This window comes from Dawidia soli, from assembly GCF_018598185.1.
GTDB classification, from domain to species: domain Bacteria; phylum Bacteroidota; class Bacteroidia; order Cytophagales; family Cyclobacteriaceae; genus Ohtaekwangia; species Ohtaekwangia soli.
The window spans coordinates 1-57,671 of record NZ_JAHESC010000029.1; the positions used below are offsets into that span (position 1 = coordinate 1).

Consider the following 57,671-nt stretch of genomic DNA (forward strand, 5'->3'; position numbering starts at 1 on the left):
CTCGCGCGTTACTCGGAACTCCCCACCACACGGGGGTTCGGGGTGGTTACTACGACTTCTCGAGAATGCGTGCCTTCGCTTGAACCCACTGCCGGTTGAACGGCTTTTGACTCGGCTGGGCCAGGCCGGGGCGTCGGGCGTGGGCTCGGGGAAGGAGCGGGTGCTCCCTGCGCCGTGGCGCGTGGACGTGGCGTTGGTGCTTTCGTGTCGGGTACCTTTTCAGATTTCCTGGCCCGGGTCGAACGCCGGTAGTACAGCAGAGCACCTAAACCTGTCAGCAGCACCACCAGCAATACCGCCGCCGTCAGGTAATTACGTTGTGCCGTGAGACCCTGTAACTCACGTTCCAGCGCCTGAACCTGGTTCGTGGCGGTCAGCGTGACGGAATCATCAGCCACTTTTTTCTGCGCATACCGCGCTTCGAGCTCGCGGTATTGTGCCAGCGCTTCCTTCCGGTGTACGGTGTCGTTCAGTTGTAGATAGGCATGGAGCTGTGTAAAAGCTTTTTCGTATTGCTTATGTTCAGCATACCATTGTGCCAGCGTATAATAGGCGTCGGGCAGCGAGCGCACGTTGGTGTCGGTCGTCGCCGCGACGACATTGTCCACCAACGTTTTTTCAGCATCCGTACCGTGGCGACGCGACGTCGAGACGACAGCCAGGGACGTTTTGATGCGGGTCATCATGACGCTGTCGCCGGAGACATAGGCCATCGATAACCCTTGCAGGAGATAACGCTTGGCTTGCTCCGGGTTTTTCCGGGCCGTGTGCAGCATGCCGAGGGCATACAAGATCTTAACCGCTTCCGGTGTGAGCTTCATGGCCTCTGCCTGCGAAAGCGCGCGTTCGTAAAAGTCGGCCGACGTTTCGTAGCGCCCCATGCCGGCATAGGCCTTGGCCATGCCGCTCCGGATCGCCAGGGTTTCGCGGGCATCATTCACCACGTCCTGTAACCTCAGGGCTGACTGTAAATACGTCTCTGCCTCGTGGTACTCTCCCTGCTCCAGCAGGCCCATTCCCAGGCCCCGCAAGCTCCGCGACTGTCCGCGAGCGTTGCCCGATTTCTCGAATACACGCAAGGCACGGCTGTGATAGTCGGCAGCGCTGACCGGATTTCCTAACGACAAATGTGTATTGCCAATGGTGAGCAACTGCTCTCCATAAGAAGGATCGGGCTCCACTGCATCGAGGTACTCCAATGCGGAGATCATATAAGGAAGTGCCTCTCTCAGGTCTCCCTTCCGCTGGAAATAAAGACCGGCGGTCATGAAGTAACGCGAAGCTATGGTATGATCCTTACGATTGTCGGCAAATAGATTTCCCAGCAGTCCTAAGTAATGACGGGCACTGTCGGGCCGGCCACCGGCCTGGTAAACAAGTGCAAGTTGTGCATACGTGTTGGATAGTGAATAGGGTGTCCCGGCAAGGGACGTCACCTGGTGAAGGCTGTCGATGCGCCGCTGTGTAGGCTGCTGCCCATACACCGAACAAAAAGCAAACAACACGGGAAAGCAGAGTCGCCACCGCATAAATAGAAGGGTTTTAAGTAGGGTTTTATCGTAACGAAGGTACGAATTCCCGCAAAATCACCTCTTAGAATATTTTTGGATCGGTACTTTTTCCATGAACCGAAAGCTTCGTCGGCAGATGTAGACGCTTCATCGCCAAACGCCGTGCAGGCAGCACCACCAACGATCAGTTTAGGCGCGCAGCTTTCAGTGTCTTTAGTAATCTTGTTCGGTTAAATGTATGGAGGGCAACAGAGATACCTATTGGCAGTGTCGCAAAATGCCCCTGAAATTGTCGCGATTTAACACTATGATAAAATCATTACTTCCGACATTTGTATGCACCAAAGATAATCGACATGGCTAAAATAGTTGCAACCTTAAATATAATGCTCAACGGTTCGTGTGACCATACTTCCGGACTCGCCGACGAAGAAGTACACGATCACTACACAGAAGTGATCCGGGGCTCGGATATTATTCTTTACGGAAGGACCACGTACCAGCTTATGGAAGGCTACTGGCCCGGGCTGGTTAAAAATCCCAGTGGCGAAAAGTCGATGGACGAATTTGCAATTGCGTTGCACAATATTCAGAAAGTTGTTTTCTCACGCACATTGAAGACTCTTCACTGGGAAACTTCTGTTCTTGCCAAAAGAAGTCTGGAGGATGAAGTCCGGTCATTGAAGAAGCAACCGGGGAAGGACGTGCTGATTGGAAGTCCAAGCCTGATTAACGAGTTAACGAAACTTGGTTTGATCGATGAATATCACCTTTGTATCCATCCGGTGATTGCGCCCGACGGGTTACTGCTGTTTAAGAATATCCAGGAACGACTGATCCTCAAGTTAATGAAGACTAAAACGTTTCAGGCCGGGCAGGTGATCCACTATTATGAGAGGAAAAAAGATTGAAATGACAATAGCCACGAAGTCACAACGGGGCAAAGTTTTATACGGTTATCTTCGTGTGACTTAGTGCAATGTTCCAATCGTTGCCAGGAGACTGGGGGATATACTTCGCCTTTTGTACCACCACCCAGTCGGTTCCGGTCAGATCATTACAATTTTTTACATTCACCAATATAGTGATTATTCCAGCCGGTCATCAAGCGGTTTGCGTGCAATATTTGGAAGATCACTATTCTACACGATAGACAATCATAGATGGTCGGGTGGAACCGCGGGTGCAAGTCACATTGTTTGTTGCCCGAACTGTGTATTTTATTTCCCGGTAAGGGGATGGGCAGCCGGCTTACATCTCGCTGTGGCGGCATGGATTTTTACCAAGAGAAAGGAAAAACGGCACGGTAACGATGAACATAAAAAGAATATTTGGCTCAATACTAACAATTCTGGGGATGGTCGGTCTTATTTACGGCGCTATACTTTTCGTAAATACAACCGGCGGGATGCGGGATATAAGAGCGTTGATCATTTATGGTGTTCTGGGTTTTATTTTTCTCTTATCGGGGCTTGGCCTGGTCCGGACAATTAAAGATGAATCCTGACGCTTCATAGCGCATCAGCATTCGACGACATCATTTAGGTCTGTTGGCGGGTGCAATCATCGTTTGAACGGCCAGCCACGTATTGTTATCCCGAACAAATACCGAGGAAGCGATCTCATAGTTGTCAAATGATCGTCCCTGCCATGTTCCTGCGCTTGTACCACGCTGCACGACGAGTCCGGTATTCCCATGGATTTTTACTCGTAGTATTTCGAAATCCATTTTTGAATGCTGCAGATCACCACTTGTAACAAGCCGGAGGAAAGCTTCCTTCGTGGTTATGTTACCATCGCCCGAAAAGATGATCCACTCATCATCCATATACTTGCCCATTTCTTGTACAAGATTTTCCTGAATGGCGTTGTTCCATTTTAGTTCAGTCTGTTTTAGCAATTCTGCTTCGTGGTTGGTATCGTGTTTCATACGTGGTAGCGAAATAAATTTTCTTTGATAGGGGGATAGAATGTCGATTGCTCCAAAATAGAATCTTTTACGGTCTTACCCAAAAAGGTGATTGCGCCCCATGCCACTTTCTCCGAAAATTGTACAACCTTCTCCGCGCAGTAAAAAAGACACCTTATGAAAAAATTAATCATACTTTGGGCCAGCTTGGTCATTATCCTGGCTGCCTGCAACGGCGACGACGATGATGCACCCCAGGCGGCGAAAGACTTTCCGCGGGATACCGAATGGGTAGGCGTATTGAGCGGCTCCGGTTACCAGTATCCACCGCCGGCAAACCTGCGCTTTAAGGAGAATGACAAGCTGGTCGTATATGCCCCGCATTTCTTTGTGGAAGACGGCGCTTTTATCCGGGCCGACAGCGTCAATGGAAGCGTTACCAGCATAACGGAAATCGACGGCGCAACGATCGAAGTTAAAGCAGACATCGAACATTATGGCCAGACGACGATGACCATCCAGGACCGGCACAAGCTCACGGCGATCTCGTCCAACGCAAACAAACCCGTACCGTTTACGTTGGAGCTATACGATACACCGGCTTCTTTGGAAGGCACCGTGTGGAGCGGCCCCGTCATGACAGGTCCCGGGCCCATGGCCGGCCTGGTTGCGTATCCTGATTTAAGTACCATCATCTTTGACGAGAACACGACTTCGTACACCCGGAATGGCGCCTTGGTCCCGGAACAACCGACGCCGCAAATACCCGCGCCGGGCGTCTTACAGGTATTGTATAAAAAGAACGGTGCCTCGGTTTTTATGTCGGGCTACGATGAAACCGGTATGTACCTGTACGGCTACTTTGGTGTACTGTTACCCGGCAACGATAAAATGATGGTTTACTCCGGGGCTGCAGGCGCCCGCCTGCCGTATTACACGCAGACCATCGCCTGGTACGGGCCGATCGGCCAGACACCGATCATCGAGAAGCAATAAGGGCTCATAGTACCGTCTGCAATTTCTTCCGCTGTTTGGGGTGGCTCGTGACCAAATGTTGCGACTGGCTCCGCTGCTTTATCGTCAGCGCTCCAACACCGGCTATCAGATTTACACAATGATCGCCAAAGAAAAAGGACAAGCTCGAAGATTCAAGCTTGTCCTGTAAGATCGGGGAGGAGCCAGACCGCTGACATGGTCCTTATCGGCTCACCTCACAATCCGATCTTCGAATAAGGTATGCGCAGGGCGCGTATCCGGTAATAGTTCGGATCGATGTAGCCGTTGACACAGTCGTTTACGCCGCAGGCCGACTGATTGACGGAATAGGTGATGAGCAGTTCGTTACGCCCGTTCGTGAATGTGGGATGAACGTTGGGGGTATAGTAGCGCGTATATTGTCCCTGGAAATAGTCGTTGATCTTGTAGACCTCTACGGCCGTGGTGAAGGGGCCCGTGGGGCTTGTCGACGTTGCGGTGTAGATGTTTCTCGGAGCGTCGCAGTTGAACCCCTGGTCCATGGTGATCATCACATATTTACCGTTGACATAGTTGATCGCCACAGTACCTTTTCCTTCCGCGATGCGGGCCCCGTTTCCGGTGGTCGGGGTGCTGGTCCAGCTGGAGCCGTTCCAGAACGTCCACGAACCCGGATTGCTGGTCGGGAATCGAGCCACGTGTACATTGTTTAAGTAGCCGAAGCTGGTAGCCTGCGTGCCGTACACGTATACGTACCCGTCGCTGGCCTTGACCATGCCCGCGGCATAACCGATATTGGTCTGGCCCGACATGCCGGCAGGAGTAGTGCGCTGCACCGTCCACAAGGTTCCGGTACTTTGGGTCAGCACATAGATCGACTGATTGGTCATGCTCAGGCCATTGCCTTCGCCACAGTGCATGTATACCTTGTCGCCGATCTCCACGCCGTTGCCCGGCCAGCTCCAGTTGGTACCGGGCTGATTGCTGCAGATCTGCTTGGGGCGTCCCATAGGGCTGTTGATGGTCATGTTGGGGTCGTCGGGCAGCCAGTTGTTCTTGTCCTGCTGAATGATGATGGAATTATTATAGTCAAAAAAATCGGTGCAATTGAACATGCCGTTCGGTTGGAGCTTGGCGCCATCCCAGGCATCCTGTGTTACCCAAAGCACTTTTCCGTTGTTGCCGCCCCAGGTCAACGGAATGCTGCTTCCCTGGTCCCACGCTACCGATCCCAGCGAAGCGCTGTTTCGCTGAAAGTACCGGGTCACTTCGTCGTCGAGGTAGGAGTCTGCAGCCAGCGCGGTGAGGATCCAGCGTTGGTTCGCCGCTCCGGCGGAATAGGTTTGCTGCACGATGGCCGTGCCATTCGACGTCGAGCTGTTCAGATTGGTTACCGCCAGTCCGTTGCCTTTGTTGATAATGGCATATCCGCTGGTCACCTGGCGGATCTCCCAAAGTTGCGCGTTCGTGCCGTTGTACCGGTACTGCTGCAGTTGCAGCCCGTTGGTCGTAGAACTATTGGGAACATCCAGCACCTTACCGCTATGAAGGTTCATGAGGGCATAGTAGGGAATGTTATTGACGGTCTGTTTATAAATGATCTGCCATTTCTGCCAAAGGTCGCCGGCACTCGTGGCACTCCACTGCACGATCTTTACACCGTCTTTGAACTTCTCGTTGACCCCGGGATTTCCGGTTACTTCCATAAATAGATTTCCGGCGGCGTTTTTGATCGTGTAAGTACCATACTGACTCGGCGCCGCCGCTGCGGTGCCGGACAACATCTCGTCGGGTGCGTTGGGTTGAATGGACTCCTGTTGACAGCTGATCAGGGCGAACCCTACGCATAGTGCATAGGGAAGGATGTGGGGGATTTTCATATAGATTTGGTTGTTTAGTAAGTCAAATCAGCTGCGTAATGCACGATCACATCCAGCATGAGCACAGTCCTCACCCCCGCCAGCATCGGGAGGACGTGGCGATCTCCATCACTTTTAGCATCACAAGGAGTTCGTACCGGACAAAACAATAACCATAAATCGCACCGCTGCGATTTTCAAATCTCACATACCAGAAGTCCGGAAATAAAAACGGATACTGTATATCCGCGTCACTAAGTTAATCGTTTTAGCAAAAATGCCAACGTTTTAGTGGATTTTTATTTAAACGTTTTAGCAAATTTTAGGAAAATACCGACTGCAAAGGAAGATCAGTTATTTTATTCGGAGGGCCACCATATACCTCCGCTGGCCTATGCTTCAGTTATATTGTTTTTCATCAACACAAGTTGACCGTCTGCGTTCCAGGTTTCGGAGCTCTTCAATTTCTTCATCGTTAATGCATTTAAGAAGCAATCCTATTTTGGGTGGATCGACCACCGGTGGTTTGCGCATCCAGTCAACTCCTGCGACGCGTTTTCTACGAACGATGCTGTTCGCCATAGATCAGCTCATCACCTGATTGGTTTCAAATAATCACACTTTCATGTTTGGCATATTTGTCACTTTATGCGTAGCTATGCGCGCGTTATGTATGATGTTGTGATCGTAGGCGGCGGGATAGCCGGCATGTCGTGTGCCTTGCGTTTGCAGGCAAAGGGGTTTTCGACGGTGGTGTTGGAAGCGCACGGCCAGCTAGGGGGTTGCGCCGGCTTTTTTACCAAACATGGCTTCTCTTTTGACGTAGGCGCGACGACCCTTGTCGATTTTCAGGAGAACGGTGTCGGGGGGCTGTTCTGTGCAGAAGTGGGCCTCGAATTGCCGCCGGGCGAGTACATCGACTACATCGCATGGCTGCCCGACCGGCAGGTGACGCTTTACCACGATCCATGCCAGTGGGTGCAGGAACGGGCAGCGAAGCTCGGCAACAGCGCCGCGCACCAGGCGTTCTGGAAATTGTCGGACAAGGTCTCGTCCGTATTCTGGGAGGCTAGCCGCAGGGGGATCATTCTGCCGTTTGCCGGTCTCGCGGACGTTGTCCGTGCGGTGAAATGCATTGGTGTCTCAAATCTTTACCTGGCACGGTACCTAAACAGATCCATGCTGGACGTGCTGAAAGAATTTGGGCTGGAGCATGACTCGCCGCTGCGTGGGCTGTTGGCCATGCTGATCGAAGATACGCTGCATACGACCCTCGAAGAAGCACCCTTCATCAACGCGGCCCTGGGCATCACGATCCGGGGATCTGGCCTGATGCGCCCCGTCGGGGGCATGCGCGGTTATTTCAACTATATAGAAGCATATTATAAGAAGATCGGCGGCACGGTAAAAAAGGGCCATACTGTAACAGCCTTGCAACAGCGGGACCAATGGGAAGTCGCGACGACCAAAGCAACCTTTGCCGCCAGGGGAGCCGTGGTAACGCTGCCGTTGGAGAATCTGTATGCCCTTGTTCCTCCGTCCATCCGGGTGAAGCTGGATCGCTATCGGGCGCCCGGCGTAGACTCCTACGGCGGGGCTATCGTGGTCTTTCTTGGCGTGCCCGAAGAGAACGTCGCCACACACGCCATCCGCCATCATCAGCTGTTGATCGACTATGACCGGCCGCTCGGAAACGGCAACAACATGTTTATCTCCATTTCAGCCCCCGGCGACCATGCCAGCGCGCCGCCGGGCTTCCGCGCCGTGATGCTGTCCACGCATTGCAGCATCGCATCCTGGACAGACTTGCCGGAAGGGGAGTATCAGGCAAAAAAGACGGCCATTGCCTCGGTGCTCATCGGCCACGCAACGCGTGTCTACCCGTCTTTGATGCTGCATCACCGTGTTCTGGAGGTAGGCACTCCCGTTACATATCAAAAGTATACCCGACGGCATCTCGGGGCCGTCGGGGGCCATAAGCTCAGCAGGAAAAATGCAAACCTGCATGCGATCCCGCACGACATCGGTGTAAAACACCTGGCGCTGGCCGGCGACGCCACCTGGCCGGGATTGGGAACCGTGGCCGGCGTAATGGTCAGCAAGATCGTCAGCGACAGGCTATGCCAAACCCTCCGGCGGTGAATCGTCGACCTTTCGTGTTCTGGCAGAAGCACTATTCTTCGAGCTCGCGTGCGATAGGTACAGAGCAGTCTATTAAATGAACCCACATTAACGTTAGCGTGCCGGATTCCCAGCCTGAAGGTTTGAGCAGGGGCCTGTTGATGATTACGTTTGTCTGAATAATTACAAACCCCTGATAAACGTTAAGCTTATGAAAAAAACAAACCGATCAGGATTTGCATTCAAATCCACTGCAGCTGCGCTCTGCCTTGCGCTCCTGGCTTTCTCCTGCGACCAGGAAAGTAACGACCCGCAAATCACGCCGGGGCCAACCACAGAAGCAACGCTTGATAAGTACTACACATTCCTCGAAGAAGCTTCGGGTGTCGAACGTGGCGATATCGTCTATGATAAAGCGACCGACCGGTTTACGGTGAACCAGGACATGATCGTCGACCGGACCACCATCGATCCATACCTGGAAACGGAAGCGCCGGCCAATGGCAGGACCGAACAACGCATGCACAACATCTTGTTGACAAATGCCCAGGCAACAAACTTCAAGTATTACATTCAGCCCACGCTCACACAAGGATGGCGTGACGCCGTCGTGAGCGCCATTGCGCAGTGGAACGGAGTCGGCGGCTCCAAGCTTCATCTTGTACAGGTAGGCACACAAGCAGAGGCCAATATCAATGTATTCATGGGCGCGTATGACGCGGCAAACTGGGTAGCCCGGGCAACCCTGCCGGCGGGCAGCGGAAAAGGCACCCTGGAGATCAACCCGCGCTTCAACAACATGGCCGCGAATCAAAAGCTGTTCGCCATGGCCCACGAAATGGGACACAACATCGGGTTCTGGCACACAGACCAGACCACCGGAACGATCGTGCCCGGTACACCGGCCACCGATCCCAACTCGGTCATGAACTCATTCGTATTACCCTGGAACGGTTTTACCAACTATGATCTTGTCGCGGTGCGCTACATGTATCCCGCGGCCACGGGCTCCTTCACCGTTACCAAACAAGCCGAAAGTTATTCTGCCATGGCGGGCATACAGGTAGAACCGTGTACAGATTCGGGTGGCGGCTCCAACGTAGGCTACATCGAAACAGCCGATTGGATGGCCTATAACAGCATCAATATCCCTACCACCGGCACTTATCGGGTTGAATACCGGGTGGCCAGCGCCAGCGGTGGCGGTCGCCTCTCGCTCGACCTCAACGCCGGCGCTACGGTGCTCGGAGCCATCACCATACCCTCGACAGGCGGGTGGCAAACCTGGACAACCATATCACACAACGTAACCATCAACGCCGGTACATACAACTTCGGCATTTACGCCCAGGCGGGCGGTTGGAACATCAACTGGTTCCGTATTACAAAGATCTAAAAGTAAGACCCCGGAAATAGCGTGAGAGCAAGTGTAAGCGCGAAAGCGATACACCTAATCTCGCGCTTTTTTTTGAGTTCTCGTTGCCCAAACTTGATGATGTAATTTGGCCAAGCGTACCAGACATGCTCTACTCGCTATAAGGATGATCCAGGCAGACGCCGTAAGAAAATCCATCAATAACGTTATATTCTCCATTCAAACGTTTGCGTCGATCCCTCACTTTTGTAAAGACGCTTTTTTCAACCTATAGCGCAAGTCACCAACTCAATCCATTATAGTATGAACAATCGAACCCAGCGACTCCGCGAAGGCGTAAGCCTGCGCTTCCATGTCGGGCGTTTTTTAAACGCTTTGCTCATGATCAGTGCTCTCACATGGCTTTCGACCTCGTGCGATGATGAAAAAGATGAAACTCCCCAACTGACCATCACCTCCATCTCGCCCGACAGTGGGGGAGAGGGAACCGAGGTGAGTATTAACGGAACAGGTTTTAGCAAATCGACTGCTGAAAATAACGTTACGCTCAACGGCAAAGCCTGCCCGGTAGTGACGGCCACGGAAACCTTGCTGAAGATCAGGATCCCCGCGGATGCGGGAAGCGGTAAAATAGTCGTTACCGTGCGGGGTGTCAGCGCCCAGACCACAACATTTACTTTCCTGCCGGCCACGCCGGTGCTGGCCATCACATCGATCGCTCCGGCTACCGGTCCTAAGAATACCAGCGTGGTGATCACCGGAACGGGGTTCGGTGCCACTCCTGGTGAAAACACCGTTACACTCAACGGAAAAAACGTGACCGTGACAAATGCATCGGCTACTCAACTTTCGGTCACTATACCGGCGGGAGCCGGGAGTGGCGCGATCAGGGTAGCCGTGGGAGACAACACCGCGGAAAGTCAAAACTTTGAATTTGTTTTCACGGCAACGGTCGGTACCCTGGCGGGAAGCACCTACGGCTATGCCGAAGGGACCGGGGCCGCCGCGCAGTTTGCACAACCCTATAACGTGGCGGTGGATGACGACGGAAATGTATACGTGGCGGATACCGACAATCATCGGATCCGCAAGATTACGCCGACGGGAGAGACCACCACGCTGGCCGGAGGTACGAAGGGAGATGCCAACGGCACGGGTAGCGATGCGCAATTCAACTATCCATACGGAGTCGCCGTCGGATCAGACGGCAACATTTATGTCGCCGATACACACAACCACCGGGTACGGAAGGTTACACCCGAAGGCGTTGTGAGCACATTTGCCGGAAGCACCGGCGGATACCATGACGCGACCGGCACCGATGCGCAGTTTTATTATCTCACGGGCATCACAGCCGATCAGCACGGCAACTTCTACGTGGCCGATAAAGACAATCACAAGATCAGGAAGATCACATCCGCTGGGGTGGTGACGACCCTGGCGGGGGGCAGCTCCGGCTACGCCGAAGGCAACGGCCCGGCGGCGCAATTCAACAGCCCCTATAACGTGGCCGTTGACGACGCGGGCAATGTGTATGTCGCGGACGCTAATAATCACAGGATCCGGAAGATCACACCGGAAGGTGAGGTAACAACGCTTGCCGGCGGTGAACAAGGTGACGCCGTCGGCACTGGTGCCGAGGCACGGTTTTACTATCCGTACGCGATCGCGATCGACGGCAACGGAGATCTGTTCGTGGCGGATACGTTCAATCAGAAAGTCAAGAAGATCGATACCGATGGACAGGTGACAAATCTTGCGGGGAGCACCAATGGCTACCTGGATGGCGACGCTTCCGCGGCGCAGTTCAACTATCCCACGGGCATCGCCGCCGGGGCTCCCGGAACGATAATCGTTTCCGATAAGGACGGTCATAAAATAAGGATCATCACGGTTGACTGATCGCGTCGCCGGATCCGGAAGGAACAGCGCGAGTATGCGTGCTAACACACTCGTGCTGTTTTTTACTGCAGGCGTTCGCTCACGCCGACTAATTCTTGCAGAAGGATAACCAATCTTCGATATTACTATGCTGGCTCTCGCCGTTGGTAAGTTTCAGCTCAACGGAAAGGATGACGGTATAGGCGCATTTAGCCAACGAGCTGACCGGCACCAGGGCGGGGTTATGTAATTCGGTGGCCGTTCCAAAGGTTTCGGGTACCGAGCCTATCGGTGAAACATTTTGGATCGAGTAAGGCCCGCCCGGCCCATAGAGCGTAAGGCTTACCCCTCCCATGTTGGGATTGGCCGCTGTATAGTTTACGTGGAGTGCGTTCGTGATCGGTGTACATCCCGTGCCACCGCCGCCGCCGATCATCTCCTGGATATCGATACAGGCCACACCGCGTTCATTTGACGTTTGGGGCATCCATGAACCGAACTGCGGAACGTTTTGATACACGGTATTGAACATCGCTACCGGGTTGGAAACCCCCGCGGTCACTTCCGATGCCGCATTACCGGCTTCGCGTTTTCTCATGCGTATTTTGAAAAAGCGGTTTTGCTGAAGCGCGGCAATCGTGGTGGTGGACTGACCCTGCACAAGCCCGGCCATGTTCACCGTGCCGCCGTTCAGTGTCTCCGTATTCAGGCTCAGCAATTCGCCATTGATGTTGGGTGCAAAATTGGGAGCCTGCGGTACAGCGATCCAGCCGCTGCCGTCGATACCGCCACTCACATTGCCCACCTTGTAGGGTATAATACTGATGGGATTCATCGGGTCGCCGGTGAACGTGAAGAATGTGCCGATCTCGGCTTCACACAGTTGAGATGCCGTTACTTTTTTCCAGACGCCGATCTCCGGTCCGCCGGGACCGTTGGTCTCGATGGTATCGAAACTATACTCCATGGCGACGCCATTCAGTTTCTGGGTGAGACTACCGCGCAGCTTGATGCAACTGAAAAATGCCTGACCGGCCGGAGTTTTTCCGGTGGCGAGCGCGATCACATTCGGGTTTCCGCTGGCTACGATTTCGTTGATGTAATGATTTCCGTTATTGCCGATCTTGGTAAACGAAGCGGGGATACCGGCCGGCGGGACAATGATCTCTTTCAGACAAAGCTCCACGCACAAACAATACCCCACGTTGTTCCGGCGGTTGGCGGAAGTCTCACCCTGAATGGCCACGCCGTTGTATTCGTATTTGAAATACACATCGGGGCCGCTCTTGAACGCGAGCGGGTTCGGGTCTGTTTCTACATTTAGCCAGGGCGACAGGAAGGTCTGTTTGAAATCCCGGGACGTATAATCGATCCGGAAGTGACCATTCGCGTCCGTAACGGCGCTGCCCAGGTTGTCATCCGTCAGGAAGTCTGCATCCCAGGCCGTTACCTTAACCCCCGGGATAGGCGTTTTTGTACCACACACATACAGGTGGCCGCAGATCACCCAGGCATCGAAGTAGTGGCCACGGATTTCACACCACCATTTTACGGGGATACAATATCGCCATTGGAAATAGTAATCCTCCGTTTGTCGTTCGATCCGCCATTGCGGGAAGATTGTCGTGAGATGAAACTGCAGCGGCTCTTTTCGGGGGGTCGGGTTGCGCGGTACCTGGCCGCATACAAAGTCGATGTCGAATGCCGTGCTGCGATACTTTTCGTCAACGGTAAATTCATAATTTCCGTTTTCATCGGTCTTCGCCGTGGTGATCAGTAAACTTTTTCTGGCCGATATTTCTTTCTTATCTACGAGGTGAAATGTTTCTTTCGTGCTGGCAACTGTGGTTTCGACTATTCTTTCTTTTTGCCAGGGAAGATATAACAATACTTCCACGCCTGCGAGTGATTCTGAACAATCGTCACACAGATGGCCACAGAGGTGGCCTTTAATGATGTACTTCATAACATTATAGGGTTTATTTTTTTTGCCTACTCTTTTTTGGATTTTTGGCTTTCTCCTTTGGATCACATAAAACCGATAAAACAAAAAAAGCCCACCACGACAGTCGCGAGACGAGCTGTCGTGATGGGCTTTTACTAGAATGAAATTATAAGCATTGTACGAAACTGCGGGAATTTAGTTTCGTGACGGTTTGGAAATCAATGCGGGAGGAATAGTAACAGGTGCGCAACGTTATTTCCAGGCCTGGCAGATAACCGCGCTCATGGGAGCAACCATGGGGGCGGCGCCAAATTTTTCCGAGAGTTCTTTTTCAAGCTCGGTCTTTATTTCATCGATCCATTCGGGATGATGTTGCCGGATCTCCTTAAACGTGTGTCCGCCCTCCACCAGGCCGGTTGCCGCTTCTTTGGCAGTTGCGCAAACGGAGGGGCGCGCTATTTTTTCAATATATGTTTTCGCAAATCCCGCTTTCTTTAACAGCGCCAGGATGGCAGCTTCATCACTCATTGAAACAGCCTGATTATACGACTCCGGCAACGGGCCTTTCAAGTATTTTTCTGCCAATAGTCTGGACGTATAGGAGGCGGCGTTGTGCTCCAATGAATCCCAGGTTGTGACCAAAAACATGCCTCCCGGCTTTAGAACACGATACGCTTCGGCAAATGCTTTCGGTTTATCGGGCACGAACATATAGCCGAAGCAACAAACCACCAGGTCGATGCTGTTGTCTCCGAAAGGGAGCTGCTGTGCATCGATGGTTTGCCAGTCGATGGCAAGATGGCCTAAATTCTTCTTTGCTTCCGTCAGCATCTCCTCGCTGATATCCGAAGCGATCAGTTTGGCGGAAGCTGCGATCCGTTGCCGGAGATGGCGCGTAACCCGCCCGGTTCCGGCGGCAATTTCCAGGGCCATGGAAACCGGGGCCGGATCAACGCGTTTTGCAACTTCTATGGCATAGGGTTCAAAGAACAGGGGACCAAGAAAATGGTCATAATGGAAGGCGCCGTCTCCGGGGCAATCAAGAGGAGGGACGTTAGTCGAGTTGTCATTCATGGCGTATGCCTTTTATCATGAAGAACCGGTGCTGACGGGATCATGCAGGTAATGCGAAATAAAACGTAGCACCTTCGTTCACCCTGCTTTCGGCCCAGACGCGTCCTTTGTGCTTTTCAACGATCTTATGAACGATCGACAACCCAATGCCCGTACCCTCAAATTCGTTTGCACGGTGTAATCGTTGAAACACACCGAAGAGCTTATGAACATACTGCATATTAAAGCCGACGCCGTTGTCGCGGACAAAATAGATTATTTCAGTTTCCGTTCGCGAGGCGCCGACCTCGATCACCGGTTTCTCTCGTTTGGAAGAATATTTAAAAGCATTGGACAATAAATTACTCCAGACCTGTCTTAACAACGCTTCATCCCCGTAGGCCGGCGGCAGGGGATCGATCCTGATCTCGGCCTGTAGGGAAACGGTGGGGCTGTATTCTTCGATTAATTTTTGAACGAGTGCATGTATATCGATTTCCGAACGCTGCAACTCTTTTTTTCCCAGCTTGGCGAAGGCCAGCAGGCCGTCGATGAGACTATTCATCCTCAGGGCATTCTGCTGAATGGTCGATACCGTTCGTTTGCCGCTGTCGTCAAGCTTTTCAAAATGGTCCTCTTCCAGGATCTTGGAGTATCCGATGATCGATCTCAGCGGCGCTCGCAGGTCGTGCGACACCGAATAGGAAAAAGACTCGAGCTCTTTGTTAACCGACTCCAGTTGTTCCTCGGCACGCTTGCGTTCGGTGATGTCATGAATGATGTTGATGGCAAACCGCTCTTCGTTCAGCAAAATGGTTTCGACGGAGGTGAGCACCTCCAGTAAATTTCCTTGCTTGTTCCGAACGGTCATTTCAAAATCCTTCGCTCCGCCATGCTCCCGGATCTGCCGCAGTACTTCCTCTCTTTTTTTCATGCTGACCACCAACCCCAGTTCGACTGAGCTGTAACCTATCAGTTCTTCCCGCGCGTATCCGGTCATGTTGACAAAGGCATCGTTCACTTCCAGGTACGTAGCGTCGGATAGCCGGGTGATGGTGATTCCGGCCGCGCTTGCCTGGAAAGCCTTCTGGAATTTTTCTTCGCTTTCCTGGAGCTGCTTGATATTTTCATGGAGCTGGGCGGTGCGCTCCGTTACCTTCTGTTCAAGTTCTTCATTCAGTTTCTGGATCTTCTCGGCCGCCCTTTTTCGTTCGGTGATATCGCGGATGATCCCGCTGAATAATTTTTTGCTATCGGCGGCCCAGGAGGTAATAGAGATCTCGATGGGGAAGATCTCTCCATTTTTTCGCATCCCCTCCAGCTCGACGACCCTTCCGATCACTTTGTTCTCTCCGGTCCGCAAATAGCGTTGTATACCCTGTGTGTGGAGTGTCCGGTATTTTTCAGGCATGATCAACGTCAGCGGCCGTTGCCTGACTTCCCACTTCTCATATCCAAACATCAGCTCAGCACCCCGGTTCCAGAATATGATCCTGCCCGCGTCATCCATGAGGATGATCGCATCAAATGCCGTCTCGGTCAGATTGCGGAATTTTTCTTCGCTTGCCTGTAATTTCTCACGGGCTTCCCGTCGCTCGGAAATGTCCCGCACCATTCCCATCATCTTCCCGTCTGATAACATCTTGGCGTTTATCTCGGCCGGAAATACCGATCCGTCTTTCCTTTTCAGGTTCCTGATACTTAGTATCGTTTTTCCCGCGGCCAGCTCGTCAAACCGGGGTGGGTTGCTCTTGGCTTCTTCCGGTACCAGCACTTCCTGAACATTCATGCCCATCAGCTCTTCCTTTGTGTAGCCCAGCATCTTCACGGCGCTTGGGTTTACTTCGATATAGTGGCCTTTTTCATCCGAAATGAAAATGCCATCCATCGCTTGTTCCACTAACGAGCGGTATCGAAGCTCACTCACCCGCAACTCTTCCTCTATTCGCTTGCGCTCGGTGATATCGATAATACTTACCAACACGCGGTCGAATAAAGACGCCTGGTCTGGAAACGATATCGTAAGAAGCACATTGCGCAGTTGGCCGTTGAGCGTTTTGACGATCGCCTCCGATTCAAAATAGCTGCTCCCTTCGGCAATGGCCGCGAGCTCTTCGATGAATACCGGGAGTGTCTCCGGCACAAATACCTTGTCCAGGGAGGTCATCAGCTCGTCCTTGCTTTTAGCCTCAAACAATTTCAAGCTCTGTTGATTCACATCCAGGACCTTGATATTCAGTAAAGCCTGGCGTACAAAGTCGGGGTTCCCGGCCAGGTACTTCCGGATGTCTTTCGTTTCTTCCAGCCCGAGGTTCCTGAGTGCGGATTTGCACCACGAAAAATCTTCCTCCCAGATCGACACGGCAGCGCTTTCGAAGATCGTTCGGTAGCGGAGCTCCCTTTCCTGTATCGTTGGCTGTTTCATAGGCGTAGTGTATCACCGCAATGGACACTTAATAACCAAAAGCCCATCCATGTTGAGCGCATTTCTCGTCTCATAATGGATGGGCTTACTGTAAAATAGCTAATTTTCTCCTAACCTTTAACGATCAGGTTGAATTTCCTGAAAAAATGACGGAGGGTTTCCTAATGGTCCCGTACTTCACCCGCCTTGGGCACCGTGATCGGGGTACCCTCTACGCCGGCATAGAACACGATAAGCTCGACCGGCTCACGGCCGTCGTTTTTGCCGTAATGCCAGATATTGACCAGCTCAACGATCGGCTCACCGGCTTTGATGATCATGGTCTCGCCCGTTTCTGTGCTCACAGTCAGTTCTCCTTTCAGCACCACGCCAGCATTTATAACAGGATGCTTATGCGTTTTTAAGGCTGTCTGTGGCGGGATCGTTATCTTCAGGATGGTGACCTGCGGTGTTCCCGCGGGATAGCCCGGCAGTGGCGCGCCGTTCCAGCTCTTCGAACTTTCCACCAGCTTCACAACTTCAGTCCGGGCTGCCGGTTGTCCGGACGCCGTCGCGATCACGGTAACACAAAGCCCGAGCCCGAAAAGTACTTTTTTCATTTCGATATAGATGATTTAAAATGACGGATGCGTCTGTTGCACTATTTTACCCAGGGCACCTTGGGCGATTGGTAATAATCGATCTCCAGCGCATCGAACCGCGCGGCGTGTTTGCCGAGGCGTACTTTATATTCATCCCAGCTCTTGGTGCCGCTGGTCCAGCCGAGCTCGGCATAGCCGGGCAGGCGGGGGAAGACAAGATATTCGATGTCGTTCATGGTGGCGACGGTCTCCGTCCAGAGTGGCGCTTCCACGCCCAGCACCGTTCCATCATCAACAAATGCTGCAGGGTCCCAGCGATAGGCGGAGTCTACTTCGATGTAAGCGGCCCAATGTAAACCGATGCGGGAGGTAGAGTCGTACTGCATGTCGAGGTAGGCTTTCTTCGCCGGCGACATGATGATCTGCGCCTTTTTCTCCAGCGCCTGAAGAGCGTACTTCTCGCTGTTCCAGTATTGAACAACGACGTTGCTATCAATATCGGCTTGCGCGATCTCTTCCCATCCGATCATTTTCTTGCCGTTGGCTTTCACGATTTCCGTAAAGCGGTTTACAAATTTGATATACTCGTCCTTTTGGGTGACGTGCGCTTCGTCGCCGCCGACGTGGAAATACGGACCTGGGGTGATCGCCGCCAGCTCACGAACGACGTCGTTTACAAATTTGAACGTCTCGGGTTTGTCATACCGCAGTGTGCTGAAGCCCACTTTTACGCCGGTATACAGCTGAGTAGGTTGGGTCTTTCCGTTCAAGGTGCCGGGCGTCGACAGGTCGAGCTCTACGCGTCCTTCTTTTGGCACCTGTATGCCACCGTTAAGCTCGCCGTAGGATGCCAGCGCCGAGTTGATGTGGCCCGGCATGTCTATCTCCGGTACGACGGTGATAAAACGCTCGGCGGCATAGGCGATAAGCTCCTGATATTGCTCTTGTGTAAAGAAGCCACCTTTTCCACCGCCTACCTGCGTACTGCCGCCGTGCTCGGTCAGCCGGGGCCAGGATTTGATCTCGATGCGCCAGCCCTGGTCGTCGCTCAGGTGCAGGTGAAGAATGTTCATTTTGTAGAAGCTGATCAGGTCGATATAACGCTTCACATCGTCCATGCCGAAGAAGTGTCGGGCTACGTCAAGCATCGAGCCACGCCAGGCGAACTGCGGCAGGTCGACGATCTGGCCGGAAGCTATCTCCCAGGACGTGGTATCACTCCCTGGCGCGGGGGCCTTCTCGATCGCGGGAGGCAGGAGCTGGCGCAGGGTCTGTGCGGCATAGAACACGCCCGCCGGTTTGCCGGTGATGGTCATGAGATCACCCGCGGTCGTGATACTATATCCCTCACGTCCCTGGTCGGGATGGGAAAGCCGGGTGGTGATGAAGATGCCTGACGCGGGCGCTTCGTTGCTGGTGCTTACCGAGAGGGTATACCCTGTGCCTTTGTTAAGCACGTCGGCCAGGTATTGCGCGACCGGCCGAAGGCTGTCGTTGGCAATGGTGATGGCGGTAGCGCGGGTGATCAGGAATGCCTTGCCATCGGGTTTGGCTTCTACGGACGGCCGGGGAATAATATTTTGAAACCTGGAGAGGGCCTCGGGTGAAGCGTCTTTCGGTGCTTTCGTGCACGCGGTTACGCAAGCTGCCAGGAGCACTACTACTAAGGGGGTAAAGCGGAAGGTTTGAAACGAGCTCATAGTGTGGGTTAAAGATAAAACGCTAATGATAGCGATATCGTGGTGAAGAATCCAAACCGCTCGTACCGATTGTTGCGTGTGTCTCGACACACATCCTATAATTTTATTATCTTCGGATACACAAAACCTACCTGCTATGACAACATCCCCTAAACCTGCCGCCTGGTTCTGGATCGTGAGCATCCTTGCGTTGCTCTGGAATCTCATGGGCATTATGGCCTATATCATGCGCGTTACCATGACCCCGGAAGCCCTTCAGGCATTGCCGGAACAAGAACGTGCTTTATACACCAACGTGCCCGTGTGGGCGACGGCAGCGTTCGCCGTGGCTGTGTGGGGAAGCACACTGGCCTGTGTTTTATTGCTGATCAGAAAAAAACTGGCGATGCCGGTGTTTGTGATCTCGTTTATCGCGATACTGATCCAGATGGTCCATTCGCTTTTTATCAGTAATTCGATCGCGGTGTATGGCCCCGGGGGCATGATCATGCCCGTGATGATCCTTGTGATCGGGCTCTACATGATCTTGTTTTCACGGCAGGCAACGTCAAAGGGCTGGCTCCGTTGATCAAGCCACCCGGGGCGGCCTCTGAGCCTCCCCGGGTGGCCCTGAATATCCCGGACCGGATTGCACGGCTTACAATGCAGGCATGCAGAATGTTCCTGCCAGGTAAACAACGGTATTCGGAGAGTCCTTGTCGATCTTTAGCGTCAGGTCTTTTCTTTTGCCGGGATCGATCATCGATCCTTTCAACGGCGAGTCGGCAAGATTCCAGGCCAGCTCAAATTGCTCTTTTACCTGTTGCGCTTCGGTCGTTTTTCCTTGCGCCAATAGGCTCTCCGATAAGCCGTTCAGGGCAAATCCGTTTTTGGGCCAGTGTGCCAGGTCCTCCCGGTAAATTTTTTCCGCTTCTATAGGGCTTCCCGTCTCCAGCAAGACGTTACCCAGGATATGGCGAACGGAGAAGAACCAATCGGGAGGCTCGTTGTAGTTGAAGTTGTCTTCCAGTCGAACCGCATCGGTCAGGAGCTGGATCGCTTCCGGGTGTTTTTGTTCCTTTACAGCCAGATCCGCCGCCAGGATTTTTGAGGCTACTGTACAGACGTCCGTGACTTTGTTGATCCCCCAGATAAACTGCCCGGCAATGGCGGGGGACCGGCCCAGCTCGTTCAGATGCCAGAGTTCTTTTTGCGCACTTTCTGCTTGGCCGAGGTTGCTGAATGCCATGCCCCGTGCATAGCGCCACATAGCCGTGGGGTAGACCAAGTCGTCTGTCGGGCTGGGAAGCACCAGGATCTTTTCCCATTGACTAAACTTGATCAGCACGTGATAAGGAATTGTCAGGTAATGCTGTACCGTTTCGTATCCGGGGTCATGATGGTACTTTTTATCGACGAGGCTGGCCGTTTTGTAGGCGGCTTCAATAGAACGCGCACCCCGTCCTTCAAAGGTGGCGGTCGCCGCAAGGAAATGATAATTGTGTGGATAATACAGCTGTGGATAATATCCCTGCGATTTACACTCGGCAATATAGAGGCTGTCCGCCACGACCGCATTTTCGTTGGATATTGAACCTTTATGATAGTCCCCTGTATTGATATAGATATGCGAGGGCATGTGCACCAGATGTCCCGCCGACGGAACCAATGTTTCCAGCCGTTGTGCGCTGATCAATGCTTTGCTGAGATCGGGACCGGCTTCCGTGGCATGCAGGTAAAGATGATTGGCGAGGGGGTTTTCAGGATCGATGGCAATCACTTTTTCGAGCAGCGACACCAACTCGGGGGTCCAGGGCCTCGGCGTGCCATCCTGGCGATTATAAAAATCCCAGGGGTGCAAATTCATAACCGATTCTGCGTAAAGTGTGGCGACAAAAGAGTTGTCGGGGAACTGCGTAAAGGCCTGCTTCATGGCATCCGCGAAACCCTCCGCGTTGGTGGAGAGGGTGTCCATCGGGAACTTTATCTGGATGGCCTTGATCAGGGCCTTTTCCCAATCCGTTGCATTGTCAACTCGTGCTACGGCGTGGGCGACTGCGTTTCGTATTTCATTGATCGTTCCCATGTTGGCGGCGGAATTGAAATTCGGCCCCAACACATAGGCTATACCCCAGTAGCCCATGGCAAAAGTCGAGTCCAATCGCACGGCTTCCTTAAAAGAGCGGTGAGCTTCCTCATGATTGAAATTGTTGGCCATGATGATCCCCTGGTTGAAGAACATCTGCGAATCGGGTGATTTCGTTGTTACGCTGACACTATAGTTGCCAATGTTCTTCAATACCGGGGCATTAAAGGAAGAGCGGTTTTCACGGCACCCCACAATACACAACAATGCGACGAAAAGTGATTGGGTCATCTTCATATATGGATTAGGTTAAAGCGTGATCTCTATTTTCGAGCTCGAAACAGATCTCTTTAAACATACCCGCAATTCAAATCGAAGCTATCCTGATGATAAAGAGAGACTGCACGTTAGTAAATGTAGAGCTGTACAGAAATCACCCACAGAATATATCCGGTGCATGCTCTAAAAGACTATGTGTGTCAATATAAATAAAACGAAAATAAATTTCAAGAGTGTTGAAGTCCTGTTTCGTTCAAAAGGGGCGAAACATGCTAGCCCAGGCTGCAGGCCTGGGTCAACCATGCAGGCGAATTGATAGCCGTGTAAGGGCGAAACACATCCGCGAAATTGTTACGCCCTTACAGGGCTTGGATATGGTCGGTATAATCTACCCAGGCTGCAGGCCAGGGTCAACCATGCAGGCAAATTGATAGCCCTGTAAGGGCGAACACATCCGCGAAATTGTTACGCCCCTACAGGGCTTGGACATGGTTGGTATTGTTATTTACCCAGGTCTGCAGCCTGGGCTAGTATGTTTTTCCCTTACCGGGCTTGGATAAGGTCTGTATGTACACTAAATGTAGTAAATTAGCCCGTTTTTTATGTTCTTCGAATATGTTTCGTCAAAACGGATGGTTGATCGAGAGTATATAACGGTGGAAATATATCGATGAAACTTGCAAAGATTGGTGGCGCGTATGCGAATAGATATAATGAAGCCACGGTATGAACCTTAAAAAAATACAACAGATCAAAGAAGGAAGATTGGACCTGTCCGATTTCCTGATCCATTTTACACGTGCCGGAGAAAAGAACTCCTTTAGCACGCTAAAAAGCATTGTTACAAGTGGTCAGATAAACTGCGGCTGGTCAATCAGAGGTAATAATAACAAGCGGACTATTTTTGGACATAAGCCTGCGATCTGCTTTACCGACATGCCGCTGTTCAGCTTCTATGATTACGTCGTAAAGCGAAAGGATCATTCCAAAGTTGACTTTTATGGCGTGGCGCTTCGGAAGAAAACCATGTTCAAATGGGCGCAAGAAATGTGATTTACGGAACAACAGCCGCAAACGAACTGGAGCGAGAGGAGGATGGAGCCTGGATAAATCCCAATCTAACGGCGACCGAACAGTACCGGTATATGCTCACCGCCATCGACGACCAGAACGATTGGACCCACGAACGCGAATGGCGCTGGACAAACCAGTCGACGGTATATAAATCCCACGGTGATCATTTGCCGATCTGGCAGAATAACGTAACCGCAAATTTTAATATAGAATGGGGGATGATGTTTTCAGGCAAGCCCCACCGATCATCTTGTTTACGCGTTATGAAGATGAAGTTGATGAGCTGGAACGGATCGTTTCAGGATTTAACGATCCGTATATTTATAACCTGAGGAACCTGGTGGTGACATATGCCTTTTCACTGGAGAAGGCGTCGGAGAAAGGTTTTCTTACCTATGATAAATTCAATTTCCCGTCATTGATGAAAGGCGGCATTTGCCGCAAATTGTATCCTCGTGAAGGGTAGGGGTTGAAAGAGATAATTATTTAGAGCCACTCACTCGGTGCCTTTCCAAATTTCTTTTTAAAAGAGCTCGAAAAATGCGAAAGGCTTTCAAAGCCGAGGTCAAGATATATATCAGACGACCTTTTTTGCTTTTCTATCAGTTTGCGGGCCTCCAGCAGCCGCTTTTCCTGCAGCCATTGTCTCGGCGCCATGCCGAAGATCTTTTGGAAATCGCGCTTGAAGCCGGCCAGGCTTCTGCCGGTCAAGTCCGCAAATTCATGAACCGGGATATTATACTGAAAATGGCTGATCATAAATTTTTCCAGATCGATCTTATGGGGCTCTGAAAAGTCGAACAATAGATCACCCAGCTGCGGCATGGTGTGGAGCAAGAGTTTTACGGCTTCCTTCACTTTCAGAAGGCCTACATCATTCGGTATTTTTTCTGCCGGGTTGCGGACATAGGGAATTACGGATTGAAAGTAACCCTTCAGAAAATCGTTTGCCGGAATGAGAACGTTCGGCGGTCCGGCATATTTCTGGCGTACGGCGACCTGTTCCTCAAGCGCAATCTTCCTCAGCAGTTCTTCCTGCAAGGAAATGACGATCGTTTCATAGTCCTCATCGGGTAGGGGTGTTTTGGTGATTTGTCCGAGCTGATTCTTGCGGATCAGCAACATTTCACCCCTGCGCATGGAAATTTTCTGTACGGCGGTTTCCAACGTAAACTGTCCCGACACTTGCAGCACCAGGGTATTATGAGCCAGGAAGCCCACTCTCTCCCGGCGCCCGGTAGAGAGGTAGGCGTAGAAGATGACTCCCGGCATGATCTCATTTGGATTCGTCATGGGACGTAAAGTTATAAAAAGGGGCTTTATCAGCCCCCAACGTTACCTTTGCAAGTACGTACCGCCGAGGATCGCGCCCGGGGCAAAATGCGTGTTAAGCGTGTTCAGCTCGTCTGCCGTGAACCTGATATCCATCGCCTGCATATTTTCAGGCAAACGTGACCGGCGGCTCATACTGACCAACGGCATGATATGGTCGCCTTGCGCGTTCACCCACGCGATGGCCAGTTGTGTCGGCGTAGCCCCCTTCGCCCTTGCCAATTGTTTTAAGAGCTCGACTTTTTCCAGGTTCCGGATCAGGTTTTCGCCCTGAAAACGCGAAAAGTGGCCTTGATAACTATCCGCGGCCAGCGGTGCTTTCATTTCTCCCGTGAGTAACCCTTCGGCGGTATTGGCAAAGGCGACCACACCGATGCCCAACGCTTTGGCTGTGGGAAGGAGGTCGCTTTCGATCTGGCGGTCGGCCAGCGAATAGCCTATTTCCAGGGCTGTGACCGGGTGAATGCTGTGGGCCTTCCGCAACTGATCGGCCGTTATTTCCGAGACGCCCAGATAACGCACCTTTCCTTCTTTGATCAGATCGGCGATCGTTCCGATGACGTCTTCCACCGGCACGCTGTTATCCAACCGGCACGGCTGGTACAGGTCAATGGTGTCGATCCCTAAACGTACCAACGAGTAATTGATAAAGTTCTTGATGGCCATCGGACGCAGGTCCAGCCCCAGCCAATGCGTGTTGTAGAAAATGGCTCCGAACTTGACGCTGATGAACGCGTTGTCCCTCCGGCCCTTGATGGCTTTGCCCACCAGCAGCTCGTTGTGGCCGCTGCCGTAAAAGTCGCCGGTGTTCAAGAAGTTGATGCCGTTGTCCAATGCTTCTTGGATAGTGGCGATACTTTCGTTTTCGTCGTTCACGGGGCCGCCCCAGACGGGCGACATGCGCATACACCCCAAGCCGAGCTTGGATACGAGCGGTCCGTTCGTGCCGAGGGGTATTTTGTTAATAGTCGTCATGGCTCTCATTTTTATTGTTGAATGACAACAAAGGTCAGGGTTTGTGGAGCGTTCCAGCTTCTTCCCATGGCTCAATTTATTTGTCTGGGTGGCTCACCGCGGCAGCACGGGATCGCCGTTGATCGTAGCCGTGTCGCCAGAAGGCAAGACCGACGATTGATTTCCTGTTGTTCATGCTGATATTTTTCTTCAATTTGTCCGCCGCCGGTGATAAGGGGAGGAATTGAAAAACCAGATGCGTATGATATGATCAGATTGGCGAATGCTTTTATTATTCTTTTGCTAACCGTTTTCGCGGTACAGGGACAGGACACACCGCAGCCGAACATTATCGTGATCCTGACGGATGACATGGGCTATGGCGACCTGAGCTGCCTGGGGGGACCGTACCGTACTCCCCATATCGACAGGCTGGCATCACAAGGGCGGATCTTCACACGCTATTACAGTGCATCGCCTATATGCTCACCCTCGCGTGTGGGATTGCTGACCGGCATGTCACCTGCCAGATGGCGCATCACCAGCTTCTTGCAAAAAAAAGCCGACAATGCGCTATGCGAGCAAGCAGACTATTTAGCGACCGATGCGCCATCGCTGGCGCGATCGCTAAAAGATGCCGGGTATGCCACCGGTCATTTTGGAAAGTGGCATATGGGCGGTGGGCGCGACGTAGACCATGCGCCACCGATCACGGCCTATGGTTTTGATGAATACAAAAGCACGTGGGAAAGCCCCGATCCGGATCCGCTACTCACCGCGACAGATTGGATCTGGAGTGATCAGGACAGTATAAAAAGGTGGAGTCGAACGCGTTATTTTGTAGACCAGACACTGCGATTCCTGGAGGAAAACAAAGGCAAACCTTGTTATGTCAATCTGTGGCCCGACGATATGCATACCCCCTGGGTTGGCGGCGACGATGCTGTCGGAAGATACCCGGGCGGGCCGGAAGAGGAGAGAAGCTTCAGCGCCGTACTGCAAGAATACGACAAACAGATCGGGCGACTGATCGATGGAATCCAAAAATTAGGAATTGATAACAATACCATCGTGATATTTACCAGTGACAACGGCCCGTTGCCGACATTTGACGGAAGGCGGTCACGGGGTCTGAGGGGGAGTAAATTGTCCCTGTACGAAGCCGGTATCCGGATGCCGTTTATCATAAAATGGCCGGCCCGTATTAAAGCCGGCACGGCAGATTCAACGTCTGTTCTATGCGCGAATGACCTGTTTCCCAGCTTGTGCAAGCTATCCGGCGCACCCATGCCCGGCGGATCAGACGGTCAGGATAGGAGCCGGGTTCTTCAAGGCACACCGGCTGTGCGAACGAAGGCCCTATATTGGGAGTACGGCCGAAATGAAAGAACGTTTCGGTATCCGAAAGGAAGTGACAGAAGCCCGTCGCTCGCGATTCGGGAAGGGAAGTGGAAATTACTGATGAATAAAGATGGCAGCAACATAGCGTTGTTTGACATAGAGGCCGATCCGGCAGAGACCGTGAACCTGGCGGAGTCAAATGCCGCCGTCGCAAAAAAACTTAGCAGGAAAGTGGTGGAATGGTGGAACGGTTTGCCATCGGTGAACTAAGATACATCCGTTCGCCTGCGGACGGCTAATTGCAGATCCGGACTGGCTTTCTCCTAAAACGGCGGCAAATAACGGGTTTTGCCTGTGGCCCGGACTTTGCAACCGGAGCCATATATCCAATGACGTACTATGATCAGAATCTATGTTAAAGCGGCCGTCCGTAACCTGATACGGGAAAAAGGAAACACGGCGATCAATGTCGCGGGGCTTACGTTGGGCATCACCACAACGCTGATCCTTTTCCTGATTGTCCATAACGGCAAGAGCTTTGACACCTACCATACCCATTTTGACCGTATATACCGCGTCGTATCCAGCGGTGTGGGCAATTCGGGCACAACCTACACGCAAGGGGTGCCTCCCGCGTTGCCGGAGGCGTTCAAAGCCGACTTTGCCGGCGTGGAAGAGGTTGCGTTTACGTCGTACTTGCGGCATAGCCTGATCGTTGTACCACAGCCGGACGGGGATGTAAAGAAGTACGAAGAGTCCCAGGGACTTGTTTTTACGGAGCCCTCGTTCTTTAAGATCTTTGATCGGGCCTTGGTGTACGGCCATGCCGAAAGCAGCCTGGACGATCCCCAGGAGGCCGTCATATCCCGTAAGTGGGCACAACGATATTTCGGTACCGACGATGCCGTGGGCAAATCCGTGCTGTACGACAGCGTCGAATATACCATTGCCGCCGTGATGGAAGACTATCCCGCTACCACCGACCTTCCCTTTGACCTGATGTTGTCCTATAACACGATCCGCCAGCAACGGAATGCCGGGGGATGGAGCGGTGTATCCGACAACGACAACTGTTATGTGCTGCTCCGGGACGAGGCGTCGGCACGCGGGATCGAAGCGCTGATGCCGGGCTTTGTAAAGAAACACGTGGGCGATGAGGAGGGCAGGGGCTTTATACTCCAGCCCATGAGAGAAGTGCACATCGATATGCGCTTCGGTAACTATAATAAAAAAATGCCGCAGGTGGCCCAGATCGCATTTACCGTGGTAGCCGTCTTTATGCTGCTCACCGCCTGTATAAATTTCATCAACCTGGCCACGGCACAAGCCATACGCCGGACCCGCGAAGTGGGGATCCGAAAGGTGCTGGGCAGCTCGCGCGCGCAGCTGATCGTGCAGCTCGTGGGAGAGGCTTTTATCGCCACCACCGTGGCAACCGTGTTATCCATGGCCCTGGTGCCCGTCGTGCTGACCTTTATCAACCCCTTCCTGGGGATGTCGCTCTCGCTCGACCTGCGCGAGCCTGCCATACCGGTGGCGCTGGTGACGTTGATAGGGGGTGTGACCGTGCTGGCGGGATTGTACCCCGCCCTGGTCGTGTCGGGTTTCAGACCCGTGTTGGCGCTGAAAAATCAAACCGGTGCAACCGTAACGTCGGGCTATACGCTGCGAAGGGGGCTAGTGGTGTTTCAGTTCTTTATATCCCAGCTTTTTATATTCAGCACCATTGCCATGACCCGGCAGATGAGCTTTATGCAGCACCAGGATCTGGGCTTTGCCAGGGACGCCATCATTACGCTTCCTATCCCCGTGCAGGAGCCTGGTGGCAGCGCCGGCCCCGGAAAAATGCGAACGTTGAAGGACGAGTTACTGCGCTATTCCGGCATTTCGCAGGCAAGCCTCAACTACGCGCCGCCCACGGCCAGTGCCGTCATCTCTACCGGTGCGAGAATGGCCGACCAGGAAAACGAGATCGGTGTGCAATTGAAGCCGGTGGACGGCGGGTATATCGATCTGTTCGACATGAAGCTGGTCGCGGGCGAAAACCTCGGCGACCGTGATACCCTGTCCGGCTTCCTGGTGAACGAAAGCTTTGCAAAGCTCACCGGCTTTGAAGACGTGCGGAAGATCGTGGGGGAGGATATCCTGCTTTGGGGCAAACGCTATCCGGTCACGGGAGTGGTAAAGGATTTTCATACCCAAACACTGGAGCACGTTATTGAGCCGGTGTTGCTCTACAACGACAAAAGCTCCTATAGAAGAATCTCGATCAAGATCAGCACGACCGATATCCAAGCCACCCTGGACCACGTGAAAAGACGGTGGGAAACGATCTATCCGGAGTACAGCTTCCAGTATGATTTTATGGACCAGCAGCTCGCCAATATGTATGGCGGCGAGCGCAAAACGGCTACGATGCTGAACGTGTTTGCGGCCATCGTGATCGTGATCGGCTGTCTCGGCCTTCTGGGGCTCGTCACCTACATGGCCAATCAGCGCACCAAGGAAATGGGCATACGCAAAGTACTGGGAGCGTCGGTGACGGGCATTATGCTGCTCTTTTCCAAAGAATTTGCGCGCCTGATCGTCATCGGTTTTTTGCTGGCGGCGCCATTGGCCGGTCTGCTGATGCATGAGGTCCTGAAAGAGTTTGCCTACCGGATCGCGCTGGGGCCAGGGATGTTTGCCGCCAGCCTGGCGATCACGTTCGTCGTGGCATTCCTCACGGTCGGATATCGTTCCTTCCGGGCATCTTCCGCCAACCCCGTGGCGTCTTTGAGAACCGAGTAAATCGTCGCCACGTCTTCTGCAATATACCGGGGGCAGTCCAGCCGCCCGGCGTATCCTGCCATGGAGATACTGTACGCAACGGGAAGATAGATTTCCGGCTGTCGTATTTTTACAATTCCGTCAAAGACTGGCATCCTAATTTTACAGCCAAAACAACAACGTAAGAAATGAAATGGACTGCTATCCCCGCGATCGTGCTGTTTGCCATGGGCCTTTCGGCCTGTTCGAACGGCAAGACTGGACAGGAAAAAGAAAACACACAAAATCATAGGCCGGACAATATGAAGAACATAATCTCGATCGTCGAAATCCCGGTAACGGATCTTTCCAGATCAATACAATTCTACCAGGCAGTATTAGGCATGGCCATCGAAGAGGTGGATATGGGCGGAACGCGCCTGGGCGTGTTACCCGGTGGTGACAAAGCGGTGAATGTCGTGTTGGTGAAAAGCGCCGACTACACGCCTGCAACGGTCGGTGTGGTGGTTTATCTGAACGCGGGAGACGATTTACAACCGATGCTCGACAACGTAGCAAAGAACGGAGGGCAGGTGATCGTTCCGAAAACGGAGATCAGTCCTGCGATGGGTTATTTTGCATTCTTCCTCGATGTCGAAGGAAATAAAATAGGACTTCATTCCAGGAAGTGACGACCCAGGCCTATTCGTGCGCATAGAACAGGGCCGAGAGGGTCGTCTGTGCGTCTGTCAAAAACTCTTTCGGACTGGTCCCGGTAAATTCCTTAAAATCTTTTATGAAGTGGGCCTGGTCGTAGTACTCGCTTTCATACGCAATGTGCGTCAGCGTTTCAGACGGTTGGCTCAGCAACATCTTTAAGGCTGTTTGCAGCCTGATCACCCGGCCCAGCTGCTTGGGGCTGATGCCGATCTGTTTAAGGAACTTCCGTTCAAGCTGTCTTCTTTTCGAGGGGTCTTCCTGTAGAATGGCTTGTATCGGCGAGCTTCCGTTGGTCGAGAGCAGCGCGTCGATCGTTGTCTTTACGATGTTGTCGAGGGTTGTTTGCGCGTTAAGCTTGTTCAAGAGGAATTGTTCGACAACGCCGATCCGCTGCCGCGGTATCGGTTGCCGGGATAATTTGTTGCTCCAGCTCCCGGGAAGGGATTTCGCCAAACAGCTGTGCGAGGGGTGTTTCTTTGTTTGCCAGATCGTGGATCGGTGCGGTTACAAAGTTCGCAAAGCCGTACGGATAGAAACGGATAGCAAACGTATTTACATAGCCAGTCGGTTGGATATAAAAGGCCTCCAGCGTTTGGCCGAGGACCATGGCACGGGGCTGCAGGATAAACGCATCTCGGGACGTGAACCGTTTGATGTCATCCCCCAGGATAAATGCCATTTCGATACAGCCATCGGGAACGATCCGCTGCCGTTCGGAATAGTCGCTGGCAGGAACTTCGAGCATCCAGTAGCATTTCACCAGGGATTTTAAGTCGGAACAGGGTTGAAATGTTTTATAATTCATCGGGACTGTGTTATTTAGGGTATCGCCCATTTCTGTGATGGCGATGGCGGCGTATTCGGACTTCGTAGTCGAATATAGGGAATGATAAAGACATTCCAGAGATCCTCATGGATAACACAACATCAGAACAAATAAAACATGAAACGAGTAACAGGCATCGGTGGCATATTCTTTAAATGCAAGGACCCCAAAAAGATGGGAGAGTGGTATCAGAAACATCTCGGCTTTGGCGCAGAGCAATACGGTACAAAGTTCGATTGGCAGCAGGAAGGAACCGGTGCAACAAACAAAGGCTATACGCTCTGGAGCCCTTTTTCCGATCAGACCAATTATTTCGCACCTTCGGCAAAGGACTTTATGATCAACTTCCGGGTCGAAAACCTCGAAGCGCTGGCGGAAGAGTTGAAAAAGGAGGGAGTGACGTTCGTTGACAGCATCGAGACGTACGAATACGGAAAGTTTGTTCACATTCTCGACATAGAAGGCAACAAACTTGAATTATTTGAACCCGCGGAATAGCGGGCCAGTTGCTATAGATTATTCCGTTGCGTAAGCGTGACATTTGTCACATGTATTTTGTATCAAATGTCCTCGCCCGGCCCGGCCCGGAGATCTCAATTTTGTCCGAAACAAAATCTTACGATCTTGAAATTGAAAGACAAAGTAGCCGTCGTTACGGGAGGTAACAGCGGTATAGGTTTCGGAATAGCCGAGGCATTCAGAACAGAAGGAGCAAAGGGAGCGATCACGGGTAGGAATCAAACGACGCTCGACAGATCTGTGGCAGCACTGGGAAAGGATTTCATCGGCCTCAAAGGTGATGTGACCGACCTGCAGGATCTCGAACGAATCTTTACAGAGACGTTCAGTACGTTTGGAAAGATCGACGTGCTGGTCGTCAATGCCGGCGGGATAGTCGACAATAGCCCAATGGGACCCGTCACGGATGTGGGAGAAGAAGGGTATGATAAATACATGGACCTGAATTTAAAAAGCGTCTACTTCACGGTGCAGAAAGCATTGCCCTATTTAAACGACGGTGCTTCCATCGTCCTGATCGGTTCATCGGCCGGCCATCGTGCTGCGCCGGGAATGTCTGTTTACAGCGCGGCAAAAGCGGCCGTAATATCCTTTGCAAAAGGCTTTTCGCTGGACTTGCTGGCGCGAAAGATCCGCGTGAATGTAGTGTCACCGGGCCCCATCGATACACCGGTATTCGACAAATTCGTGCCCGAAGAGCAGGTGGATGGTGTGAAACAACTGTGGGTGAACCAGGTACCCGCGGGCAGGATCGGTCGGCCGTCGGATGTTGGACGAGCCGCCGTGTTCCTGGCGGCGGACGAATCGTCGTTCATTTTAGGCAGTGAGATCCTCGTCGACGGCGGGCTGACACACATTAACCTAATGAAATAAGCTTGCTGCAAACGGTATCGTACCGACCGACCGGTGGCACGATACCGTTCTGGGACCTCCGTTACATGAAATTGTCCGATGGTATGGTAATTTTTATAAGGCGATTTAGATAGCTTTGCGGAAGCTATTTAAAAATGTTCGAATCTTTAGCCGCGTACCTGATCGAGAAGGGTGGACTGACGCCGGACGAACTGAAACAGGTCGAGGCAGTAACAGTACCGAAGAAAATCCGTAAGCGCCAATACCTGGTGCAGGAAGGTGACGTCAGCCCGTATATGAGCTTTGTAGTCAAGGGATGTCTGCGGCTGTATCGCGTCAGTGATGACGGCACCGAGCACATCCTGCGATTCGTCATCGAAAATTGGTGGATCAGCGACTATGAAAGTTATCATTCGGGGCAGCCCGCTAAGAACAATGTGGATGCCCTCGAGGATAGTGAATTGTTAATGATCGAAAAAGGCAACTTCGACGCCTTGTGTAAGACAGTTCCGAGCTTTGGTAAGTTGGTGGAGAAATTAACGGCTAAAAATTTCGCGGCGCATCAGAGCCGGATCCTGAGCAACATCAGTGAGACCGCGGAAGAGCGATATGAAAACTTCATGCGGTCGTATCCGCAAATATACAACCGCGTCCCCCTGCATATGATCGCTTCCTTCCTGGGCGTGACGCGCGAAACGCTGAGTCGGCTGCGGCAGCGATAGTGTCCTATTCTTCCTGCGCGAGCAGTTCCTGGTACTTCTTTCGGATCTTTTTCCAGTCGGCCGTGTCTTCTCCCTGTTCTTCGAACAAACGACGAAGGGCGCCGTCTTCCATCGTCTGTCCGGAGTACTTTTGGGTCTCCATCACCACGAGCAGATACTTCGCCTTGTCGAGGCCCCGGAGTTCTTCCACCAGGTGGGCGTATTTCGGGAGCATGCTTGCGGCGAGGGTATAGTCTTCCTTGGAGTATAGCACGTCGTAAAGAACCGTGAACGTTTTAGCAACGTCTTCCGCCTCCAGCGTCCGGAAGAATCGATCTGCCACGGATGATCCGATATAGAACGTGTTCCCCGCCGGGTCGGTCAATGTAAATCGCCGGTCATCCACCAGGCTGCGCACCTTGGTGATCTTGGGAAATCCGGTGCGCGGGATCTTGCCGTAGTGTTGTTTTAACGCTGTGGTAAAAGAATGATTCACTTCGTCGACGTCCCGCACCATCAGGAAACACATGGTTGAGTTCTGGGAGGCCTCGAACCTGCGATTGCCATAGAAATGCAACGCGACATTTCCCCAGTGCAGCGCCAGGTATGGATTCGGCGAAGTATATATCCCCGACACGGTGAAGCCCAGGGCCTGGTAAAAAGACGCCTGCAAGCGTACGTCCTGACAGGGCATGATCGGGGTGACTTTTTCAATAAGACCGGTGTTGTTTTTCACGGCTGGATAGTTGATATACCGCAAAGGTAAAGTCCCCTTCAAAATCAAAATTGGAAAAAATGGACATCCGGTCTACCACGTCACCGGCGCAAATGTGCGGGGCGTGAACCCCGAGTACCGTTTGAAGTCGTTGATGAAATGGGCCTGATCGTAATACCCAAGCTCGAGGGCCTTGTCGGTAAAACGGGTACGCTCACGGTGGGGCGGCAACGCCGCTTCGAAGCGAACGATGCTGGAATACAGTTTCGGATTGAACCCGGAGAATTCTTTGAATCGCCTTTCGAACTGTTTCTCAGATAATGAAGATTCCCGGGCCAGGCCCGCGATGGTAACGTGTCCATGCATTTTTCTCATTTGCCGGATAGCGTGTACAACGGGGAGGTCGGTGTTCCGGGTGCTGTTATACCGCGTCTTTAGATAGTGGGTCATGATCCCGACGCGTTCGCGAAAATCAAAACAACGTGCGAGTCGATCGGTGATCGTGCCAGCATCGGTATACATGACTTCACGGAGGTCGAGCAACTGGTGCGCGAGCGCGGATGCGGAAAGATCAAAGAAGAAAGGTATCGCATGCGAGTACAACGATACACCGAATATTTCCGAGAGATCACCGGTCTCCAGGCTGCGAGGGGTATTGGAGTGGCCTTGTATCGATGAAAATACGGTGTTCCGTTTTTGCTTGCTCCCGGGGGCAAACGCAAAAGCGATCTCTGTACGGGTGTTGGCCGTAGCATGGTATGTAAAATAGCGTTGCACGCCCGCATGCCAGCGGCTGCACCAGAAGTGACTGACCAGGTCCTGCAATTCTATGCAGGGCATCGCTACTTCGTATGTAATGGCATCCCAAAGAACCATGATCCCACAAATCTACAGTAAAAAAACATCCGGTTATCGGGCATTCCATCGTCTATCCAATCAAAGTCCTGCTGATTTTAACTTAAGTGAAAAACCGTCAGCGGAATAACCCGGACTTTTGACATACGAAATAATAAAAAAACAGTACACCATGAATTCACCACAGGAGTCCCAGACCGGCGTTTCGCACGACATCGTTGAAACGGCAAGATCGTTACGCAAACTATACTTTTTACGGGCTGCGTTCTCGATCACGTGGGTGATCCTGGTATTGGTGCTCGCAAAAACCAATGCCGGCATCGCCAGTATCCTTTTCATTATTTACCCGGCCTGGGATGCGCTGGCGATCTACCTGGACATGAAGGCTAATCCACAGACGGCTCCCAAAACGCCGCAGCTTGTGAACGCCGCCATCAGTATCATGACCACGGTGGCAGTGGCATTGGCCCTGCAACAAGGTGTGCCCCAGGCGTTGATCGTATTTGGCGCATGGGCCATTCTTACCGGTCTGATCCAGCTGATCCTGGGTCTGCGCCGCCGGAAAAAAATGGGCGGGCAGTGGCCGATGGTCATCAGCGGCGGACAGTCCATGCTGGCGGGAGGCAGCTTTATTGCCACAGCGCATGCGCCGAATGCAGGGATCAACACCCTGGCCGGCTATGCCGCCTTTGGCGCCTTCTACTTCATCCTGACGGCCATCAGTTTGTCGAAGACGATCAAGGCCTGATGGCCTGCCTATCGGCAGGCGAGCCCACGGTGGCTGGCGCCCGGTCTCCTGACCGGCTTGCCGTACGTTCGACCATCACCGCTGGATCCGCTTGCGGATCCGGCTTAACGACGGATTGGTGATGCCGAGGTACGAGGAAATATGATAGGCCGGGATCCGGTTGATGATGTTGGGATGCTCATTCAACAGCCGGGTATAACGTTCTTCGTGCGTAAAGAACAAAAGCTCCTCGGCACGGGTCTGGGAATACGTAAAGAACAGTTCTGCCAGGAGCCGGCCGAAGTTGGCCCAGCTGGGATGGGTTTGATATAAACCGGAGAGATCGCGGTAGGAGATATAAAAAATCTCGGAGTCTTCCATCGCCTGGATAAAGTAATGGCAGGCCTTACGCGTGATAAAGCTGCGGAATGACACGACGAATTGATTCTCCGAAAAAAAGAAGATGTTCTTTTCCTGGCTTGTCTCGGGGTCGCTGTAATAAATGCGGAAGATGCCCTTTACCACCAGCCCCAGGTCATTGCAAACAACGGACTGCATATTGAAAAAGTCGCCTTTTTTAATTGTTCGCGACTTCCAATAGGTCTTGCTGTCGGCGAGGTCTTTTTCTGTCAGCCCGGCAAAGTTTGTCAGATGTGTGTGTAATACGGCTTGATTTTCACTCATAGCAGTCATTTTTTTTGCCCGGACGGAAGGCAGACACCCCGTCGGGTTGGCTTGTCAGCGCAAAAATAGCGACCCAAACGGATTCCATTTTAACTTAAGTTAATATCGGCCCTTGGCTTCGATGGCAAGTTTTCCGGAATTTACTTTTTGCGTTATATTGTTCCTGCTTTTTTGCCCTTGCAGGCTATTTTGATGCCCGGTACGGACACTCACAGATATGAAATCAGTTGAGATAATAAGAAAACTGAAGGCATCGACCTTCAAAGATGAAGATGGCGAACCCTATACGGTCGATTTTAAACCTGGACTTACCGAGGCTGAACTGGATACACTCAGGGAGCGGTTTCCGTCAAACATCATTGCAGACGAATTACAGGAGATCCTCCGAGAGACAAGAGGATGGGAGGGACCATATGGAAGCGAAATCTATTTTGATTCAATAGGTGAATTTGGCTTCACGGAACTTATTCCACAGTCCATTACATTGGCCGGTAACGGATTAGGAGATCTTTGGGTACTTGATATAAAAGAGAACGGAGATTTAGGAAAGATATACTTTGCTTGTCACGACCCGGCGGTTCTTGTTATTTATTGCGATACATTACAGGAATTCTTTGAGACCCTGGAAGAGCATTATAATAATCCGGGCGATAGCTATTTTATTAACATTCACGAGAACGTTGTATGGGACATCTGGTCGACCCATCCCAATACTGTTGAGATAGCAGATTTTAGAAAAGGCAATGAAGAGCTCGCTCCATTCTTACGTGAATTTACCGATGATGAGTGGATAGTCGCCGATTTGAGGCGAGGAACCAGGAAGAGCGGTTTTGCTTGGGGCAAGTTCGGTCCCAATCAATTCACCAGGCGACACCCCAGAGCGTTAGTTTGGGTGATTCAAAAAAAGAAGAAGGGATTTCTTTCGAAGTTGTTTGGAAAATAGGAGCGGGAATAGCCTGTAGCATCTTGTGATCATCGCTTCATTGCAGGCCGCTCTTCTTTTGTTTATTCCCACGCCTGATCAAGAAGATACCCAGCCAGATCGCAAAGGCAGCTCCGATCTCTACGCCAAAAGGCCAGGACTCTAAGTTGCCCGATGAATAGTGGGTCACAATACGGAGCAGCTCAAGGCCTGTGGCAACGATAATCACGATACCCATGATCTTGAGAAAATTCATCTTACAGGTCAGTTGTTATTTACAATACGGCGACCAAGGTAATAAAACGGCTGTTGAATAAAACTCTCAAAATCTGTTTATTTAGGTATTATTCATACATGCCATGACAGACGTCGTACGGTTTTATATACTGGCCCATATCCTGATCTCGTTCACGGGTGCGATACTGCTGCTGGCCATCTGGTATAACATCAGCGATCGGTTCAGGCAGATCCTGCAGGAGGACAATTCGCCCAAACCGTCCGACCGTGGATTGCTGTATTTAAGCCTTGCCATCTTTGTGTGGGTGGCCGCCGGGTGCTGGGCCTACGCAGGAAATGGACTTCAATTCGCGCACACATCATACTTCCAGACAGGTAACAATTTGTTCTCCATTACAAATGACCTCTTTCTATTCCTGGCCCTGTGTTACGCAGATTATGCACCCGAGTTTATTCGTAAACATAAGAGAAATAGAAACCGGATCATTACACTTATATTCGTCACGGCGCTGCTTACCGGTCTGGTACCCCCCGTGTTGGCAGGAAACAACGCCTGGCATGGGGTAATACTCAGTGCGCTTCCAGACCTGCTGTTGTCCGGCTTTCTGACCTATCTGCTGATCGTCACTTTCTACAGGACGTTTGCGAACCGGGGGCTGAAGATCGTCGCCATTATTTCGGTCATCGCGATTGTCTTTATTTTCGTATCCATTCTGCCCGATGCCTTTCCCGATCTGTACGATGATTTTACCAAGAACCTGATCAAGATCTCGGCCAGGACGTCGTTCATCGCCGTCACCCTGGTACTGGCTACCAGCTGGGTCATTCAGCTCGCAACCACTCCCAAGCCCAACGAGATGATGATCAGCTTTATGGACTGGTCGTTGATCAAGATCACAATCCCCTCCAAGAAGGTTTTCGGTGCCACCATTGAGTTCGGCTCCAAGACCACGCAGTATGTCAACCTGTTCAAGTTTGCGGTGAGAAGGAAGTATGGGAACGAGGCGGCGCAGAGCATACTGATCGGGTTGGGCGGAGAGATCAACAATCAAACCTACCTCAGCCGGATCATCGACAACATGAATGAAATCTTGCAATTGGAAGAGGGCCAGAAACTGGACCGTAAGGATCTTTTTACATTTATCGGTCAGGGCAGGTATCGGCTGCGGATCGTTCCCGAGAACATCAGGATCGATGAGGCTCTGTTACGGGAATTTGTCAATTCGCCTGTAAATCAAGAGTATAAGTCCATTGTAACATAATGTAACTGCAGTTACAGATCCTTTCCGGAGATTACTTTTTGCTATTCTTTGCAACAGCGCTGGGGCGCCGCGGGGCTTGCCGCATACTTTTGGCATCACCCTAAACCCCGCGACACATGGCAAACATCTGGCTGAAAAAGAACATTGACCAACTTGTAAAAGAAGCTTCCTCCGGCGAAAAGAGCCTGAAGCGAAGTATCGGTGCCATGGGCCTGATAGCCCTCGGCATCGGGGCCATCATCGGCGCCGGGTTGTTCACCAGTACGGCCGAGGCCATAGCGTTCCATACCGGCCCGGCCGTATCCCTCAGTTTTCTCATCGCGGGCATAGGCTGCGCCCTGGCGGGGTTATGCTATGCGGAGTTTGCTTCCATGATCCCCATTGCCGGCAGTGCATACACCTACTCGTATGCCACGATGGGCGAATTCATCGCCTGGATCATCGGCTGGGACCTGGTCCTGGAATATGGCGTGGCGTCGGCCAAAGTCGCCACATCGTGGTCGGAATATCTCAATAAGCTCCTGGGCAACGTCTTTCATGTTCAGATCCCATACCAGTTTTCGCATTCACCGTTTCAATCCTCGGCGGAAGGGATCCAGGGCATCGCAAATTTGCCGGCGCTCTTCATCATCCTGGTATTGTCCCTGGTGTTGATACGGGGTGTCAAAGGCTCGTCGCTGGTCAACACCATCATCGTCATCATTAAAGTAGGGATCGTGCTGTTGTTCATCGGCTTCGGCTGGACGTATATAAATCCTGCGAATTATACACCCTACCTGCCGGACAATACAACCGGGGCGTCGGGCGAATTTGGCTGGACCGGTATCTTTGCCGGGGCTGGCGTCGTGTTCTTTGCTTTTATCGGGTTTGATGCGGTGTCTACCGCCGCCCAGGAATCGAAGGATCCGCAGCGCGATATGCCCAAGGGCATCCTGTTGTCGCTGCTGATCTGCGTGGTGCTGTACATCCTGTTTGCTCACGTACTCGCTGGCGTCGCCAACTACACCGAGTTCAGGACCGTGGGACAGGAAGCCTCCGTTACGTATGTCATCGATACCTACATGAAAGGATATGGATGGCTCTCCACATTGGTAACGGTCGCCATACTCGCCGGATTCTCGTCCGTGATCCTCGTCATGCTCATGGGGCAATCACGCGTTTTCTTTTCCATGTCAAAAGATGGGCTGGTGCCGAACGTATTTTCGCAGCTGCATCCCGAGTTTAAGACACCCTGGAAATCGAACCAGTTATTTTTTGTTTTCGTAGGGCTCATCGCAGCCTTCGTTCCCGCTTCCGTGATCTCCGACATGACCGTGATCGGGACACTTTTTGCGTTTGTATTGGTCTGCCTGGGCATTATCGTTTTGCGTAAAACAAACCCGGCCATTCCCAGACCGTTCCGCACACCCTGGGTTCCTGTGATCCCCATCCTGGGGATCGTTATTTGCAGTGGATTGATCTATACCCTGGGCCCTGCCAACTGGCTGCGGTTGATCCTCTGGCTGATCATCGGCGTCTTTATCTACCTCGGCTACGGAATGAAAAACAGCAAGCTGCAAAAGGAATCCTGAGTATCCGGCGCGGGTGGTTAATTCGTCCAGACAAAATCCATCTTGGGCTGGTCCATGGAGTTGTCGATCACCTGGCGCTCGATCTCCAGGATAGACTGCAGTGCGGCATAATCAACCTTGTCAGCGTCGTCGCCCGGCATGTGATAGTCGGGGTGGCCGCCGGTATGAAAGAAAAGGACAGGGATGTTCTTTTTGTAAAAGGATGTCTGGTCGGAGCCGCCGTTCCCGTCTTTGCCCGTATAAAACTTGATGTCGCTTTTAACGCCTTCAAAGATTGCGGGAAACAGCGAGCTTGTACCATAGCCGATCACGGCAACGCCGTTTTCAGGATTGTAGCGACCGATCATATCCATGTTCAGCATCCACTGGATGTTCTCCAACGGCAGGGTAGGGTGGTTGGTAAAATACTTCGACCCAACGAGCCCCAGCTCCTCGGCGCCAAACGCAATGAAGAGCAGGTTGTATTTCTCCCGCACGTTGTTGGTCGCATAATGCCGGGCAAGCTCCAGCAGTCCGGCAACACCCGACGCATTGTCATCCGCGCCGTTGTGGATCTTACCGACCCCCAGCGAGTCCTTCGAGCTGCCCTGGCGTCCTTCGCCCAGGTGATCGTAATGTGCGCCGACAACAACCGTATAGGTCCCACCGTTGTCCAGGAAACCAATGATATTGTCTGCCTGACGGATGCTGTCTTTTACGACCACCCGCTTTACCTTCGCTTCAAACGTCTGGCGGTAGCCTTTTTCGCCCTTGGGCGCCAGGCCATATTTTTTGAACTCCTTTTCGATATAATCGGCCGCCTTTTTCACCTGTTTGGAGCCCGTGCCCCGGCCTTTCATCTTGTCGTCCGCCAGGTAATAAATATGCCTCCTGAGCTGATCCCGGTTGATCTGCGCGAAGGAAAAATAGCTCAGGAAGATAAACGACGACAACAGGAAAGCTGCTTTATGGTAAGCCAGGACTCTTCTCATGGGAAAGTGGAATAATAAATATGGCAAGCGTTGTACGGACCGGATTAGCAGGCCGCGTCTTGATGGTGATAATCCGGGCCAAAGATAAGACTTGCGGTGGTATCGGAACAAACGAAGGTTAAAAGTTTAAATTTTACTACTTTACCCTGCCACCCGGCACCTGCCCGAGGATGGCACCGTCACCCTGTTGTAAAATAACACACCCATGCAGAAAAAGTATAACCTGAAATCGTTCAATCTATACGAGTTCCTGAAGCACCAGAATGCGCACAGCCCCAGCCTGCCGTTCTTCCTGGCCGACAGTCATACCTACCGGAGTGCCCACGTCAATTTTCCGTTCAGAACATTTTCCTACGGGCTCGGCGTGACCTATAACGGCGTCAGCAAAGACGACGTCTTTCGGATCGGCAGCACAGACTATAATCTGAAAGCCGGCAGCCTAACGACAGTAGGCCCCGGGTTGGTTTGCCAGTGGACTGGCAACTACAACGCAGAACACGACACGGTATACTTTACCGAGGAACTGTTTGCCAGCATGCAGGGCAAATCGTTTTTGCAGGCGTTGTCGTTCTTTTTTCACGGCGGGAACCATGTCATCCAGCTGACCGCCGAGCAGGTCAGGAAAATGAAGTCGGCGTTCGCGCTGCTCAAAGCGGTAAAGGACGAGAAAGAGGCTATTCCCGGCGTCGTGCATACCATTCTGATGCTGGCCAATACCTATCACTCCATTCAGAACGACAAGCTCAAAAGCGCCGGGGGGTCCCGGCGGGAAGAGATCGCTCAGAAGTTCAGAAAGCTGGTGGCGCAGGACTTCAGCAAGCATAAGGAAGTAGCTTACTATGCCAAAAGCCTGAACATTACCCCCAAATACCTGAGCGAAGTGCTGCAAATAGAGCTGGGCAAGTCTGCCAAGACGTTCATCGACGAGTTTGTGATGATGGAGGCGAAAAGTTTACTCAGGCAAACCACCATGTCCATACAGGAAATCTGCCACTGGCTGGGTTTTGACGATGCATCGCATTTCACCAAGTCCTTTAAGAAAATGGCAAAAATCACACCCTCGGACTACCGCAAAGGGTAGATACCGAAATTTGTACCATTTATCCCGGCATGTGGCCTAACAGCATGCTGGCGCCGACCGGTAGCTTTGTTCTATAGTAACCCCCAACCTATGAACAAATGGTATGTCGTTATGTTTGTGCTGCTCACGTCGGGCAGCGCGTGTTATTCACAATCTAAAAAAACACCTGTCATGAAACATGTAACCGAGTTTAAAGTAGCGATCCCGCAACCCGTAGTAGACGATTTGAAGAGCCGTTTGAAGAACACCCGTTGGCCCGGCGAAGCCGAGGGCTCTGGCTGGAATTTCGGCACCAGCGAAAGCTACCTGCGCGGGCTGGTCAACTATTGGCTCACGCAATACGACTGGCGTGAGCAAGAAGCCCAGCTCAATAAATATCCACAATACATTGCCGACGTGCACGGTGTGAAGGTTCATTTTCAATACATAAAAGGAACGGGCAAAAATGCCAAACCGCTCATTCTCACCCATGGCTGGCCCGACAGCTACCACCGCTTTCATAAGATCATCCCGCTGCTGACCCAGGGCGAGCAAAGCTTCGATCTCGTCATACCGTCCATTCCCGGTTTCGGATTCTCCGACAAGACTCCGATGACCAGCGAGGCCGTGGCCGACCTGTGGAAAGCATTGATGACCGAGAACCTGGGCTATGACAAATTCTACGCCGCCGGCGGTGATATCGGTATGGGCGTGACCAAGGCACTGGCGTCGAAATATGCCGGCGTGGTAGCCGGTGTTCATTTTACCGACGTGGGCTACCCCATGGGGCAGGAAGATCCTGCGACCATGACCGAAGCCGAAAAGCAATTCGCCCAGTTCGTACAGCAATGGTGGTATTCCGAAGGCGCCTACGCCATGGTACACGCCACCAAGCCGCAGTCGATCGCCTATGGTCTGAACGATTCCCCTGCGGGCCTGGCCGCCTGGGTGCTGAGCTTTGCCAACGCCGGGGCTACGCCCGAGCTGATCGAACCGGCATTCGGCGGACGCGATGCGCTGCTCACCAATATCATGATCTATTGGGTGACACAAACGGTGGCGACGTCGGTGCGGATGTATAAGGCCGAAGCGATTGCCCAATGGAGTGGCGGGCAACCCCTGCAGAAAAGCACGGTGCCGGCCGGCGTCTCCGTGTTCCCGCGCGAAGCGCAGTTCCCCAAAGAATGGGCTGAGCGGTTTGTAAACGTGACCAGCTTCCGCAAAATGAAAGAAGGCGGACACTTTGCCGCCCTGGAAGTACCCGATGCCTTTGCCGGCGAGCTCCGGACGTTCTTCTATAGCATTCAATAAAATCAACGGGGTGCCGATGCGTCGGCACCCTTTCAATCCTTCGATCCCATGGCGTAAATAGCGTTTGGTGCAAAGACAGAATTCTCCGAGCTTATTACGCTTGTCATCAAATACTAATAGATATTCCCATCCGGTCTTGTCGCAGAATCCATAGATGCCGCACCAGAGGTTAGCAGACCGGGTCTCTACAAAAGTTTTATATGGTTCATAATCCCCTTGTTAATTTAGATATAATTCTGCAAGCAGGGCCGCATCCATCCGTAGGATCAGTGATATTCAGTCGAGCGTTCGACCGTTATTTAATCCTCACAAGCTCCCCGTCGTCAAAGCCCGTTGTGATAGCCTTTGCATTCTTCAAAAATGACTTTTTGAAATCGCTGGACGCCACGTACGCTTCCAGCATCGCTACTGCTTTTTCAAGCACTTTGTCCCATTTGATCTTCTTTACTTCGGCAGGGGGAATGACCAGGTACTTTTCAGAGGGGCCATAGTCGTCCGCAGTAGCCCGGTCGTCGTCATCGGGATCATATACCTTTGCGCCGACAAGGTACACGCCATATCCTTTGTCTGTTTGAAACAGCCCAAAGTTGAACGCTACAATGTTCTTTGGGATTTTTTCAGTCGCCGTTATGCTGGCGATCCAGTCGGCAAATTCTTCTTTAAACGTCATATGTTTTGTATTGACACAATGTTGGCGATTGTAGCAACGGTCAGGCCCGGCGCCTCTGAATAACGATTGTACAGCTACAACTTACTATAAAATCGCCATATTTGCCTCGTTTTTCAATCACAAGCCTTGAAAAAACACCTATAGATGCGAGGTTCGTATGGTAGTCACAGCGACAGGCAGGGACTTGTCGGTGCCCGCCTCCAATATTATCTTGCATACCGAAAAATAGCCCTGATGAACTACCCCGGCGCAGTCATAACGATCATACTATTGTTCCTTTCGGTGTGCGCACAAGCGCAAACACGTGGAAAGAAAGATTATTGGCCTCTGTGGACATACAACCAAAAGAATATCCGGGTTCATGGAATATCGGTGGGACTGGGGTTTGAGAATCCGGAAAAAAGAGCGAGTGCGACGAATGGCATACGAATGGAATTAATCGGCTGGGGCGTTGCCATTCCCCTGATGTCTCAGGCGCCATCGATCGTGCGGGATAGCGCGGACTCTGCGCCGGTTTCGGAGAGAATAAACGGCCTGAGCCTGTCAGCCTCCGGAACGGCCTGTGAGTGCACGGTAAATGGCATCAATGTTGGATTAATCGGGCACATCAACTATCAGGTAAATGGCGTTACAGCTTCCGCATTCGCGAATGCTGCACGTATACACAACGGTGTCCAGCTTGCCCTGATTGCAAACAACGCGCGTATACATAACGGCATCCAGGTTGCCTTTATCGCCAACGAAAGCCTTCAGACCAAAGGTTTGCAAATAGGCGCATTTAATACAACAAAGAAACTCCGGGGTGTTCAGTTGGGACTTTGGAATGTCAACGACAGGCGTAAGTTGCCGCTGATCAACTGGAACTTCAGGTAGTAATCACTCTTTTTTTATCAAACGAAACCATGACGCGACCACCTATCGACGATCTGTTTTTTGAGTTTTACGGCTACTATCCCGCCCCGCCCGGACAGGGGTTTGGTATGCTCGTATCCGCGGCATTTAAACTGTTGGCCGGCCAGGAGGTTCCGTTCGACAAAACATGGGATGACCGCAAAACAGGGCAGACCGCGACCGAAGCAGACGAAAAAGGCGGGATCACCCGGATCAACCTGAAAATGGTCATGCATGTGGCCGAGTATGAACAGGGCGACTTTTCACTCCTCTTTACCGACGAAGCGGTAGACAAGCTCGCACAGCGTGAGCCCGGGGACGTAACCCTGACCTCTGAAATTCAAACCTTCTACGACGCCAGCGGAAATATCACGGCTACGCTGGACACGCTGGGAGACCTGGTCTCTGCCGCCGCGATCGGCGACGATGACTTCACGGCCAGCGGCACCTGGGACCTAGCCGGTCAATACCTGAAATACAACGGACAACTATACGGTGTTCTGGGAGTCGAGTACAACGTTCCGGTCAGGGCGGTGAAGTATAGGATTGTGATCGAATCCGACGGAATGGCGAAACTGTTCGTAACATCGGCGTCCGGAGAAATGGATAAATTGATCAAGGAAGTTGATCTGCGAAGAGCGGCATTTAAAGACGGTAAAGTAGGGATAGCCGTTTGAGAAAGCCTGGAATCTTTTTTTGATTCCAGGCTTTTTACTTCTATTCACTCTTCAGATTGTCCACCGGCTTCACCAGCGCCGCCCGGCTGGTCTGCGACCCGATAGTGACCGCGCCAAACAAGATCAGCAGTCCTACACCCAGCAGGATCGTAGGCCCATCGACCGTCACGTGATAAGGTATAAGCTCCAGCCACAGCGAGTTCAGAAAGTACGCGGCGGGCACCGCGATGACAATCGCGATGAGCAGGATCACGACAAAGCCCTTCGACAGTAAGTAGATCAATGCGCCGTCGCTGCTACCGAGGATCTTCCGGATAGAGATCTCCTTGAGACGCGTCTCTGTGGTATAGGTCGCCATACCCAACAGCCCGAGACAGGAGATGATGATCGCCAGGCCGGCCACCGTCATGAGAACGTGTACGGCGTCGCCGAAGATCAGCTCGTAGAACTTCAATACTTCACCTTCCACATCTTTATAGTCTATCTTCAACGCGGGATTTACCACTGCCCACGCTTTCTCGATCGCGGCGGTAGCGGCTTCGCGCGTGCCGCTGTAGCGTACCTGCAGCAGGGCATAGCGCGCGGAGTCGGCCAACAGCACAAGCGGCGCGATCTCATCCAGCATGGGGGCGTGGTTGTAATCTTTCACCACACCGATGATGGTCTTGCTCGTCGAGTCCTCGCGATGGATCACGATTTCGCCCACGGCGTCGAGCGGTGTCTCGAATTGCAGCGCGGCGGCAGCTTTTTCGTTGAGCACGATAAAGTTCCTGTTGGATGCTCCGCCGTTGGGCGGGAAGAATTTGCCTGCCACAAGCTTCAGCTCGAGATTGGCCAGATAGTCTTCGTCGACCATAAACCGGTCGACGTCGGTCCAGTCGGAATCTTCGGGGTTTCGTTTAAAACCATCGCCTTCCTGGTGCCCCGACGCCAGGAGATGCGACACTCCCGATACCTGGGTAATATTTCCATACTTGCCCAGCTCCGCTTTCAGTGCCACCGCGGAGCTTCCGTTGAGCTGTACGGCAATGTTGTTATGCATATTGAAGCCATGGTCGCGGTTGGTAAACATACTGAGCTGATTGTACGTCACGATCACGCTCAGAATAAAGATGAGCGATACCGTGAACTGCGCCACGAGCAACACCTTACGCATCGTCACACGCGAGAGAAGCTTCACCTGGTTCAGCCCCTTCAATACCTTGACAGGATCAAAACCCGACAATACCACCGCCGGGAAGAATCCGGCCAATATGCCCACCGTCGTGGCGAATACTACAAACAGCGTATACACCAGCACGCCGCCCTGCAGGTCCCAGCGGAATAACCTGGCGAAGTTCATCTGCATCATCAGCGGCTTGGCGGCGACCAGCAAAAGTATCGCCACCACCAACGCAAACAGGGTAAGAACAATGGACTCCGTCAGAAACTGCGTAAAGATCTGCCACCGTGCTGCACCCGTAGCCTTGCGCACGCCGATCTCGCGGGCGCGGGTCAGCGACCGCGCAATGGACAGGTTGGTAAAATTAAAGCACGACGTGAGCAGGATGACCACGCCCAGTCCGGCAAACACGTAGACAAACATCCAGGGCAGGGTGGGGCCGATGGGGTTGTTCATCAGATCGCTGGGCGTGATGCTCATAAGAGGCTGCAGGTGAAAACACATGCGGGCGTCTTCACGATGGACCGGGTGCTGAATGTGGTCGCGGTAGATGCGGTCGAGTATGCCCTGTAGTTCAGCAGCCGTCTTGCCTTCCTCCAGGCGCACGTATGTCCATGTGTTCCAGAAGTTACTCCATTGACTCAGGTCTTTTCCCAATACACCCTGTGCCTGCAGGCTTTCCACGGTAGACATACTGGCCAGCGCCTCGAACGCGATGTGCGTCTTGCGCGTCGTCTTCTTCAGAACCCCCGTTACCGTATACGATCCGATGCCACCCATCTTTACGGTCTGACCGATGGGATTCTCTTCTTCGAAAAGCTTATCGGCCGCCTGTCGGGTGAGGACCACCGAATAAGGCTTCTTCAGCGCTGTGGCCGCATTGCCATATTCCAGTTCATACTCAAAGAACGTCAGCGTCTCGGGGTCGGTAAAATATCCGCCCAGGGGAATGTTTACATTCTGGTCGACCACTTCCACCCAGCCGTTTCCGAAACCACGCACAAACCGCACGACTTCCTCAATGCCGGTATACTTCTCCAGCAGCTCCTGCCGGAGCGGGGCTGCCGAGGTGGACGTTGTATACTCCTCTCCGGGCTGCCCATCCTCATGAACATACCCGCTGACAACGCGGTAAATGCGGTCGCGCCGGCTGTTGAACCGGTCGTAGCTCATCTGGTCGGCTACCAGCATGATCACCGCCATGGCGATGGTCATGCTCACGGCCAGACCGAAGATATTGATCGCCGAGAAGAACTTATGCCGCATCAGGTTTCGTACGGCTATTACAATGTAATTTTTAAGCATAAGGATGTGGTTAGCGCAGATTTGAGGTTCCGGTCCGTTTGACACAAGGCTGCCAAAGGATGTTGCACCTCGCCGGAATAATTTGTCGATATTTTTTGGGGAACCCGGACCGCGCGGCGGCTCAGCGCCAAACGCCGATTGTGCAACATCCACCTCCGGCGTGTGTGCGTACACCAACGTACATCAATGGCGATTGTTATAGACTATTGCGCGCGATCATACCGTTGTATCGAGTCGGGCGGTGGCCCGCTTTTCTTGTATGAGCGGTTTGCGTAACGTCACGGTTTTTGGCTATGTTTGTTTTTGTCGGTACATATCAACGTAACAAAACCACATGCGCTACAAACTTCTACTGCTCCTGATCCTCTCCGGTTGGACGTTACAGGCACAGGTAAACGTGGACCTGAAAAGCTTCAGCAAGAAAAACGGGACGTCGGCGACAGCCAAAGGCAATCTCCTGACGGTGTCGTGGCCCGCCGGGGAAAAGAAAACGGGCACGCTTGTTTTTGACCTCTCGGCCGGACAGCCCGTCTTTAAAAGCATCGAGTTGCAGGAGGGAGGCAAGCGCCATCCCGTTGCCGCGGGTCTTGATGCAGCCTTTCTGCTGACAGTAGGCAAACGCGATCTGGTATCGCAGAACGGTTGGAATATCTTCTTCGACAAGGTACCCAACAAACCTTTTAAGTCGTACAGCATTGCGTTCGATAAGCGCTCCGCGGCGGTGAGCAGTCTCGGAACAAGAACGGTGATCAGCATAGGCTCCCTGACAGCCCCGGGCTTTACGGGTGCACTAGAGATCACGTTGTACAACGGCAGTCCGCTGATGAACGTCGCGGCCGTCATGTCGACGCAGGCTGATTCAACGGCCATCCTGTACGACGCAGGGTTGGTGTCGAAAACGGCGTGGGAGAAGATCGGATGGAGCGATGTGGACGAGCACATGAAGTCCATGAAGGCTAATCCCAACGACAGCGCTACGCTGCTGAAGGTTAAATACAGAACCATTATCGGGGAAAACCCGGAGGGCAGCCTCGCCGTATTTCCCGCGCCGCACCAATATTTCTACCCATTGGACGAAGCCTTTAACCTGAAGTTCGCCTGGGCGGGAAATCATTATCGCCGGCTGGTTGACGGCTACGGCATCGGCATCCGCCAGGACCTGTTCGGTGACCGCCGGTTCGTGCCCTGGTTCAATGCTCCGCCGGGCACCAAACAACGTCTGAACTTCTTTGTATTGCTCAGCGGCGGCAATGCGTCGGCAGCGCTGGAGGAAGTGAAGACGTTCACGCACAACGACCGCTACGCAGCGCTGCCGGGATACAAGACGCTGTCGAGCCATTTTCACAACGAGTTCATCATGAAAGTGGTGATGTCCGGCAAGCCCATTCCCGAGAAGCCTGCCTTTGTAGACGTCTTCAAACGCATGGGTGTCGACATTGTGCACCTGGGTGAGTTTCATTATACCGCCCACCCCAAGGGGCCCGACAGCCTTCGCCTGAAAGAGCTGCGCGCACTGTTCCAGCAATGCGAACGCCTGTCGACAAAAGACTTTTTGTTGCTTCCCGGCGAAGAACCGAACGAATTCCTCGGCGGTCACTGGCTGCAGCTCTTCCCCAAGCCGGTATACTGGATCATGGACCGGAAGGCCGACAAGCCGTTTGTCACCGACGAGCCGGGTTACGGCAAAGTATACCGCATCGCGAACGAAAGCGAAATGCTGGAGTTGTTGAAAAAGGAGAACGGCCTGGCCTGGACTGCCCACCCCCGTACAAAAGGCTCCACAGGCTATCCCGACAAGTATAAGTCCGCACCCTTCTTCAAAGATCAGCACTTCCTGGGCGCCGCCTGGAAAGCCATGCCCGCGGACCTTTCGCTTCCTCTGCTCGGCAAACGGGTACTGGACCTCATGGACGACATGAACAATTGGGGAGATCGCAAAAAGGTGTTAGCAGAAGCCGACCTCTTCACGATAGAACACGAGAACGAGATGTATGCGCACATGAACGTAAACTACCTCAAGCTCGACAAGCTTCCCGAGTACAAAAACGGCTGGCAGCCTGTGGTGGACGCGCTCGATCAGGGTAAGTTCTTCTCCTCTACCGGCGAAGTCCTGATCCCCGAGTTCACCGTCGATGGCAAGAGCACCGGCGAAGAGATTTCTGTCGCGGGGCGCAAATCAACCATCACATTCAAACTAAACTGGACGTTCCCCATGCACTATGCCGAGATCATCTCCGGCGACGGCCAGAAAGTATACCGCGAGCGCATGGTGTTAGACGATACGCGCAGCTTTGGAGAGCAGACATTTCGAAAGACTGTCGACCTCAAGGGCAGAAAATGGGTACGCCTGGAGGCGTGGGATGTTGCTGCTAATGGTGCATTTACGCAGACGGTTTGGATCAAGTAATTTTTAAGCTATTTTATAGACCACTCATAACCATGCACTATATAGATCCGGGTCCGTCCCAACCGATGCCGGAGCTGAAGAGGTGAAAGAAGTATGAAGAAGCTTATCGCCGCGGTTGTCATCGTATTGCTGGCGCATACACACGTGTTTGCAACATGGTCGATTATTATTGTTGATCCCAAAACACACGAGATCGGCATCGCCGGAGCTTCCTGTACGTATAACTGTTACGGCATTGGTAAGATCGTGCCCAACGTGGGGGGCGTCATTGTGCAGGCGATGAGCAATAGCGATGCGCGCGAAAAGGGGATCCGGATGATCCTGGCAAACGCCTTGCCCGACGAGATCATCACGGCCATGCGAGACTCGATCTTCGACCCCGAACGCCAGCAATATGCCGTAGTGACGATCGGATTCCTGGATCAGCCCGGCATCTATACGGGGCGTTTGACGAAGCCCTTTCATGGTGGCCTGACCGACTACGGTGTTTCCGTGCAGGGAAATACGTTGGCCAGCGATACCACGCTGGCCGTCGTCATGGCTGCTGTACGGAAAGGAAAAGGAGATGCCCTGCACATTTCGGAAATTCTCCTGACGGCGTTGGAAGCCGGTGCACGGGCCGGTGGCGACAAACGGTGTGGCGAGCAGCGGGCGACCAGTGCCTTTCTGATGGTCGTCAACCCAAACGATAAGAGACCTTATCTGGATTTGCAGATTTTCGGACAAGGTAAGGGCAAGCAGAATGCAGTGGACTTATTGAGACTTAAGTACCAGCGATGGAAAAGAAAAGCGGACAGACGTCACAGGGCAGAGACATAACACTGGCGGATGTCATCATACGAACCGACCTTCGTCCCGGTGATATGGGCTTTGTCATTCACCGTCACGGTAAGCTGTATCAAGAGGAGTATGGCTATGGCGCGGCGTTTGAAGCGTACGTCAGCGCGGGGTTCTATGAGTTTTACGAGAACTATGACCCGCGCATTGATCGTGGTGGGTATGCGAGCACCGCGACAGGATCGTAGGCTTTCTGCTGCTCATGCACCGCGAGAACAACACCGCTCAGCTTCGTTATTTTTATCTCGATCCCGAATACCGCGGCATCGGTCTGGGCAGGAAGCTGATGAATCTCTATATGGCTTTTCTGTCGGAAGCCGGTTACAGCGCGTCGTATCTTTGGACGACGCATGAGCTTCCCGCGGCGGCGCATCTCTACATGTCGTATGGCTTCGAGCTGACGGAAGAAAAAGATTCCACTGCGTTTGGCAAGCCGCTCAAAGAGCAACGCTACGACCTCAGGAGGATTTCGAAGCGCTGAGGACACCCCCGTTATTGTATAGCAAATTCGATCGTGTCCAGCGTTTTGACGTTGCCCAGGAAGTCGACGGCTTTGATCTTCAGCGAATGCACGCCTTTGGTAATGAACTTTACCGGTTGCGTGTACAGCATGTCCGGCTGCTGGTTCAATGAAAAGTATATGGCTTTTGTGCCCACAGCCTTGTCTGTGGCCGCCATATAGAAGCTCGTGCCCGAGGCGTAGATCGGGATCTCCTGCTCCCTGGCCACCAGCTTTTGCGAGCCTATCTTCTCGAGACTGGTATGAACAAAGATCTCGGGCGCCGTATTGTCTACGACAAAGAACGCAGTCTTGACGGCCGAGTTGTTCACCAGGTCTGTGCCGCTGTAGGAGATGGAATGTTTTCCTTCGACGGGTACGACGAACGGTGCTTCGTAGGTCGTTTCGATACCGTTGTCAAGTTTATAGTCGACGATCGCGCCACCCGATTCGGCGTCAAAGCTCTTGATCGTAAAGATCGTCTTGCCGGTTACAAAAAGCGTATCGCGTGTGAATACCTTTGGCAGGCTGACGCTGTGCGAGACGACGGGCGGGGTATCGTCAATATAGATGGTGCTGACCTGTTTGTCGGTAACTGTGGCGCCTACGTTGCCGACCTGGTCGATCGCCCGGTATTTGATCGAGTACGTGCCTTGTTTAGCCGGTAATGCAAAAGGAGCGGTATAGACTTTCTCCGGCGCACCGTTGATGCTGTAGAAGAGCTGCTTCACGCCCGATTTATTGTCGGTCGCTTCCAGCGCGATCAGCGTGCTGGTGCTGGCATAGGAGCGGCCTTCTGATACGGCAAAATCCGCATCGAACGACGATTTCACTTCGGGGCCTTTTGAATCGAGGTAAAACGTGAACGTGCGGGGAGATTCCAGATTGCCGACGTTGTCGGACGAGTAGTAGGTGAGGGTATGCTCGCCGTCGGCCAGGCCGGCCGGCGAGATCCGGGTCGTGTAGAGTACTGGCTTGCCGGTATCAAAATAGTACTCGGTCCTTTTCACACCCGACGCTTCGTCGCGGGTGGCGAGGGCGATCCATGCGCGGGGCGAAAGGATCTGACTATCGAGGTGGCCGCCGCTCACTTCGTGGGTCGACGTGGGCGCCGTGAGGTCTACCGTAAAGGTGGCCCACTTGGGTTGTTCAACATTGCCTACGTTGTCGACCGCGAAATACCGGACGGTGTATTCTTTCTCGTCGGACAATGCGATGGGAGCGGAAAGCTGGGTATAGGGAGCCTGGTTGATGGAAAGGTGCGCGCCCGCCAGTCCGGACATTTCGTCTTTCGCCTTTACGGAGATAGTAAGGCCTTTTCCAAAAAAGATCTTTGCGCCCGCATGACGGGTTGCGCCTGGCAGGTCCAGTACCGATACCGGGGCCATGCCATCGGCGTTCACGGCGAAGGCAACCGTGCTTTCCTTGGTGTGATGGCTGTCGTCGTGTTTGATGAGGTGCTTGCCGTGGCCGTCCCATTTCATGGCGTGAGCGGATTCTTTTCCTTCGGTCAGCGTGAACGCGTCCGCCGAACCGGGGGAGGGCGAGAGCTGAAGATAGACGGGCAGTGACAGCGGCCAATAGAGGTTGCCTGCCGCATCTTTATAGGGTTTCTTTTCGAAGGCAGGCTGATCCTGAGAGAAGGCAGTCACTACGAGGCATAACGCCAGCGTAGAAAAGATTAAGCGCATATAGAGTTAAGGTTCTAGTGTATCAGGCAGTTTCAAAATAATAAAAATATCGGCTAATTGTCATGTGCATTCGTTGCCACAAGCGCAGGAGATAAAAGACATTTGTCTGCACAAAGGCTTACCCGGGGAAAATTTTGCGAATGTCGGGTAAAAAGGCACCTTGGATAATCAGGAAAGTCCCTACCGTCGGTAAGCGCTAATCCGCTCATTTCCACGGTAAAAAGCAACTGCGGCGGCATCCGCCCGCCGGCGAGTGGTCGTCCCGTCGACATATTCCGGATCTTACCATACAGGTGTCACTTAAAGCAGAAAAAGCTGCGCTCGCGGGGGCGATAACGCCCGGGGCTTCATACGCCACACGGGTCGTCGCCGAAAACGGTGGGTATGGTTTTTTCGATGGTCCCGTGAAAAACGTGTGTTATGAATCTGCATGTTATGAAATCGATCTGTAGCAAGATCTACCACACCTTTTCTACAGAAGGTGCCCAGGAGATTCCGGCATCCGACCTTTCGCTTTTGATCGCCTACCTCAACGTATCGCCTACTGCCATGTACTGCATGGAGGTGGATGAAGCGGGCTTTGTGTTCTCAACAAAGACGGCGTCGTTCCGGTATCATCACGATGCCCTGCCGGAAGAGCGATTGGTCGATGTGGTGTAACCGCCTGTTCTGGACATCATCCCTTAAACGCCCAGAAGACTCCTGTCGACAGTCCGAAGGAGAACAGATACTCCCGGATGTGGTCGTCTGTTACGATCGAGTTGAAGTAGTGCTCTATAAAGGGCTCGGCGCGAATGGAGAAACGCTGGCCCACCATGTATTCTAACCCGGCGCCTATGGTAGCCGACCAGGAAAACTTCGCGAAGCCGACAGTCTTAGCCGAAGCATGATGATCATCGCGCAAGTCGACCTTCGTCTTGCGTGAAAGGAAGACACTCGTCGTGACACCGCCGCCTGCATACACACGCAGGTTGTCACGGGCGGTGAGGATATAATTTATATGCAGCGGCAGCGCCAGGAATTTATAGCGATAGATGGTGCGGCTCTTCTGCGGCAGATTGTCTGCCTCGCTTATCCATTGCAGATCCTCGAAGCGTGTTTTGATACCCAGGTTTGCATACTCGACGCCACTCAGTAAAGCGATACGATCGTTTATTCGATACCGCACCTGGGCACGTGCCTTAATGCCCGTGTTGGGCATCTCGTTGTCACGCATCGATTCCAGCCACCGGCTGTCTGCATCGTAGTGCAGCGAACGGTAGCTATACTGCGGTATAAACGCCAGCACAAGGCCGGTAAACCGACGAACCCGGGTGGTGTCTTGAGCCATGGCCGCCATCGGTAACATCAGTATAAGCAGGAGGAAGTAGTATTTCATACTACAGGCTTTTGATGTAAGAACGTATAAGCTCCAGGGCTTCCCCGTGCACCATCGAAGTGCCGATCAATGGCATGCGGCCTTCGGAGAGCTGGTCGATGATGTTGTCGCGCTGGCCCGAGATGCCGGTATCCGACAGGGGAGTGTCATACCCCAGCCGCAGACGATCGCCGTCTTCAAAGCCACCCCGGCGGTGACAATGCGCACAGTTCATGTCCAGGTACGCACGGGCGCGGTCTTGCAGGCCATAGGTTGTATCCTGCCAGCGGGGCAGCGCCGTGATTTGCGCAGGGTCTACATCGCCCAGCACCCCTTGCTGTTGAAAGTATGCGAGTTGGTTTACAACAGCGCCGTCGCGCGACACATCGGTGTTCAGGTTCCGAAGCTTCGGGCCGATCGGTATGATGACGTCGTTGGAGGAATGGCAGGTGCCGCATTCGTGATTAGAGGGCACGTGGTAGGAAATGACTTTGCCGATGCCGTGCTCATCTATCCAGTTCACTGTTTTGTTGAGGCCGGAAGTCACCAGCCGGGCGTCTGTCTGCGCCGGGTTCCAAAGATAGGTGCCGACATTCCACCGATCGCCGGATTTGATCTCCAGGCGTGTTTCGATCAGCTGCCGGCCTTTAGACGTGTCGCGTTTGTCATGGTAGTAATAGAACGTTTTTACCAGGATCGTTCCGTCGGGGAAGTCGGGCAGATCGTCTTGCCGCGGCGTGAGCCTTTGCCCGGAGGGCACCTTTACCAGCCGTTGTTTTTCGGCATAGTCGGAAAAGAGCTCTGTCGATAGCTCATATAGATGAAAGCCCGCTGCCGGATTGAGCGCCGAAGGTTTTCCTTCGAAGATCTGGTATTCCGACAAGACCGGCTGCATAGTTGCGGTGTTGTCAATGTGCGCCAGGCCATCTTCGTTGCACGCCGTCAGGATGAAGGCCAGCAGCGCCGTCGCGATCAGCCCGCTCAAGGCGAAGTACTTCCAGGTGAACAGTGGTTGCCGTTGGTCCATGGCTGTTTCGGTTATCGTGTTATAGCCTTGTGACAACGGAAAAAGCATTTACCCTCAGCGGGGCTGTCAAAATATTCTGACGTACGTTCCGTGTGTTGAAATCTCTACATTTTTCTTTTCTTTGTTCCCTACGCAACACCGACATTGATTCGCCCGATCACCATAGACGACTTCATGTGTTTACAGACGCCCGTGCCGCTGGCGGATGTGCGCACGCCTGCGGAGTTTGCACAAGGCCACATGCCGGGCGCATCCAACCTGCCGCTGTTTAGTAATGAAGAGCGGGTAACGGTCGGCACCACCTACAAACAGGTGGGAAGAGAAGCGGCCATCTTACTCGGCTTTGATCTGACGGGGCCAAAATGGTCGGGGTTTATCCGGAAGGCGCTGGAAGCAGCCCCGCAAAAGAAGATCGCCGTGCATTGCTGGCGTGGCGGCATGCGAAGCGGCGCGATCGCGTGGGCGCTGGACTTGTATGGTTTCGAAGTATACCTGATACAAGGCGGCTATAAACAATACAGGCGGTGGGTGCTGGAGCAGTTCGAGGCAATGTATACACTGGTGGTGTTGGGCGGCATGACCGGCTCGGGAAAGACCCGCATCCTGCACGCGCTTCAAACATTAGGCGAACAGGTAGTCGACCTGGAAGAGCTCGCACAGCACCAGGGCTCGTCCTACGGCAGCCTGAATAAGCTCGTGCAGCCCACGCAGGAGCAGTTTGAGAATAACCTGGCCGGGCAATTACGCCGGTTCGACCGGCAGCAGACTATATGGATCGAGGACGAAAGCTCGACGATCGGAAAATGTTTGATCCCCCGGCCGCTCTGGAACCAGATGACAGATGCTTTCCTGGTAGATCTGCAGGTGGACGCCGCACAGCGCGTCCGGGCGCTGGCGCGCGAGTACGGTGAACTGGATCGGGATTTTCTGATCGCCGGTACCGAGCGCATCCGCAAACGGCTGGGCCACGACCACGCCAAACACGCGATCATCGCGATACAAGAAGGCCGTCTTGAGGACTTCATCCGGGAAGTGATAACCTACTACGACAAGACCTATCGCACCAGCCTGGCGCGTCGCGATGCCGGCCGCATCCTTACGCTCGCACTGGAGGATCAGGCGGATCATCACAATAACGCCCGGAAGGTGCTGCAAGCCCTCGAGGCCGCACATCCGGTAAACCCATGATATGACGGAAACGATGGACATACAGGAAATTAAGCTCACGCACTATTCCCACGGTGCAGGCTGCGGCTGCAAGATCAGCCCGGCCATACTCGACAAGATCCTGCACAGCAGCGTCACCGCCGCCGCGGACCCGCGCCTGCTGGTAGGCAACGACACCCGCGACGATGCCGCCGTGCTGGACCTCGGCAACGGCACTGCGCTCATCTCCACGACGGACTTCTTTATGCCGATCGTCGACGATGCCTATGACTTTGGCCGGATCGCCTCGGCCAACGCGATCAGCGACGTATATGCTATGGGTGGCAAGCCCGTGCTGGCCATCGCCATCCTGGGCTGGCCCATCGACAAATTGCCGCCCGAGGTCGCGCAACGTGTGCTGGAAGGCTCGCGCGCCGTGTGCGCCGAAGCCGGTATAACCCTGGCCGGCGGCCATAGCATCGATTGCCCCGAGCCGGTGTTCGGGCTGGCGGTAAATGGCCTGGTGAACACCCACCAGGTAAAGAAGAATTCCACCGCGACACCCGGGTGCAGACTGTATCTTACAAAGGCGTTAGGCGTGGGTATACTTTCCACCGCGCAGAAGCGCGGGGTGCTGCGCCCGGAAGATGCAGCCATAGCGTTGCAAAGCATGACGACGCTGAATAAGCTCGGCGAGGAGCTCGGCAAACTTGACTACGTAAGGGCCATGACGGATGTGACGGGCTTCGGGCTGCTGGGCCATTTAACGGAGATGTGCGAGGGGAGTGGCTTATCCGCAGAGATCGAATATAGCAAGGTGCCAGTCATCGCGTCGCTGCCGCACTATTTGGAACAGAAGTGTTTCCCCGGCGGCACGACACGGAATTGGAACAGCTATGGTCAGAAGATCGGCGCGCTGTCGGATACGCAACGGTACGTGC

At 52.9% G+C, this 57,671-nt stretch carries 52 protein-coding genes (1 of these 52 running past the window's edge); 29 read left to right on the forward strand and 23 right to left on the reverse strand.

What is annotated here, in order from left to right; all coding sequences use genetic code 11:
• Positions 1-8: 8 nt before the first annotated feature.
• Complete coding sequence (locus KK078_RS18805) at positions 9-1,529, reverse strand: tetratricopeptide repeat protein (protein ID WP_254091852.1); 1,521 nt, start codon at positions 1,527-1,529, stop codon at positions 9-11.
• A gap of 338 nt (positions 1,530-1,867) precedes the next feature.
• On the opposite strand from KK078_RS18805, the gene KK078_RS18810 reads away from it, so the two are divergent.
• Positions 1,868-2,422 carry a dihydrofolate reductase family protein gene (locus KK078_RS18810; RefSeq protein ID WP_254091853.1) on the forward strand — a complete coding sequence of 185 codons (555 nt, stop codon included), beginning with the start codon at positions 1,868-1,870 and terminating at the stop codon, positions 2,420-2,422.
• 626 nt (positions 2,423-3,048) lie between these two features.
• On the opposite strand, the gene KK078_RS18815 is transcribed toward KK078_RS18810, so the two are convergent.
• Positions 3,049-3,441: a nuclear transport factor 2 family protein gene (locus tag KK078_RS18815; RefSeq protein ID WP_254091854.1), complete on the reverse strand. Its 393-nt coding sequence runs from the start codon at positions 3,439-3,441 to the stop codon at positions 3,049-3,051.
• Between the two features lie 156 nt (positions 3,442-3,597).
• Here KK078_RS18815 and KK078_RS18820 point away from each other — a divergent pair, with 156 nt between their 5' ends.
• Entirely contained in the window at positions 3,598-4,416 is an 819-nt protein-coding gene (locus tag KK078_RS18820) for a hypothetical protein (RefSeq protein WP_254091855.1), read from the forward strand.
• Between the two features lie 215 nt (positions 4,417-4,631).
• Here KK078_RS18820 and KK078_RS18825 read toward each other — a convergent pair whose 3' ends face one another.
• On the reverse strand, positions 4,632-6,275 hold the full coding sequence (locus KK078_RS18825) for an RICIN domain-containing protein (protein ID WP_254091856.1): 1,644 nt from the start codon (positions 6,273-6,275) through the stop codon (positions 4,632-4,634).
• Between the two features lie 627 nt (positions 6,276-6,902).
• Between KK078_RS18825 and KK078_RS18830 the strand changes: the two genes are divergently transcribed.
• The 3 genes from KK078_RS18830 to KK078_RS18840 all read left to right on the forward strand — a co-directional run bounded on the left by KK078_RS18830 (position 6,903) and on the right by KK078_RS18840 (position 11,652).
• The gene (locus tag KK078_RS18830; protein WP_254091857.1) at positions 6,903-8,396 is read left to right on the forward strand and encodes a phytoene desaturase family protein; all 1,494 of its coding nucleotides are present in this window, start codon (positions 6,903-6,905) and stop codon (positions 8,394-8,396) included.
• 190 nt (positions 8,397-8,586) lie between these two features.
• Positions 8,587-9,771, forward strand: coding sequence for a M57 family metalloprotease (locus KK078_RS18835; protein ID WP_254091858.1), 1,185 nt, complete (start codon positions 8,587-8,589; stop codon positions 9,769-9,771).
• A gap of 282 nt (positions 9,772-10,053) precedes the next feature.
• Positions 10,054-11,652 carry an IPT/TIG domain-containing protein gene (locus KK078_RS18840; protein WP_254091859.1) on the forward strand — a complete coding sequence of 533 codons (1,599 nt, stop codon included), beginning with the start codon at positions 10,054-10,056 and terminating at the stop codon, positions 11,650-11,652.
• An 88-nt stretch (positions 11,653-11,740) separates the two neighbouring features.
• Here KK078_RS18840 and KK078_RS18845 read toward each other — a convergent pair whose 3' ends face one another.
• The 5 genes from KK078_RS18845 to KK078_RS18865 all read right to left on the reverse strand — a co-directional run bounded on the left by KK078_RS18845 (position 11,741) and on the right by KK078_RS18865 (position 19,335).
• On the reverse strand, positions 11,741-13,597 hold the full coding sequence (locus tag KK078_RS18845; RefSeq protein ID WP_254091860.1) for a transthyretin-like family protein: 1,857 nt from the start codon (positions 13,595-13,597) through the stop codon (positions 11,741-11,743).
• Between the two features lie 231 nt (positions 13,598-13,828).
• Positions 13,829-14,650 carry a class I SAM-dependent methyltransferase gene (locus KK078_RS18850; RefSeq protein WP_254091861.1) on the reverse strand — a complete coding sequence of 274 codons (822 nt, stop codon included), beginning with the start codon at positions 14,648-14,650 and terminating at the stop codon, positions 13,829-13,831.
• Between the two features lie 40 nt (positions 14,651-14,690).
• Positions 14,691-17,054 carry a PAS domain-containing sensor histidine kinase gene (locus KK078_RS18855; RefSeq protein ID WP_254091862.1) on the reverse strand — a complete coding sequence of 788 codons (2,364 nt, stop codon included), beginning with the start codon at positions 17,052-17,054 and terminating at the stop codon, positions 14,691-14,693.
• Positions 17,055-17,215: 161 nt separating this feature from the next.
• Positions 17,216-17,653, reverse strand: coding sequence for a cupin domain-containing protein (locus KK078_RS18860; RefSeq protein WP_254091863.1), 438 nt, complete (start codon positions 17,651-17,653; stop codon positions 17,216-17,218).
• Positions 17,654-17,694: 41 nt separating this feature from the next.
• Positions 17,695-19,335, reverse strand: a complete 1,641-nt coding sequence (locus tag KK078_RS18865) for a beta-N-acetylhexosaminidase (RefSeq protein WP_254091864.1) — start codon at positions 19,333-19,335, stop codon at positions 17,695-17,697.
• Between the two features lie 136 nt (positions 19,336-19,471).
• On the opposite strand from KK078_RS18865, the gene KK078_RS18870 reads away from it, so the two are divergent.
• Complete coding sequence (locus KK078_RS18870) at positions 19,472-19,903, forward strand: hypothetical protein (RefSeq protein WP_254091865.1); 432 nt, start codon at positions 19,472-19,474, stop codon at positions 19,901-19,903.
• A 69-nt stretch (positions 19,904-19,972) separates the two neighbouring features.
• On the opposite strand, the gene KK078_RS18875 is transcribed toward KK078_RS18870, so the two are convergent.
• Positions 19,973-21,697 (reverse strand): tetratricopeptide repeat protein, encoded by a 1,725-nt coding sequence (locus KK078_RS18875; protein ID WP_254091866.1) that lies wholly within the window; start codon positions 21,695-21,697, stop codon positions 19,973-19,975.
• 708 nt (positions 21,698-22,405) lie between these two features.
• Between KK078_RS18875 and KK078_RS18880 the strand changes: the two genes are divergently transcribed.
• Both KK078_RS18880 and KK078_RS18885 read left to right on the forward strand, forming a co-directional pair.
• Positions 22,406-22,732, forward strand: coding sequence for a hypothetical protein (locus KK078_RS18880; protein WP_254091867.1), 327 nt, complete (start codon positions 22,406-22,408; stop codon positions 22,730-22,732).
• Positions 22,714-23,085: a hypothetical protein gene (locus KK078_RS18885; RefSeq protein WP_254091868.1), complete on the forward strand. Its 372-nt coding sequence runs from the start codon at positions 22,714-22,716 to the stop codon at positions 23,083-23,085. The genes KK078_RS18880 and KK078_RS18885 overlap by 19 nt, the downstream gene beginning before the upstream one ends.
• 154 nt (positions 23,086-23,239) lie before the next feature.
• Here the strand turns inward: KK078_RS18885 and KK078_RS18890 are convergent, their stop codons facing one another.
• Together KK078_RS18890 and KK078_RS18895 are read right to left on the reverse strand one after the other, a co-directional pair.
• Complete coding sequence (locus KK078_RS18890; protein ID WP_254091869.1) at positions 23,240-24,046, reverse strand: helix-turn-helix domain-containing protein; 807 nt, start codon at positions 24,044-24,046, stop codon at positions 23,240-23,242.
• 42 nt (positions 24,047-24,088) lie between these two features.
• Positions 24,089-25,060, reverse strand: coding sequence for an aldo/keto reductase (locus KK078_RS18895; RefSeq protein WP_254091870.1), 972 nt, complete (start codon positions 25,058-25,060; stop codon positions 24,089-24,091).
• Positions 25,061-25,306: 246 nt separating this feature from the next.
• Between KK078_RS18895 and KK078_RS18900 the strand changes: the two genes are divergently transcribed.
• From KK078_RS18900 to KK078_RS18910, 3 genes are all read left to right on the forward strand, one after another.
• Positions 25,307-26,650 (forward strand): sulfatase family protein, encoded by a 1,344-nt coding sequence (locus tag KK078_RS18900; RefSeq protein WP_254091871.1) that lies wholly within the window; start codon positions 25,307-25,309, stop codon positions 26,648-26,650.
• A 129-nt stretch (positions 26,651-26,779) separates the two neighbouring features.
• Positions 26,780-29,170 (forward strand): ABC transporter permease, encoded by a 2,391-nt coding sequence (locus tag KK078_RS18905; protein WP_254091872.1) that lies wholly within the window; start codon positions 26,780-26,782, stop codon positions 29,168-29,170.
• 167 nt (positions 29,171-29,337) lie between these two features.
• Complete coding sequence (locus KK078_RS18910) at positions 29,338-29,820, forward strand: VOC family protein (protein WP_254091873.1); 483 nt, start codon at positions 29,338-29,340, stop codon at positions 29,818-29,820.
• A 10-nt stretch (positions 29,821-29,830) separates the two neighbouring features.
• Here KK078_RS18910 and KK078_RS18915 read toward each other — a convergent pair whose 3' ends face one another.
• Together KK078_RS18915 and KK078_RS18920 are read right to left on the reverse strand one after the other, a co-directional pair.
• On the reverse strand, positions 29,831-30,211 hold the full coding sequence (locus KK078_RS18915; RefSeq protein ID WP_254091874.1) for a helix-turn-helix domain-containing protein: 381 nt from the start codon (positions 30,209-30,211) through the stop codon (positions 29,831-29,833).
• A complete protein-coding gene (locus KK078_RS18920; protein ID WP_254091875.1) occupies positions 30,198-30,653 on the reverse strand; it encodes a DUF6597 domain-containing transcriptional factor in 456 nt (151 codons plus the stop codon). The genes KK078_RS18915 and KK078_RS18920 overlap by 14 nt, the downstream gene beginning before the upstream one ends.
• A 138-nt stretch (positions 30,654-30,791) precedes the next feature.
• On the opposite strand from KK078_RS18920, the gene KK078_RS18925 reads away from it, so the two are divergent.
• The 3 genes from KK078_RS18925 (at position 30,792) to KK078_RS18935 (ending at position 32,767) form a co-directional block, all read left to right on the forward strand.
• On the forward strand, positions 30,792-31,172 hold the full coding sequence (locus KK078_RS18925; protein ID WP_254091876.1) for a VOC family protein: 381 nt from the start codon (positions 30,792-30,794) through the stop codon (positions 31,170-31,172).
• A gap of 126 nt (positions 31,173-31,298) precedes the next feature.
• Complete coding sequence (locus KK078_RS18930) at positions 31,299-32,066, forward strand: glucose 1-dehydrogenase (protein WP_254091877.1); 768 nt, start codon at positions 31,299-31,301, stop codon at positions 32,064-32,066.
• Between the two features lie 134 nt (positions 32,067-32,200).
• Entirely contained in the window at positions 32,201-32,767 is a 567-nt protein-coding gene (locus KK078_RS18935; protein ID WP_254091878.1) for a Crp/Fnr family transcriptional regulator, read from the forward strand.
• A gap of 4 nt (positions 32,768-32,771) precedes the next feature.
• On the opposite strand, the gene KK078_RS18940 is transcribed toward KK078_RS18935, so the two are convergent.
• Both KK078_RS18940 and KK078_RS18945 read right to left on the reverse strand, forming a co-directional pair.
• A complete protein-coding gene (locus KK078_RS18940) occupies positions 32,772-33,482 on the reverse strand; it encodes a VOC family protein (RefSeq protein WP_254091879.1) in 711 nt (236 codons plus the stop codon).
• A 72-nt stretch (positions 33,483-33,554) separates the two neighbouring features.
• Positions 33,555-34,337 (reverse strand): helix-turn-helix domain-containing protein, encoded by a 783-nt coding sequence (locus KK078_RS18945; RefSeq protein ID WP_254091880.1) that lies wholly within the window; start codon positions 34,335-34,337, stop codon positions 33,555-33,557.
• A gap of 151 nt (positions 34,338-34,488) precedes the next feature.
• Here KK078_RS18945 and KK078_RS18950 point away from each other — a divergent pair, with 151 nt between their 5' ends.
• On the forward strand, positions 34,489-35,064 hold the full coding sequence (locus tag KK078_RS18950; protein ID WP_254091881.1) for a DUF308 domain-containing protein: 576 nt from the start codon (positions 34,489-34,491) through the stop codon (positions 35,062-35,064).
• Positions 35,065-35,139: 75 nt separating this feature from the next.
• Here KK078_RS18950 and KK078_RS18955 read toward each other — a convergent pair whose 3' ends face one another.
• Positions 35,140-35,727 (reverse strand): Crp/Fnr family transcriptional regulator, encoded by a 588-nt coding sequence (locus KK078_RS18955; protein ID WP_254091882.1) that lies wholly within the window; start codon positions 35,725-35,727, stop codon positions 35,140-35,142.
• 217 nt (positions 35,728-35,944) lie between these two features.
• Between KK078_RS18955 and KK078_RS18960 the strand changes: the two genes are divergently transcribed.
• Positions 35,945-36,670 (forward strand): SMI1/KNR4 family protein, encoded by a 726-nt coding sequence (locus KK078_RS18960; RefSeq protein ID WP_254091883.1) that lies wholly within the window; start codon positions 35,945-35,947, stop codon positions 36,668-36,670.
• A gap of 37 nt (positions 36,671-36,707) precedes the next feature.
• Here KK078_RS18960 and KK078_RS18965 read toward each other — a convergent pair whose 3' ends face one another.
• Entirely contained in the window at positions 36,708-36,905 is a 198-nt protein-coding gene (locus KK078_RS18965) for a hypothetical protein (protein ID WP_254091884.1), read from the reverse strand.
• Positions 36,906-37,008: 103 nt separating this feature from the next.
• Between KK078_RS18965 and KK078_RS18970 the strand changes: the two genes are divergently transcribed.
• Together KK078_RS18970 and KK078_RS18975 are read left to right on the forward strand one after the other, a co-directional pair.
• Positions 37,009-38,148 (forward strand): hypothetical protein, encoded by a 1,140-nt coding sequence (locus KK078_RS18970; RefSeq protein WP_254091885.1) that lies wholly within the window; start codon positions 37,009-37,011, stop codon positions 38,146-38,148.
• 116 nt (positions 38,149-38,264) lie between these two features.
• Positions 38,265-39,719, forward strand: a complete 1,455-nt coding sequence (locus tag KK078_RS18975) for an amino acid permease (RefSeq protein ID WP_254091886.1) — start codon at positions 38,265-38,267, stop codon at positions 39,717-39,719.
• Positions 39,720-39,736: 17 nt separating this feature from the next.
• Here the strand turns inward: KK078_RS18975 and KK078_RS18980 are convergent, their stop codons facing one another.
• Complete coding sequence (locus KK078_RS18980; RefSeq protein WP_254091887.1) at positions 39,737-40,690, reverse strand: M20/M25/M40 family metallo-hydrolase; 954 nt, start codon at positions 40,688-40,690, stop codon at positions 39,737-39,739.
• Positions 40,691-40,895: 205 nt separating this feature from the next.
• Between KK078_RS18980 and KK078_RS18985 the strand changes: the two genes are divergently transcribed.
• Complete coding sequence (locus tag KK078_RS18985) at positions 40,896-41,771, forward strand: helix-turn-helix domain-containing protein (RefSeq protein WP_254091888.1); 876 nt, start codon at positions 40,896-40,898, stop codon at positions 41,769-41,771.
• A 90-nt stretch (positions 41,772-41,861) separates the two neighbouring features.
• Positions 41,862-43,061, forward strand: coding sequence for an epoxide hydrolase family protein (locus tag KK078_RS18990; RefSeq protein WP_254091889.1), 1,200 nt, complete (start codon positions 41,862-41,864; stop codon positions 43,059-43,061).
• 295 nt (positions 43,062-43,356) lie between these two features.
• Here KK078_RS18990 and KK078_RS18995 read toward each other — a convergent pair whose 3' ends face one another.
• The gene (locus KK078_RS18995; RefSeq protein ID WP_254091890.1) at positions 43,357-43,731 is read right to left on the reverse strand and encodes a hypothetical protein; all 375 of its coding nucleotides are present in this window, start codon (positions 43,729-43,731) and stop codon (positions 43,357-43,359) included.
• Positions 43,732-43,965: 234 nt separating this feature from the next.
• Between KK078_RS18995 and KK078_RS19000 the strand changes: the two genes are divergently transcribed.
• Together KK078_RS19000 and KK078_RS19005 are read left to right on the forward strand one after the other, a co-directional pair.
• Positions 43,966-44,604: an LA_2272 family surface repeat-containing protein gene (locus tag KK078_RS19000; protein WP_254091891.1), complete on the forward strand. Its 639-nt coding sequence runs from the start codon at positions 43,966-43,968 to the stop codon at positions 44,602-44,604.
• A gap of 29 nt (positions 44,605-44,633) precedes the next feature.
• A complete protein-coding gene (locus tag KK078_RS19005) occupies positions 44,634-45,299 on the forward strand; it encodes a hypothetical protein (RefSeq protein ID WP_254091892.1) in 666 nt (221 codons plus the stop codon).
• A 40-nt stretch (positions 45,300-45,339) separates the two neighbouring features.
• Here KK078_RS19005 and KK078_RS19010 read toward each other — a convergent pair whose 3' ends face one another.
• Entirely contained in the window at positions 45,340-47,766 is a 2,427-nt protein-coding gene (locus tag KK078_RS19010; RefSeq protein ID WP_254091893.1) for an ABC transporter permease, read from the reverse strand.
• Positions 47,767-48,100: 334 nt separating this feature from the next.
• Between KK078_RS19010 and KK078_RS19015 the strand changes: the two genes are divergently transcribed.
• The 4 genes from KK078_RS19015 (at position 48,101) to KK078_RS19030 (ending at position 51,491) form a co-directional block, all read left to right on the forward strand.
• Complete coding sequence (locus KK078_RS19015) at positions 48,101-50,173, forward strand: CehA/McbA family metallohydrolase domain-containing protein (protein ID WP_254091894.1); 2,073 nt, start codon at positions 48,101-48,103, stop codon at positions 50,171-50,173.
• A 93-nt stretch (positions 50,174-50,266) separates the two neighbouring features.
• The gene (locus KK078_RS19020; protein WP_254091895.1) at positions 50,267-50,992 is read left to right on the forward strand and encodes a DUF1028 domain-containing protein; all 726 of its coding nucleotides are present in this window, start codon (positions 50,267-50,269) and stop codon (positions 50,990-50,992) included.
• Positions 50,950-51,198 (forward strand): hypothetical protein, encoded by a 249-nt coding sequence (locus KK078_RS19025; RefSeq protein ID WP_254091896.1) that lies wholly within the window; start codon positions 50,950-50,952, stop codon positions 51,196-51,198. Before KK078_RS19020 ends, KK078_RS19025 begins: the two co-directional genes overlap by 43 nt.
• A gap of 14 nt (positions 51,199-51,212) precedes the next feature.
• A complete protein-coding gene (locus tag KK078_RS19030; RefSeq protein WP_254091897.1) occupies positions 51,213-51,491 on the forward strand; it encodes a GNAT family N-acetyltransferase in 279 nt (92 codons plus the stop codon).
• A gap of 11 nt (positions 51,492-51,502) precedes the next feature.
• On the opposite strand, the gene KK078_RS19035 is transcribed toward KK078_RS19030, so the two are convergent.
• A complete protein-coding gene (locus KK078_RS19035; protein ID WP_254091898.1) occupies positions 51,503-53,200 on the reverse strand; it encodes an OmpL47-type beta-barrel domain-containing protein in 1,698 nt (565 codons plus the stop codon).
• 435 nt (positions 53,201-53,635) lie between these two features.
• On the opposite strand from KK078_RS19035, the gene KK078_RS19040 reads away from it, so the two are divergent.
• Complete coding sequence (locus KK078_RS19040; RefSeq protein ID WP_254091899.1) at positions 53,636-53,860, forward strand: hypothetical protein; 225 nt, start codon at positions 53,636-53,638, stop codon at positions 53,858-53,860.
• A gap of 16 nt (positions 53,861-53,876) precedes the next feature.
• On the opposite strand, the gene KK078_RS19045 is transcribed toward KK078_RS19040, so the two are convergent.
• Positions 53,877-54,578, reverse strand: a complete 702-nt coding sequence (locus tag KK078_RS19045; RefSeq protein WP_254091900.1) for an outer membrane beta-barrel protein — start codon at positions 54,576-54,578, stop codon at positions 53,877-53,879.
• A gap of 1 nt (position 54,579) precedes the next feature.
• Positions 54,580-55,584, reverse strand: a complete 1,005-nt coding sequence (locus KK078_RS19050) for a hypothetical protein (protein WP_254091901.1) — start codon at positions 55,582-55,584, stop codon at positions 54,580-54,582.
• Between the two features lie 174 nt (positions 55,585-55,758).
• On the opposite strand from KK078_RS19050, the gene mnmH reads away from it, so the two are divergent.
• Together mnmH and selD are read left to right on the forward strand one after the other, a co-directional pair.
• Positions 55,759-56,772, forward strand: coding sequence for a tRNA 2-selenouridine(34) synthase MnmH (gene mnmH / locus KK078_RS19055; protein WP_254091902.1), 1,014 nt, complete (start codon positions 55,759-55,761; stop codon positions 56,770-56,772).
• A gap of 13 nt (positions 56,773-56,785) precedes the next feature.
• Positions 56,786-57,671, forward strand: partial view of a selenide, water dikinase SelD gene (gene selD, locus KK078_RS19060; protein ID WP_394370577.1) — the 5' portion only. 164 nt of this gene lie beyond the right edge of the window; the window shows 886 of its 1,050 coding nt (coding positions 1-886); its start codon is at positions 56,786-56,788; its stop codon lies off the right edge, out of view.

Coding starts and splice junctions, on each gene's coding strand:
- KK078_RS18935 (WP_254091878.1), top strand. CDS start 32,201: ATGTTCGAATCTTTAGCCGCGTACCTGATCGAGAAGGGTGGACTGACG.
- KK078_RS18960 (WP_254091883.1), top strand. CDS start 35,945: ATGAAATCAGTTGAGATAATAAGAAAACTGAAGGCATCGACCTTCAAA.
- KK078_RS18885 (WP_254091868.1), top strand. CDS start 22,714: ATGGGCGCAAGAAATGTGATTTACGGAACAACAGCCGCAAACGAACTG.
- KK078_RS18890 (WP_254091869.1), bottom strand. CDS start 24,046: ATGACGAATCCAAATGAGATCATGCCGGGAGTCATCTTCTACGCCTAC.
- KK078_RS19035 (WP_254091898.1), bottom strand. CDS start 53,200: ATGCGCTTAATCTTTTCTACGCTGGCGTTATGCCTCGTAGTGACTGCC.
- KK078_RS19045 (WP_254091900.1), bottom strand. CDS start 54,578: ATGAAATACTACTTCCTCCTGCTTATACTGATGTTACCGATGGCGGCC.
- KK078_RS18980 (WP_254091887.1), bottom strand. CDS start 40,690: ATGAGAAGAGTCCTGGCTTACCATAAAGCAGCTTTCCTGTTGTCGTCG.
- KK078_RS18900 (WP_254091871.1), top strand. CDS start 25,307: ATGATCAGATTGGCGAATGCTTTTATTATTCTTTTGCTAACCGTTTTC.
- KK078_RS18840 (WP_254091859.1), top strand. CDS start 10,054: ATGAACAATCGAACCCAGCGACTCCGCGAAGGCGTAAGCCTGCGCTTC.
- KK078_RS18895 (WP_254091870.1), bottom strand. CDS start 25,060: ATGACGACTATTAACAAAATACCCCTCGGCACGAACGGACCGCTCGTA.
- KK078_RS18865 (WP_254091864.1), bottom strand. CDS start 19,335: ATGAGCTCGTTTCAAACCTTCCGCTTTACCCCCTTAGTAGTAGTGCTC.
- KK078_RS18975 (WP_254091886.1), top strand. CDS start 38,265: ATGGCAAACATCTGGCTGAAAAAGAACATTGACCAACTTGTAAAAGAA.
- KK078_RS18870 (WP_254091865.1), top strand. CDS start 19,472: ATGACAACATCCCCTAAACCTGCCGCCTGGTTCTGGATCGTGAGCATC.
- KK078_RS18905 (WP_254091872.1), top strand. CDS start 26,780: ATGATCAGAATCTATGTTAAAGCGGCCGTCCGTAACCTGATACGGGAA.
- KK078_RS18820 (WP_254091855.1), top strand. CDS start 3,598: ATGAAAAAATTAATCATACTTTGGGCCAGCTTGGTCATTATCCTGGCT.
- mnmH (WP_254091902.1), top strand. CDS start 55,759: ATGTGTTTACAGACGCCCGTGCCGCTGGCGGATGTGCGCACGCCTGCG.
- KK078_RS18910 (WP_254091873.1), top strand. CDS start 29,338: ATGAAATGGACTGCTATCCCCGCGATCGTGCTGTTTGCCATGGGCCTT.
- KK078_RS19005 (WP_254091892.1), top strand. CDS start 44,634: ATGACGCGACCACCTATCGACGATCTGTTTTTTGAGTTTTACGGCTAC.
- KK078_RS18875 (WP_254091866.1), bottom strand. CDS start 21,697: ATGAAGATGACCCAATCACTTTTCGTCGCATTGTTGTGTATTGTGGGG.
- KK078_RS18835 (WP_254091858.1), top strand. CDS start 8,587: ATGAAAAAAACAAACCGATCAGGATTTGCATTCAAATCCACTGCAGCT.
- KK078_RS18830 (WP_254091857.1), top strand. CDS start 6,903: ATGCGTAGCTATGCGCGCGTTATGTATGATGTTGTGATCGTAGGCGGC.
- KK078_RS18950 (WP_254091881.1), top strand. CDS start 34,489: ATGAATTCACCACAGGAGTCCCAGACCGGCGTTTCGCACGACATCGTT.
- KK078_RS19050 (WP_254091901.1), bottom strand. CDS start 55,584: ATGGACCAACGGCAACCACTGTTCACCTGGAAGTACTTCGCCTTGAGC.
- KK078_RS18880 (WP_254091867.1), top strand. CDS start 22,406: ATGAACCTTAAAAAAATACAACAGATCAAAGAAGGAAGATTGGACCTG.
- KK078_RS18810 (WP_254091853.1), top strand. CDS start 1,868: ATGGCTAAAATAGTTGCAACCTTAAATATAATGCTCAACGGTTCGTGT.
- KK078_RS19020 (WP_254091895.1), top strand. CDS start 50,267: ATGAAGAAGCTTATCGCCGCGGTTGTCATCGTATTGCTGGCGCATACA.
- KK078_RS19030 (WP_254091897.1), top strand. CDS start 51,213: ATGCACCGCGAGAACAACACCGCTCAGCTTCGTTATTTTTATCTCGAT.
- KK078_RS18925 (WP_254091876.1), top strand. CDS start 30,792: ATGAAACGAGTAACAGGCATCGGTGGCATATTCTTTAAATGCAAGGAC.
- KK078_RS18805 (WP_254091852.1), bottom strand. CDS start 1,529: ATGCGGTGGCGACTCTGCTTTCCCGTGTTGTTTGCTTTTTGTTCGGTG.
- KK078_RS18825 (WP_254091856.1), bottom strand. CDS start 6,275: ATGAAAATCCCCCACATCCTTCCCTATGCACTATGCGTAGGGTTCGCC.
- KK078_RS18995 (WP_254091890.1), bottom strand. CDS start 43,731: ATGACGTTTAAAGAAGAATTTGCCGACTGGATCGCCAGCATAACGGCG.
- KK078_RS18965 (WP_254091884.1), bottom strand. CDS start 36,905: ATGAATTTTCTCAAGATCATGGGTATCGTGATTATCGTTGCCACAGGC.
- KK078_RS18920 (WP_254091875.1), bottom strand. CDS start 30,653: ATGAATTATAAAACATTTCAACCCTGTTCCGACTTAAAATCCCTGGTG.
- KK078_RS19040 (WP_254091899.1), top strand. CDS start 53,636: ATGAAATCGATCTGTAGCAAGATCTACCACACCTTTTCTACAGAAGGT.
- KK078_RS19010 (WP_254091893.1), bottom strand. CDS start 47,766: ATGCTTAAAAATTACATTGTAATAGCCGTACGAAACCTGATGCGGCAT.
- KK078_RS18845 (WP_254091860.1), bottom strand. CDS start 13,597: ATGAAGTACATCATTAAAGGCCACCTCTGTGGCCATCTGTGTGACGAT.
- KK078_RS18945 (WP_254091880.1), bottom strand. CDS start 34,337: ATGGTTCTTTGGGATGCCATTACATACGAAGTAGCGATGCCCTGCATA.
- KK078_RS19000 (WP_254091891.1), top strand. CDS start 43,966: ATGAACTACCCCGGCGCAGTCATAACGATCATACTATTGTTCCTTTCG.
- KK078_RS18955 (WP_254091882.1), bottom strand. CDS start 35,727: ATGAGTGAAAATCAAGCCGTATTACACACACATCTGACAAACTTTGCC.
- KK078_RS18850 (WP_254091861.1), bottom strand. CDS start 14,650: ATGAATGACAACTCGACTAACGTCCCTCCTCTTGATTGCCCCGGAGAC.
- KK078_RS18855 (WP_254091862.1), bottom strand. CDS start 17,054: ATGAAACAGCCAACGATACAGGAAAGGGAGCTCCGCTACCGAACGATC.
- KK078_RS18990 (WP_254091889.1), top strand. CDS start 41,862: ATGAACAAATGGTATGTCGTTATGTTTGTGCTGCTCACGTCGGGCAGC.
- KK078_RS18860 (WP_254091863.1), bottom strand. CDS start 17,653: ATGAAAAAAGTACTTTTCGGGCTCGGGCTTTGTGTTACCGTGATCGCG.
- KK078_RS18970 (WP_254091885.1), top strand. CDS start 37,009: ATGACAGACGTCGTACGGTTTTATATACTGGCCCATATCCTGATCTCG.
- KK078_RS18815 (WP_254091854.1), bottom strand. CDS start 3,441: ATGAAACACGATACCAACCACGAAGCAGAATTGCTAAAACAGACTGAA.
- KK078_RS19025 (WP_254091896.1), top strand. CDS start 50,950: ATGGAAAAGAAAAGCGGACAGACGTCACAGGGCAGAGACATAACACTG.
- KK078_RS18985 (WP_254091888.1), top strand. CDS start 40,896: ATGCAGAAAAAGTATAACCTGAAATCGTTCAATCTATACGAGTTCCTG.
- KK078_RS19015 (WP_254091894.1), top strand. CDS start 48,101: ATGCGCTACAAACTTCTACTGCTCCTGATCCTCTCCGGTTGGACGTTA.